The following is a 57,671-nucleotide window of genomic DNA, read 5'->3' as shown; positions in this document are numbered from 1 at the left end:
CGTTATGAACGCATTCAGAGCTGTAGTTAATGACTACGACAACGCTCGTGATACACTGTTCTGGTACAATAAGGATATCAACGACGAGATCACTCGTAAGCTTGAAGATCTTGGTCTGTACGACAATTAATGAAAGGGGAGTAACTAATGGCCAAAACCAATCCTGAAGCGCCTATGATAAAACAGGGCAAGTGGAAGTACACATGGCACATGATGAAAACCAACAAGGCTTGCTATGCAATGCTCCTGCCTTTCATGTCTTTGTTCATTATCTTCACGGTAGTGCCTGTCGTAATGTCGCTGCCAATGGGCTTTACAAATTTTAACATGATCGAAACTCCTAAGTTCGTAGGACTTTCAAATTTCTATACGCTGTTCCTTAACGACGACGTATTCCTTATCGCAGTAAGAAACACTCTTATCTTTGCGATATTCACAGGACCGTTCTCTTATATCCTCAGCTTTATCATCGCTTGGCTGATAAACGAGATGAACGCATTCCTCAAAACCTTCTTCACATTCGTGTTCTATGCACCTTCTATGACAACTTCCGTATATGTTACCTGGCAGCTTATCCTGTCAGGTGACTCCTACGGTTACCTGAACGCTGTGCTTATCGATCTGGGTATCCTGAACGAACCTGCACAGTGGCTCACAGATACAAACTATATCCTTACAGTTGTTATCATCGTTCAGCTTTGGATGTCAATGGGTGCAGGCTTCCTTGCTATCCGTGCAGGCTTCCAGAACATTGATAAGTCAATGTACGAAGCAGGTGCTATCGAGGGTATCAAGAACAGATGGCAGGAGCTTTTCTACATCACTATCCCTTCAATGGGACCACAGCTTCTGTTCGCTGCCGTTATCCAGATCTCAGCATCATTCACAGTCGGCGTTGTTGGTCAGAACCTCGTAGGTCTGCCTTCAACAGACTATGCAGCTCACACGATCATGAACCACGCAACAGACTATGGTAACATTCGTTACGAAATGGGTTATGCGTCAGCAATATGTTTCGTATTGTTCGCTGCAATGCTCCTTGCCAATAAGGGTATCAACTGGCTCTTAGGCAAGTATCTTGACTAAAGGAGGGGAGTATATAAAATGGCTAGAAAAAGAAAAAAGCAGCAGTCTATTGAAAAGCTGAAGGTCAAAGAGAAAAAGGCGAGAGTCAATGGTTCTCTTGGCGGAGATATAGTTATTTTCGTATTCCTCTGTCTCCTTGGTGCATTCATGGTGTTCCCGCTGTATTACTCAGTTATCCAGTCTATGAAGCCAGTTGAGGAGCTGTTCGTGTTCCCTCCAAAGCTTTATGTACTGAATCCGACTACCAACAACTTCTCAGATATGTTCAAGGTAGCCGCAAGCTCATGGCAGGTACCGCTGTCAAGATATATCTTCAACAGCTTCTTTATTACAATAGTAATTTGTATCTGCAACCTTTTCGTTTGCTGCTGCGCAGCATTCGTTCTTGCAAAGTGTAAATTCCCAGGAAACAAGGTCATTAACCAGATCATCGTTATTGCCCTCCTGTTCTCCTCAAATGCAACATGGATCATGCAGTTCCTCGTAATGGCTAAGCTCCATATGATCGATACATACTGGGCATTGATCCTCCCAAGCATTTCAACATCAATGGGTCTTTACCTCATGCGTCAGAGCATGACAACCATCCACGACTCCATGGTGGAAGCGGCTAAGGTGGACGGCGCAGGTCTGTTCAGGATCTGTTGGCAGATCGTCGTTCCAAACTCAAAGCCAGCTTTGATGACACTTATCATCTTCGCTTTCCAGGGAGCATGGAACATTCAGGGCGGAGCACTTATCTACTCCGAGCAGCTCAAAACACTACCTACAGTTGTACAGCAGATCACAGCAGCAGGTCTTGCTCGTCAGGGCGTTACATTTGCCGCAGCAGTTGTACTTCTGATACCACCACTGATCGTATTCCTTGTAGCTCAGGGCAACGTCATGGAAACAATGGCTAACTCAGGTATGAAGGATTAATTTGAACTTAGATTATAGAAAAGGAAAAAAGGTGATAAGTAGTGTCGAGAAATAAAATCTCTCTAAAACGAATGATCTCTGCGGCACTTGCAGCAGGTCTGGCGCTGACCATGACTGTGACTGCTTTCGCAGATGAGCCTTATACAGCCTATAACTACGACTATTGGGACGATGCGATCCCATCGCAGAGTGCCTACCGTGTAGAAAAGACTGTAACAGGTGCAGATATGGGTCTTGACAGGCTTTCAGATCCGAGCGACCCGCTTTATATAAGCGATGACGCTCCTGCAAAGCTCTCAGATGCAAAAGACCTCTTTTACGATCAGGACAACGATACGTTCTGGATGTGCGATTCAGGCAACAACAGAATACTCCGTCTTGATACTGATCTTAAGGTAACAGGCTGTTATACCGGATTCACAGGTTCTACAGAAATATCTGTAGGCGAGGACGGAAGATCGACCTTCCTTAATCCTAACGGCATTTATGTCAAAAAGAGCATCTTTGATGATAAGCTTTATGTTTACATTGCAGATACAGACAATTCAAGGGCTGTTAAGTGTACTGTTGAGTCAGGCACAGATATGACTCTGGTGCAGGAATACACAAAGCCTGACACAAAGCTTTATGATTCCGAAACATTCAACCCTTCAAAGATACTTGCAGATAAGGCAGAGAACATCTACGTTGTTTGTAAGTCAGTAAACACAGGTTCTGTTCAGTTCAATAAGGACGGCGAATTTCAGGGCTTCTACGGTGCTAACCGTGTTGAGGTAACCGCCGCTGTCATTGCTCAGAAGCTGTGGAGAAAGATCGCTTCAAACGAGCAGATCTCAGCAATGACAAGAAACGTTCCGGTCGAGTATGCAAACTTCGATATCGACGCAGACGGATTTATCTACACTGTAACTGAGGCTGCAAATACTACGACCGACGCCGTTAAGAAGCTTAACCCAGCAGGTTATAACATCTGGGATAACGCAGTCGGCGACAAGTATTCATTCGGTGATGTTTCTTCCGAGTATGATTCAACAACAAATAAAACTTATAAGTGCAGACTCACAGATATCTGTGTTTCTGACAACGGAACAATAAATGTTCTTGACTATGAGAACGGCAGAGTGTTCCAGTATGATAAGCTTTGCAACCTCCTTTGCATCTTTGGTACAAAGAACTCCACTTCTGATCAGGCAGGAAGCTTCCTTGGACCAAACGCTATCGAGGCAAGAGGCAACGAGGTCTATATCCTTGACGGAACAAAGAACGATATCACAGTTTATACTGAAACAACTTTCGGTAATGTCGTTCACAGAGCAGTTCTCCTCTATGACGAGGGTAGATACTCAGACGCAAGAGCTGACTGGGAAGAAGTTATAAAGAGAGACGGCGGCTATGCAATGGCTTATGTCGGACTTGGTAAGGCTTGCCTTAACGACGGCGAGTATACAAAGGCTCTGGATTACTTCAAGACAGCTTACGATCAGGACGATTACGATAAGGCATTCAAATATGCAAGAGAAGAATGGCTCAGAGATAACTTCACAGTGATAATGGTAGTTATTATCGTTTTGATCGCCCTGCTCATCGTAAAAGCAGTTCTCAAGAAAAAGGGCATAAAGCTCATCAAGCGCAAAAAGAAGGAGGGAAACTGATATGTATGAATTTACTCCGGTAGGTTGGCTCAAGCATTGCGTTTTCCACCCTGTTGAAGGTTTTGAGGACCTGAGATGGAAGAAACAAGGCTCAATGAAAATATCGATGCTCATAGTTCTCTTCCTCTTTATTGCAATGGTCGTTGACAGACAGCTCACAGGCTTCCAGTTCAATGACAGCTACGTTAAAGTATTCAACGTTGTTCCGCTTATCGTTCAGTCTGTAGTTTACTTCTTCACTTGGGTACTCGGCAACTGGGCAATATGCACACTTCTCGACGGTGAAGGTACACTTAAAAAGATCTGCATCTATTCTGCATATTCTCTTGTTCCTTACATCGTTTGCACATTTATCGCAGTGATCTTCTCAAACGTTCTGGTACAGGACGAGTCGATCTGGATCACAGCAATCCAGTATCTTGGCATCGGCTGGTCTGTTATCCTTATGGTGCAGGCAATGAGAGCCGTTCACCAGTATTCATTCGGAAAAACACTTGCTTCAATTATTGGTACGATCGTCGCAATGCTTCTTATATTGTTCCTTGCGATACTTCTCCTTTCATTGTTCCAGCAGGTATATGTATTCGGTTACTCAGTTTATACTGAGATCATGTACAGGATCAGAGGCTAAAACAGAAACGGTGGTGTAAATAATAAATGCATAACAAAAGTTACAAGAAAGCAGTTGTCTTTGCTATCTGCCTTACAATGCTGATGCCTCTGGGGTCAATGGTGGTTTCTTCCACTGACGAGAGTTCAAGCCAGGCTGATTCAAGCGCCGCAGTAAAGGATACTGACAGCAGTGTCGATTCAGCGGCTGATGATACAAGCTCAGCTGACGCTTCCGACGCAGCAGCTACTGCCGATGAAAGCAGCGATGAAGCTGCTGAAGACTCAGCAGCCGATGAGAAAACAACTACTACAGCAAGCAAGGACGACGAGGTTCAGCCTATAACTGACGAAGAAGCTCTTGCAATGTGCGAAAAGATAACAGAGAACGACAAGATAGCTCTTTATCTTGACGAAGAAAACGAAAGACTTTGTCTTTATGTAAAGGCTTCAGGTAAGTATTGGTGGACTTCGCCTATAAATGTTCAGGCTGACCAGACAATTATCGACACAGTTAAGGGCACAGCAATGAAAAATGCCCAGAGAAAGCAGATCGCTGCAAGTGCCGCTATCAGAGTCGGTGACCTTAGACAGGAAAAGAGAACAGAGTCCCCTGCTCCGGTTTACTCCAACAAGGCAAAAGTAAAATGGGAGAAAAATTCAGACGGCGTTGTTGCTACATATAACTACGTTTCTGATGGTGTGAAGCTCAAGATACACTATGTTCTTGAGGACGATAACCTCTATGTTTACTGCGATTCAGATGAGATCGAGGAGAAAAACACTTCTCAGGTAGACGGAAAGGTGCTTACAAAGATCGAGTTCTGCCCTAACTTCGGCGCTGCTGATTCAACTGCGACAGGCTATATGATAGTTCCTGACGGAAGCGGTGCTGTAATAAACTATAACAACGGCAAGACCGAGTACGCTGACTACAATCAGCAGGTATTCGGCAGAGATTATACAGCCGTTCCAATAACAGCTCCAAGAACCACTCAGCAGGCTTATATGCCGGTCCTTGCAACAGTAAGCGGTTCATCCGGACTTGTTTGCGTTGCTTCTGACGGTGAGTCAAACGTTTATGCTCACGCTCAGGTATGCGGACAGGAAAAGCAGGCTTACAACACTTGTTACTTCGAGTTTGAAACAAGAAGCTCAGACTCATTCTTCATGAGCGGTGATAACTCAAACAAGATCACAGTGTTCGAGAAGAACGGAATAAAGACCGAGAGATTTGGAGTTCGTTATTATCCTGTTGATTCAGATAACGGTGAGGATCTTAACTACGCTGACTGCGCTGAGGTCTACAGAAACTACCTTATCAATAATAGGGGTCTTACAGCTAAGGCTAAGGCAAATAAGAGCGATCTTTACGTTGACCTTTATGGCGGCGTTATGAAGGATACTTCTATTCTTGGTATCCCATTCAATCTTAAAACAGAGATCACTGGCTTCGATCAGGCTTCCGACATACTTGATATCCTCAAGGACGGCGGAGTTGACAACATAACTGTCAACTATAACGACTGGACAAATGACTCTATCAAGAACAAGATATCCACAGAGGTATCTCCGTCCGGCAAGCTTGGTGGTTCAAGCGCATTTGATAAGCTTATCTCAAAGGACGATAATATGAAGATCGTTCCTTCAATGAACAACTTCAAGATGGACAGTGGTTCATGGGGATATATGACTCTTACAAGCACAGCTATCAGAGTTTCAAATGCTTATTCAAGACAGTCATCATACAGCCCAGCCTTCGGTGTTGCAGAAAAGGGAGTTTCACCTGCTCTGCTCACACCAAACAAGTACTCGAATGTGTTCACAGAAATGCTCGAGAGCTATACTGATGAAAAGCTCACTTCTATCGGCTTCGGTGATTATTCAACAAAGCTTGTTTCTGACTATTCAAAGAAGGAGCCTTCAAGCAGAAGCAAGACCATGAATACTGTCGTTGACGGCTATAAGAGTGCGAGCGAGAAGATCAGTACAGTATTCGCAGACGGTGCGAACTCTTACGTTCTCCCATATGTAACAAACGTTTCAAACGTTCCTGTTTACTCCAGTGGATTCAACGTAACAGATTTCGATATCCCATTCTATCAGATGGTCATTCACGGATATGTTGACTACGCTTCAACACCTATCAATAAGAGCTCAAATTCAGATGAAACATTCCTGCTTTCACTGGCTTCAGGCTCACAGATACACTATGATATGACATACGCTGACGCTGATACGCTTCAGGATACAGAATATGACGACCTGTATTATTCAAACTATGCAGGCTGGACAGATCTTGCAGCTAATCAGTACAAAAAGGTAAGCAGCATACTTTCAGGCGTTTCAGATTATACGATCACAAAGTATGAGCTGAGCGATGACAAGAACGTTCTTACCACAACTTATTCAAAGGACGGAGCTTCAGACGTTGTTATCAGTGTTGATAAGAAGAACGCAACAGCTACCGTAGGCACAGAGGTCTATGACCTTGCAGATTGTATAGAAGGAGGTTTGACAGAATAATGAGCGAAGAGATCAAAAACACTCCTGAAGAGATCGAGGCTGTTAAGGCTGAGGATCTTGAAGATACAGTCGAAAAGGAAAATGACGCTGAGGCTGTTATAGAAGAAATTTCAACAGAGGAGATAATCGCAGAAGAGCCTGCCGCTGAGGCAGTCGCTCCTGCACCTGTGATGAAGGAAAAGAAGCACAGACTTTCTTATGAAAAAAGAAAAGGACTTTACGGCTACGGATTTATAGCGATCTGGGCGCTGGGTACTATCTACTTCTTTATCCTGCCTCTTATAGAATCTCTCATTTACTCATTCAACAAAACTGAGGTAACTCAGGGCGGAATGAAAATGTCCTTTATCGGTTGGAAAAACTATGTAAACGCTTTCCGTAAGGATCAGGATTATTCCAAGGCTCTGGTAGCAATGATCGAGAATACGGTTTTGAGAACTCCTCTTATCCTCATATTCTCTATCTTTATCGCAGTTATCCTTAATCAGAAATTCAAGGGAAGAACATTCGCAAGATCAGTATTCTTCCTCCCTGTTATCATCGCTACAGGTCCTGTTATCGACATCATCAACGGTAACATGAGCACAGGCGGATACGCAGGCGGATCTGAGCAGTTCAGCTCAATGTTCGAGGCTGACCTCGTTGACCAGCTGCTGAACTTCCTCGGCATCTACAACATCAGTGATAAGCTCACTATGATGATAAACTCGCTGACCACCGACATCCTGAACCTTGTATGGAACTCAGGTATCCAGATACTTCTGGTGCTTTCAGCACTTCAGGGTATCCCGCTCTCAGCTAAGGAAGCAGCCCAGATCGAGGGTGCAACTTCATGGGAGTTCTTCTGGAAAGTCACAATTCCTTATATCAGCCCAATGATACTTTCAAGCGTGGTTTATACAATCGTTGACTCATTCGTCGATCCACAGAACGAAGTTATGACGATCGTTCTTAACAAGGCAAGCAACTGGGAGCATGGCTACTCAGCGGCAATGGCTTGGGCATACTTCCTTATCGTAGCAGTATTCCTTGCACTTGTCGTAGCACTTGTTAATAAGTTCGTTTACTATGAAGTAGAATAAGGGGGGATTTAAGTGGCAACTAAAAAAGAAGAAAAAGAGTTCGAAAAAGAACGAAAGGCTGCTATTAAAGCCCGTTATAAGAAGATGAAAGATGAGGGTCTTGAGAAATATCTCACCCCTGAGCAGATCAGCTATAACAGAAGAAGAAGAGCTATCGGAATGGTTTGGCCGTTCTTCAGATTCCTTATCCTGTTTGGTCTGTGCTTCGTAATCCTCTATCCACTGATATTCATGCTTTCAACTGCGTTCAGACCAAATGAGCAGATGAACGACCCATCAGTAGTTTGGATCCCTAAGAGCTTCACACTTGATAACATCAAGGACGTTTGGGGAGTAATGAAGTTTGAAGATACTGTTGTAAACACAGTTATCCTTAACCTCGTGGCATCTGTCCTTCAGGTTATCACCTGCTCTATCACAGGCTACGGCTTCGCTAGATTTAAGTTCAAAGGTAAGGGAATCCTGTTCGGTATCGTTGTTCTTATGATCATCGTACCTCCACAGATCACAACTATCCCACTTTACCTCCAGTATGCTTACTTCAAGCCAGAGTGGCTCGCTAAGGTATTCACACTTGGCAAATCAACATCGCTTATCAACAGCGGTTGGACAATGTATCTTCCTGCATTGTTTGCAAACGGACTCCGTGCAGGTCTGTTTATCTTCATCTTCCGTCAGTTCTTCAGAGGACTTCCTAAGGAGCTTGAAGACGCTGCATACCTCGACGGCTGCAGCCCACTGAAAACATTCCTTGTTATCATGTGTCCTAACGCAAAGTCATCGTTCCTGACAGTATTCCTGTTCTCTATCGTTTGGTACTGGAACGACTACTATGTATCATCATCATTCTTCACACAGAACGACACTGTTGCTCTTATGCTGAAGAACCTGAATACAAACCTGACTCAGCAGCTCTTCGACGGTCAGGCGGTATCTGTAAGACAGATAATCGTATGGCTTGAAGCAGGTTGTCTGCTTTCTATCACACCTATCCTTATCATGTATGTATTCCTTCAGAGATACTTTATCGAGGGTGTTGAAAGATCAGGTCTTGCAAACTAATTTGCAAATATGCTTATCAAAAGTCCTGCACTTCGGTGCGGGACTTTTTTTGCGTGAAGCCTTTTTATGTTCATATATTTAAGACTTATTAAATTTGTACATATATAAAGCAACGCAATTGTGCATATTGCTTTGAAATGTCAGGTTAATTTAGTACAATCGTGTATAGAAAAAAAACTTTTTTTTGATATAATTACTTTGGGTATTATTGCCATGGTAAGTTGTTTATAAAAATATTCAGTTAGGAGTCTGAACATGAATATAAAAGTTGATTTAAAAAAGCTTTTTGCTGCCGCAGTATCAGCGATAATGTGCCTCTCCGCAGGGGGTTGCTATCTGCTTCCTGACGAGGAGGAAGTCCTCGATGCACCGACCGTGAAGGCAAGCGATGTTACATATTCCACAGTGACGGCAAAGAAAAAAGACCTTGAAAAGAAGATAGTCGCAACGGGCACTGTCACAGCGGAAAATCAGTATACTCTTTCTTATGAAAAGCAGAGCGGCACAGTGTCAAAATTTTATGTAAAAGCAGGCGATAAGGTCAAAAAGGGTGATGTTATCTGTGACCTTGATACATATGACCTTGACTATCAGATAGAAGAAAAACAGCTTTATCTCGAAAAAGCAAAGCTTAAAGTTGATATAATTTATGAAGGCGGCGGCTCTCAGGCAGAGATAGACTCTGCTTATGTTGACGTGCAGCTCCTTGAAAAAGAGCTTGAAAAATTGCAGGCTCAGAAGGAGGATTCAAGCCTGAAATCACCTATAGACGGCGTTGTTTCGTCACTCTCTGACGTAAGAGCAGGCGACAACGTAAATCCTGGTCAGACTATCGCAACTGTTATAGATACTTCGGCTCTTTATATCGCAATACAGCCTGACGACCTCACCCAGTATGATATCGACACAGAAGTGCAGATAAGGATAGGCGAGGATTATTATGACGGTGTTGTTTTTATGACTCCTAAAAAGCTTGCTGATTATCAGGCTGAGCAGAATGAGGATCACAATAATGTTGACGAAACAGGTATAGATTATCAGGCGGATACTATCTATGTTCGTTTCAAGGATACCGCCCCTGCGGAAGCAGTGGGTCAGCTTGCAGATACGATACTTGTCCTTGACAGCGTAAAGGATGCTATCGTTATCTCAAATAATCTGATAAAAAAGGTTGACGGCACAAAGGTAGTTTATGTGCTGAAAAACGGTGAAAAAACTGCCGTTGAAGTGGAAACAGGACTTTCTACAGGCTCTCAGACCGAGATAAGATCGGGTCTTAAAGAGGGCGACGAAATTGTTATCAGATAGGTTTGAAAGGATAAGCTTATGTTCACCTTATTGTTCCGTAAAATGCGAAACACCAAATGGATGGTGCTTTGCCTGCTGATAGGCTTTGTTATGGCGTCTGCCATGATGAGCACTATCCCTATTTATATGAACGCTTCTCTGCAAAGAATGCTTGTAAAGGATCTTGAGTCGTTCCAGACAGAATATGAGATCTATCCGGGTGCGTATAATACCAGCTATGGATTGAAAATGGATATCTCAGGCAGTGAGCAGCAGAAAGCTGTTGAGAATTATAATAACAAAGTGGAGGCTAAGTTCAAGGAGCTTGGTCTGCCTGAAAAGCTTGATAAGAAGTATATAAGTGACGAGTATCTTTATGTGCGTTCACTTGCCGTTTCAGATGGCAATTCGCAGGCAAGATTCACTCTCGGCGGTATGACGGATATTTCCGACCATATCAGCATAAAGCAGGGCAGAATGTTCACTGCAGGCAAGCGTTCAGACGGCGTTTACGAGTGCGTTGCCACAGAAAAAGCCTGAAAAGCACAGAGCTTGCTATAAACACAGTATATGAGATAGCCGACGTGTTTGATGATAACAAGTCAATAAAAATAGAGATCGTGGGCGTTTTTGACGTTAAGGACGAAAATGACGCATATTGGGCAGAGGGTCTTGATTCTCAGTATACAGCCGTTGTCTTTACAGATTATGACACAATGCTCGGGGATTGCGTTGATACTGGCGTTGTGAATATCACAAAGGCTGTCCATAACTATGCGGTGGATTATGCTTCCATGAATATGACTGACCTTGCAAGCACAAACGAGATGATAGCAAAGCAAAAGACCTATTTTGGTGAAAATTCCATAGGCTTTTCGATGCCTGCCTCAGATATCCTCAAGGACTATGAGAGCCGTTCATCACAGCTCCAGCTTGTTTTGTGGCTTTTGCAGATACCTGTCATACTTATGATAATATTCTATCTCTTTATGGTGTCGCAGCTCAACGTTGAGCAGGAGCGTAACGAGATAGCGGTGTTCAAAAGCCGTGGAGCAAGCCGCTTGCAGATAATGGGAATTTATGCTCTGGAATCTCTCGTACTGGGCGTTCTGACCGTTATAATAGGACCATTCGCAGGTCTTGGACTTTGCAAGGTACTTGGTGCGTCAAACGGATTCTTGGAGTTTGTCAACAGGCGTTCGCTCCCTGTTCATATGACAATAGAAGCTGTCGTCTATGCGGCAATAGCCGTGGCGGTGTTCTTTGTCACAACTATGATACCGATCTTTCCTGCCACAAAAACAACTATTGTTGAGCATAAGCAGTCAAAAGCCAAAAAGAAAAAGCACGCTCTGTGGGAAAAGGTCTGCCTTGATTTTATCCTTGTGGGCGGTTCAGTTGGCTGGCTTTATTATTACAACAAAACTCAGGAAAAGCTTGTTGCAGAGGGTGTAACAGACACCACCGCAACAGTAAACCCTATAATGTTCGTGGCTTCCACTGCCTTTATACTTGGTCTTGGTCTGTTTCTTATAAGGATATATCCTTATATAATAAGGCTTCTCGCAAGAATAGGCAGAAGAGTGTGGTCGCCTGCACAGTATGTTTCACTGACTAATATCGGTCGCTCCTCAACGGGTAGGGAAAGATTTTTGATGCTGTTCCTTGTTCTTACTGTATCATTGGGCGTGTTCTTTGCGAATACCGCAAGAGCCTTGAATAGAAATGCCGAGGAAAGCGTTGCCTATGGGGTTGGCTGCGACGCAGTTCTTACAGAGCAGTGGTATAGCAGTAAGATAGAATCTGCACAGCAGTCCACTCCTCAAAGCGCATCTCAGGCAGCTCAATCAGGCACAAAGCAGACTTCCGAGGAAAGCGACGAAGAAGATACAGAAACTACCATACAGTATGTAGAGCCTGTTTTTGAGCGATTTGAAAAGCTCGCAGGAGTGGAAGATGTCACAAAGGTTTTCAGAAAAGACGGCGTGACCATATCTTCAAACAAAATGAACGTTCCAAGACAGCAGACAAAGTCTGACGATGAGGAAAAGACCCGTGACGATTTCCTTGACCAAAGCGTTGACACAAGCTCAGGCAAAAGCTCAACAAGCAATGTCCAGCTTATGACCATAGTGCCAAGCGATTTCTCAAAGGTCTGCAAATTTGAGGACAGACTTCTGCCTGTTCAGTTAAATAACTACCTGAACGCCCTCGCAGAGTACACACCGGGAGTTATCCTCTCTTCAAGCTTCAAGAGCTATGGTCTGGAGCTTGGTGATACTGTAGAGTGTAAGTGGGGCGGAAACGAGCCCTTTGAAGTGACCGTCCTTGCCTTTGTTGACTACTGGCCGGGACTAAGCCCTTATAAAGAGGCGAAAAACGGCGGTTATATGGACTTTGCCGTTATGAATTACGACTATGTGAACGTTCAGACAAGCATGGAGCCTTATGAGGTATGGTTCAAGCTCAAAGACGGAGCTTCCGTTCAGGAGTTTTATGACTCAATAGACAAAGCAGGCATTAAACCCCTCACCCTTGAATCTGCAAGCCAGCAGACTATAGAAAAGAAAAACGACCCTATGCTCCAGGGCATGAACGGCGCTCTTACTCTTGGCTTTATCATCATCATGGTGATGTGCATAATAGGTTTCCTTATCTATTGGATACTCTCCATAAAGAGCAGGACTTTGCAGTTTGGTATCCTAAGAGCAATGGGAATGAAGTTCAGAGAGATAATAATGATGATAGTCTATGAACAGCTTTTGGTGTCAGGCGTTGCAATATTCGCCGCTATCTTTATCGGCGGCATAACCAGCGACCTTTTTGTACCGCTGTTCCAGAGCATCTTCGACGCAAGCCAGTCAGTGCCGCCGTTTGCAGTGATACCTGAACGCAGCGACTATCTGAAGCTTTATGCAGTTATAGGAGTAATGCTGCTCACAGCCTTTGTGGTGCTTGGCAGACTTATAAAGAAGATAAAGATAAGTCAGGCGTTGAAGCTTGGTGAGGATTGATAGGAGGAAATTTTATGACAGCTTATGAAAAGCTTACAAAATGTTACGAATGCGTAAAAAGCAAAATAGACTTTGAGCCAAAGGTAGCCCTTGTGCTTGGCTCAGGTCTTGGCGATTATGCAAATTCCATAGACGTGAAATACACCCTCAGCTATAAGGATATAGAGGGCTTCCCTACATCAACGGTAGAGGGACACAAGGGTCAGTTCGTTTTCGGATATGTTGGCGAAGTGCCTGTTGTTATAATGCAGGGCAGAGTGCATTATTATGAGGGATATGCAATGGAGGACGTTGTGCTTCCTGCAAGACTTATGAGAATGTTGGGCGCAAAGGTGCTTTTCCTTACAAACGCATCGGGCGGAGTGAACGCAGGCTTCAAGGCAGGCGACTTCATGCTTATAACAGACCATATCTCAAGCTTTGTTCCTAATCCTCTTATTGGCAAGAATATCGACGAGCTTGGAACAAGATTTCCTGATATGAGCGAGATATATAACAAAAAGCTCAGGGATATCATCTCAGGTGCAGCAGAAGATCTTGACATAACCCTCCGCCATGGCGTTTATCTCCAGCTCACCGGACCGTCTTTCGAGTCCCCTGCGGAAATAAGAATGGCAAGAACTATCGGTGCTGACGCAGTGGGAATGTCAACAGCCTGCGAGGCTATCGCCGCAAATCATGCAGGCATGAAAGTCTGCGGAATATCCTGCGTTGCAAACCTTGCAGCAGGCATGACGGATAATCCTCTCACTCATGCTGAAGTTCAGGAATGTGCAGACAAGGCTGCTCCCCTTTTCAAAAAGCTTATCACAGAAAGCATCATAAGAATAGGTAAACAGCTTTAAGGTTTTGTAACAGCTTTTTCAAAATAATATGTAACAAATGTGCGAAAAGGGCTGATGATGTGTACTTTTTTGCTAAACTTTGTGAAAAACTATTGACAAATCAAACGCTTTAGTTTAATATATTATTATGAAGTAAATGTCTTCAAAAAAATTTATAATGAATATGGAGAGAGAATTATATGGCAAAATTTTGTGGACAGTGCGGAGCTCAGCTTAACGACAATGCGACTTTCTGCACTCAGTGCGGTGCAACAATAGCACCTCAGCAGCCTGCACAGCAGACCGCTTCACCAATGGCAAATCTTCAGCAGGCAGCCAAGAATATTGACATGAACGCTATCAAGGACGCTGTTTCTGTTGAAAATATCAAAAATCTGAAAAACAAGCCTAATAAGCTCACTATCGCAGTTCTGGCAGTTTTGCTCGTGCTTGTTATTTTGGTAGTCGTTATCCTTTGTCTGATCTTCGGCGGTGGAAGCTGGAAAACTCCTATCAATAACGTTATGGACGTTCTCAATGACGGTGACGGTAAGGCTTATGAAGAGCTTATGCCTCCTTATTATAAAGATATGGCAGACGCTCTGGACGGTATCATTGAGATAAGCGACGAGGATTTTGATGAAGAGGCTGAAAAGCAGAGAGATAGACTTACAAAGAAATACGGCGATGACGCTGAGATAAGCTATGAGGTCGTTAAAAAGACTAAGGTAGACTCAGACGATATCGACAGCTACAACGATATGTCAGATCTTGCCTCTGTACTTAGTGTTAAAAAGGCTAAGAAGTATAAGCTCACAAAGGCTTACAAGGTAAAGATCAAGTATACTATCGAAGGCGAAGACGCTGACAAGACCGACAAGACAACTGTTATTGTTGGCAAGATGGACGGCACATGGGTACTTCTGGACGAGGGCGACCTTCCAATAAGCACAGGTTTCTAAGATATATAAACTATCAGTAACGGGCGGAGAATTTTCCGCCCGTTTTTGAAAAAATACGGTGTTTGCACAATGAAAAAAATATCAGTTCTGTGTATGCTTTTGTGTGTGGCAATGCTCTTTTGCTCCTGCGGAAAGGAAGAAAGAGCGGTCCTGGGATATGAACAGCCAGTAGCAACTTTAGTCACAGCGGCGCAGTATAGCGATACGCAGTCATATCTTTCCTGCTTTACCCCAGAAGCGGAGGCGGAGTATAAAAACAGCGACAGCTATAACGAAGCCCTTGCGGAAACGCTTCTCACAAGGGGCGAGGAAAAAACGGAGCTTTCTTATAAGCTCAGCGATAAAAAAAGCTTGACAGCGACGGCTTGAGAGACCTTGAAAAAAGCTATAAGGAAAGCTATCACAAAAATGTGACTATCAAAAAAGCTGTTACGATGACAGCGAAGCTCACCGAGATCACTGACAGTGGCGAGCTGTCTGCCAGCCGTGAGATAACAGTGGTCAAAATAGAAAACAACTGGTATATTTTCGGGAAAGTTATCGAAAAATTTGATCTCAGCCAAAAGGGCTGAGGGGATCAATAATAATATGAAAAGAGGGTATTAATATGGAAAATTGTCCAAAATGCGGTCTGCCTGTTGCCGACGGTGCAAAGTTCTGCGCTGCCTGCGGAACAAGAATGCCACAGAAGCTTATAAAGAGCAAGGTCTGCTCAGTGTGTGGAAATACACTTAATGCGGGGGCTAAGTTCTGCAACGTCTGCGGAACAGCCGTGCCGCAGGACGAAACGCCTGCCGACGAGCCTGTAGTGGACGAGAGAAATCCTGAAATGGAGTCTATCGAAGTGCCTGAGCTGCATTTTGACGATACTCCTGTGCAAAATCAGACTATTCCGCCAACGACTCCTGATATGCCGACTATGGACAGCGTTTATCTGCCAGGCAAGAGCCTGCAAAGCCTGTTCAGCCTGCACAGCCGACAGCCGAGGAAGTTGCAATGGCTTCAAGAACTGTGGAAATACCTCAGACGCCAACAGTTGCGGAAACTCCGAACGTTGCCCCACAGCCTCAGCAGCCTGAAAGAGTTCTTACACCTGAGGGCTATCAGCAGCCTGCTCAGCCTGTGAACAATGCAATGCCACAGATGAATCAGGGTGGACAGCCTATCCAGCCAAATCAGATGAATCAAATGAACGGCGTTACACCTGGAAAGGGTGCAGGCGCACTTGTGCCGATAATACTTATCATTCTTATACTTGCTGTTATCTGCGTTGACGTTTTCTGGCTTTTCAGAGATCAGATATTCGGCAAAAAGGACGAAAGCTCAAATGACTGTGCAGTGGTAACTCTCACGGACGAAACAGACTATCCTGCAAACGAAGCATTTTTCTTTGAAGAATAGAATATAATGTAAAAAGGGACGTTTCAAAGCGTCCCTTTTTTGTGTATCAACACAGTGTTTGCGTAAAAGATAAAGGCGACCCAAGGTCGCCCCTACATTTAATCTTTCATGCTCTCGATTATCTCGTTAGCTTTCTTGTAAATGACCGCAGGTTCTTCGCCTATCCTGAACTCGCCGTCCTCATAAAGCATTTTACCTGCACACATCGTAAGCTTTACGTTTTGCTTTGAACCGCTGTAAACAAGGTTTTTGCCTATGTTGTTAAGAGGCTGCATATTAGGCTGAAAAAGGTCGATAACGATAAGGTCAGCCTGCTTGCCCTCTGCGATAATGTCGCAGTCAGAAAGCTCCATTGCCTTTGCAGAACCTACAGTTGCCGCTTTCAGCACCGATTCAGCAGGGCAGGCAGAAGCATCATCGCAAGCTATCTTCTGCAAGCCTGTCATAAGGAACATTTCTCTGAACATATCAAGACAGTTGTTGCTTGCAGGGCCGTCAGTACCTATAGCGATGTTTATTCCCATATCTTGCATTTTTACGATAGGCGCAATGCCGCTTGCAAGCTTTACGTTAGAGCCTGCACAGTGAACAGCCCATACGCCCTTGTTTTTGAATATCTCAAGATCATTGTCGCTCATGTGAACGCAGTGGAAGCCTGCACCGCCAAAGTCGAAAATTCCGAAGCTGTCAAAAAGCTCAGTTGGCGTCATGCCGTATTTCTCTATGCATTCTCTTACTTCCTTTGCGGTTTCCGAGTTGTGCATTGCAACAGGCGCTTTGTATTTTGCCGCAAGTTTGCCAACGCCCTCCATAAGCTCCTTTTCGCAGGTGTATTCTGCATGGAAGCCAAGCATAAAGCTTATAAGAGGGTCAACATTGTTGTATTTCAGATAGTTGTTTTCAAGCCTTTCAAGATTAGACTTGTCACCGCTCACCGCACCGCAAAGCACAGAGCGGAAACCGCTTTCCGTGCAGGCTTTTACATAATCGTCAAGCTCAAAGTACATATCAAATGCCGCCGTACAGCCTGTTGTGAGATATTCAAGTATAGCAAGTTTCGTGAGCCAGTAAACTTTCTCTCCGTCAAGCTTTGCTTCCATTGGAAAGATCTGCTTAAAAAGCCAGTCCTGCAAAGGCATATCGTCAGCATATGATCGCAGAAAAGTCATTGCCGAGTGAGTGTGCGCATTTTTGAATGACGGCATAAGGAGATTTCCCTTGAGGTCATATTCACGTTCAAAAACCTTTCCGTCAAGCTCCTCAGCCTTAGGCTTGCCAACGAAAACTATCTTTGAGCCTTCCGTCCAGACCTCTATATCCTGCGTTTCTATGCCGTTGGCAAGGGTCATTACCCTGCCGCCGGAAAATCTTATCATGGCTCTTTATCCTCCCTTACTCTATTTCAAGAACAGCCGTCTGCTCTCCGTGGCGTGAGATAACTCTCGGCACTCTTGCAGATATTCCGCAAACTATCTCGTAGCCTATCGTCCCTGTCATTTTGCCGATATCGTCGGCGGTTATCTTTTCATTTCCCTGTGAGCCTATGAGAACAGCTTCGTCCCCTGCCTTTACGTCCTCTACCTCAGTTACATCACACATGAACTGATCCATACATATCCTGCCTGTGATAGGGCATTTCTTTCCGTTGATAAGCACATATCCCTTGTTTGAAAGCGCCCTTGGATATCCGTCTGCATAGCCTGCCGTAACAGTTGCAAGCTTTACTTTGCCGTTTGCAGTGTAAGTCCTGCCGTAGCTTACGTCAGTGCCATTGTCTATGTATTTTACCTGCGCAACAGCCGCCTTAAATTCCATAGCAGGCTTTGGCTCAAAAGGCAGAGCCTTTGCAGGGTCAGGATAAAGTCCGTAAAGTATTATTCCAAGCCTTGCAAGAGAGCTTCTCTCATTATAATAGTATACTCCGCCGGCTGAGTTGAGAAAATGCACTTTTTCAAGGTGAAGCCCCTCTGCTTCGCACTTGTCAGCAACGGCAAGTATCTTCTCCGTCTGTGCCTTTGTGTATTCCTCGTCCTGCTCTCTCAGGCTGTCAGCCACCGCATAGTGGGTGAAAATGCCCTCCAGCGCAATGTTTTCAAGCTTTGATATCTCTTTAAGCTCACCGTATATCTTGTCGGTTTCCCCGTGAAGACCTATCCTCGTCATGCCCGTGTCGATAGCGGCATGTATGCGTACCTTGCCGTCAGCGTTTTCTGAAAGTGCTTTAGCATATGAAAGCTCTGTGCAAGCCTGAATTATGTCAAGCCTTGTGAGCCACTTAGCATTCTCAGGAGGTGTGTAGCCCAAAATGAGTATCTCGCCCTTTATGCCCATATCCCTGAGCCTGTGGGCTTCGTGTATGTTGGATACCGCAAACCAGCGAATGTCCATCTCGTTTTCAAGAAACGGAACTACCCCGTTGTCAAAATGTCCGTAGCAGCTCGCCTTTACAACGCACATTATCTCTGTTTTTTCCCCTATGAGCCTGCGGTATTCTTTCAGATTGTATTCAATGCTGTCAAGATCTACCTCAGCCCATGCTCTCTTCAAAAAATCCATTTTATTTTTCTTCCCTTTCGGTTTTATAATTGTGCCTTTGCACAAAATATTTGTCATTTTCTATTGAAAAAGATAAATCAATGTGTTATAATGTTCTTATCATGGGCATTGTGTCGCCAAATCTTTCAGGAGGCTTTGATGTGAGTAATATCGTCCCCGCAGAAGAATTTTTCTGCAATCGAGATACCTCTTGCTGCTTTACAGGTCATAGGGACAGGGATCTGCCTTTCGGCGGCGATGTCCATAAGCAGGGTATGAAAAATCTCCTGAGTATGCTCGTCCTTATGATAAAGGAAGCATATAGCGAAGGCTGCCGTACTTTTATATCAGGTATGTCAAAAGGTATCGACCTGCGCTGTGCTGAGATAGTCCACAGCCTTTCGGCTCAGCCCGAATATAAGGATATGAAGCTCGTGTGCGTTCTGCCCTATGCAGGCCAGCGTACAGAGATGAAAACACCCTTGGACAGCTATACATATTCGCTTATTCTGAACTCTTGCAGTGCGGTCGTGATAACAAGCCCCAAGTATGAAAACGGCTGTTATAAAAAGCGAAACAGCTTTATGGTGGAACACTCCTCTCGTCTGATCGGGGTCATAAAAGAGAAAGCCAAAGGCTCAGGCACTTTGCAGACCATAAACATGGCAAAGCGTGCAGGCCTTACGCTGAACATCATATGCCTTGACGATAATCCTGTTTTTTATATCGACTCAGACTCAGACAGCCGTCCTATTTAGTTTACACCTAAATTGCAAATTGTTCAATAGTTTTCGAGAATTTTTCCGAAAAAGTTTATATATGAAAATATGGCGGACAGTATGCCTGCCTGTATATATTTGAAAGTAAGGAGATCAATAACATGGCTCAGACGAAAGCTCACAAGAAAAAAAGAAGATCTCAGGCTCCTATCGCTCTGGTCTACTTCATAACGATGATAATATTCCTCTTTGTTATCGGCATGCTTGCACTGTATGCCCTCAGAGAGTTTGGTGTTATCGGCAATGATGACAGCGACAGCGACGCAGGCATAAAAAGCCCGGTTTATAATACCCTTTTTGCAAGAGTGAACAGCAAGGGCGTTCTTGCAGACGCAACAGTCATAAGAGTTGCACCGGACGCAAAGAAGATAATCATAATGCCTGTTTCAGCGTTCACGGTGAGTGGAAGCCAGACAATGCGTGAGATACACGAAGAGGGCGGCATGGTGAAGCTTGAAGCAGCCGTTGCAGACACTTTCGGTATCACTATAGACAATTACGTTTCTCTCACAAATGACGCATTCGAGAATGCGGCGGATATTGTGGGCGGAATTACATATACTCCTGATGAGGAGCTTTACTATCTCTCTCAGGATAATGACGAGAACGATATCGCTATCCCAAGCGGCGATCTGACTAACCTCAGCGGTCATCAGATAAGACTTATCTGTCAGTATCCTGTTTTCAAAGAGGGCAGGAACGGTAATATGAAGTTTCTTGGAACTGCGGTGACAATGCTTATAAACAACGCTTTCCAGCAGACGAATATCACTAAGGATAATCTTGATAACTTCTATAATATATTCACCGCAAACAGTGATACCGATTGGACAAGTGCACAGTATAAGGAAGAAAAGTCGTATCTCAAGGATATGCTGGATCAGAACCTTACTCCTGCAGAAGCTCTTGTGCCGGAGGGCGAGTGGACGGACGATTCTCACTTTAAGGTGTCTGATAAGTTCAAGGAGAGCGTTCAGACAATGCTCAAAGATACTGCACCGTCAGCAGCGGAGAAGTAAAAACGTAAAGGCTGAAATTTTAACAGGGGGCGATATAACGTGAAACTTCTGGTCATAATCCTTAATAAAACAGACGTGCTTGACTATTTGCTGGAGGGACTTTCAGCAGCAGGCATAAAGGGTGCGACTATAATCGAGTCGTCAGGTATGGCAATGACCCTTTCAAGACTTGACAGCAGCTTTCTCAGCGCCTCTATCCGAGGACTTTTCAGCGGTGAAGAGGATAACAGAACTATCCTCTCAGTAATAAAAAATAATCAGCTGGATACCGCACGAAAGATAGTTTATAATACTGTGGGCGATCTATCTCAGCCCAATACGGGAATAATGTTCACCGTTCCGCTGGATTTCGTCGAGGGAACAGTGAAGAAATCCGTGGATAAAGAAAAAGCAAAACCTAAGGATATCCCTGAGGAGAATGAAAAGAACGTCAGTTGACGAAATGTTTACAGACTATTAATATAATATTTAATTCTTTTCATTAAAAACTTTTGAATGTCCTTGCAAAAAACTGTTTTGTGTGGTATAATAATCACAATAGGCTTTTAATGAAAGACTGGAACTTGACTTCCGGTCTTTTGGTTTTGTATGGGGCTTTTTTTCATGGCAAAGCCTAATGGCTTTGCTTTGGGAAGCATTAACGGAGGTGCTGTATGGAAGTAAAGAAAACTACGGTAGAAAAAGTAAGAGAGCTTGCACAGCCTATCGCAGACGAGCTTGGCTTTTTCCTTTGGGACGTAAGGTTTGAAAAGGAGGGAGCAACGTGGTACCTCAGGGTGCTTATCGACAAGGACGGCGGCATAGATATGGACGATTGCGAGGCTTTCACAAGACCGATGAACAAGGTGCTTGACGAGGCAGACCCTATAGCTCAGAGCTATGTGCTGGAGTGCGGAAGTCCCGGACTTGGCAGAGAGCTTAGAAGACCCGAGCATTTTGAGGTCTGCATAGGCGACGTTATAAGAGTAAGGCTCATAAGACCTGACGAAAACGGTGAAAAAGAATTCGTTGTGGGTCTTGTGGGATATGACAAGGATAAGATACTTTGTCAGAAGCTGGATGAGGATATGAACGGCGTGGAGAATGTAGAGTTCAAGCTTGCAGATTGTGCTTATGTAAAGCTCAATGATGACGCAGACCTGTTCTGAATGAAGAAATTTAATAAATATGGGCAAAGCCCGAATCAAGTGTGAAAGGATTGATCAGAAAATGAATAAGGAAATGACCAGCAAATTTTTTGAAGCTCTGACGGATTTGGAAAAGGAAAATAATATTGGCAGCGATATACTTATTGAGAAAATAAAATCAGGTATCGAAAAGGCTATCAAGAAGGATTATCCTTACTGCGAGAATATCAGAGTGGATATCGACCCTGTTACAGGAAAGCTCGATATAAGGATTCTCAAGGAAGTTATGGACGTTATGTATGTTGACGACCCTGACAACGAGATCTTCCTTGACGAAGCAAAGGTCTATGACCCTAACATCAAGGTGGGCGATATGGTGGAGATACCTCTCGACCCTGCAAAGTTCGGCAGAGTTGCCGCTCAGAATGCAAAGCAGTCTATCAAGCACGATATCAAGGATTTTGAAAGAGCAAGACTTATCGAGCAGTATCACGATAAGGAGCATGAGTGCGTTTCTGCCACAGTCCAGAAGGTCGAGCCTGCTACTCAGAACGCTATACTTACTATCGACAAGAACGAAGTTTATCTTGTAAGAAACGAGCAGATACCAGGCGAAACACTCAAGGCAGGAGATATCATCAAGGTATATGTTGTGGGTATCGCAAATCCTGACAGAAAGCCTTCTATCAAGATATCAAGAACTCACAGAGAGCTTGTTAAAAGACTTTTTGAGCTTGAAGTTCCTGAGATAGCAGACGGCACTGTTGAAGTAAAGGCTATTTCAAGAGTTGCAGGCGCAAGAAGCAAGATAGCGGTTTATTCAAAGGACCCTAATGTTGACGCCGTAGGCGCTTGTATCGGTCCTAGAAAGTCAAGAATAACTTCTGTTGTGAACGAGCTTAAGGGCGAGAAGATAGACGTTATCAATTGGTGCGAAGACCCTGCACAGTTTATCGCAAAGGCTCTTGCTCCGGCTGAGGTAATAAACGTTGTTCTCAGCGAAGAGGAGGGCGTAAGAGAGTGCCGTGTTACTGTTCCTGACAACCAGCTCTCACTTGCTATCGGTAATAAGGGTCAGAACGCAAAGCTTGCCGCAGGTCTGACAGGCTATAAAATAGATATCGTATCCGAAAGCTCTGCAAAGGCTGAGGCTGCCGATGATGAAAACTAAGAAGATACCAATGAGAATGTGTCTTGGGTGCGGCGAAATGAAACCCAAGAGAGAGCTTATCAGAGTGGTGAAGTCAAAAGAGGGGGATATCTCCCTTGACCTCACAGGCAAAAAATCAGGCAGAGGCGCTTATATATGCAAAAGCGTCGAATGCTTTGAAAAAGCAAGAAAAGCAAGAAAGTTTGAAAGAAGCTTTTCCTGCATGATAAGCGAGGATATATATAACAGCATGGAGGGCGAGCTTAGGGAAAATGAATAATAAAATAGGGCTTGTTACAATGTGCAGAAAAGCAGGAAAGCTTGTAATGGGTATGGATATGGTGAAGGACGCCTGCAATACAGGCAAAGCCTGCGCAGTGTTTGCGGCAATAGATTTTTCACCTAAATCTCTTAAAGAGATAAAGTTCAACTGCTACAAAAACGGGATAAAGCTTTACAGCCTTGGCATGACAATGGACGATATCCATTTTGGCCTTGGCAAAAGAACAGGCGTTATCGCTGTTTGCGAGGGAGGCTTCGCAAAGGCTTGCGCCAAAGGGCTTGAGGAGATCCCTATAGACGAAAATGAGTTTTATAGCATTTAGCATTTATTGAGGAGGTATTTTATAGCCTATGAGTATGAAAACAACTAAATATAAGCTTAGCGATATGGCTAAGGATCTGAAAGTTACAAATAACGACCTTATCGAGTGCTTGGCAAGCTCGGCGGAGAGCCAAAGAAAACACAGTCAGTGCTTACCCCTGAGGAGATCTCTTATGTTCTGGAGTATTATACACAGAACAATCAGGTGGACAGCTTTGATGCTTTCTATGCAAATAACGTAAAGCCTGCCAAGGAAGAAAAGAAGGCAGATAAGAAGCCTGTAAAGGCTGAGAAAAAGGAGAAAAAGGCTGAAAAGAAGCCTGAGCCTAAGCCGGCTCCAAAGGCGGAAGCAAAGCTTGAGCCTAAGCCTGAGCCTAAGGCAGAGCCAAAGGTGGAAAAGAAGCCGGAGGTCAAGGTCGAAACAAAACAGCCTGCACCTGAACAGAAGAAAAAGCAGCCAGCTCCACAGAAGCCTGCAAAGAAGAAAGAGCATGGCGTTCGTCAGCAGCTTGGCGGTTTTTCTGATAAGAAAGAAGCTTCAGGCGGATATACTATCTCTGAGGATAACGATTCGTTCGGCACACAGAGAACTATTGACACAAGAGGAAGCTATATAGAGCTTGATAAGTATAACGAGAAGTATGATAACCTTGCAAACTCAAAGCAGAACAAGAGCAAGGATAACTTCACAAAGAAGCAGAAGCTCACTCAGAAATCTCAGCAGAGAAAGAAACAGCAGTTCTCACATAAGAAGGAAACTGAGAGCGAAAAGCTTCGCAGACTGGAGCTTGAAAGAGCAAGAAAGCAGCAGCTCAAGGTCATGATACCTGACGAGATCGTTGTTTCAGAGCTTGCAAGCAGACTTAAAGTAACAGCTACCGAGGTCATCAAAAAGTTTATGGGTCTTGGAGTAATGGCTTCTATCAACGAGGTGGTCGACTTTGATACCGCCGCACTTGTTGCAGAAGAGCTTGGCGCAAAGGTTGAAAAGGAAGTACACGTTACAATAGAAGAAAGACTTATCGAAACTGACGAAGATCCGGAGGAGAGCCTGCAGGAAAGATGCCCTGTCGTTGTCGTTATGGGTCACGTTGACCATGGTAAGACATCTATCCTCGACAGAATAAGAAACGCTCACGTTACTGACACTGAGGCAGGCGGTATCACACAGCATATCGGTGCATATCAGGTAGAGTATGAGGGAAAGAAGATAACGTTCCTGGATACTCCGGGTCATGAAGCTTTCACAGCCATGAGAGCAAGAGGTGCGAACGTTACAGATATCGCTATCCTCGTTGTTGCCGCTGATGACGGTATCATGCCGCAGACTATCGAGTCTATCAACCACGCAAAGGCAGCGGGCGTTTCAATAATCGTTGCTATCAATAAAATGGATAAAGAGGGCGCAGACCCTGACAGAGTTAAGCAGCAGCTCACAGAGCAGTCCCTCGTTGTCGAGGAATGGGGCGGCGACGTTATCGCAGTTCCTGTTTCCGCTAAGACCGGTATGGGTATCGACGAGCTTCTTGAAAACATTCTCCTCGTTGCAGAGGTCAAGGAGCTTAAAGCTAACCCTGACAGACTTGCAAGAGGTACTGTTGTCGAGGCCAGACTTGATAAGGGCAAAGGCCCTGTTGCTACACTCCTCGTTCAGAACGGTACTTTGAAGTCAGGCGACGTTATAATCGCAGGCACTTCTGTCGGACGTATCAGAACGATGACAAACGATAAGGGCAGAAGCATTAAGGAAGCCGGCCCGTCAACACCTGTTGAGATAACAGGTCTGGGCGAAGTTCCAAGTGCAGGCGACGTTTTCAACGCAGTTGCAGACGAAAAGCTTGCAAGAGAGCTTGTTGAGCAGAGAAAGCATGAAGCTAAGGAAGAACTGTTCCAGCAGCATCAGAAGGTAACTCTCGACAACCTGTTCAGCCAGATAGCTGAGGGAGAAATGAAAGAGCTTCCTATCATCGTCAAGGCTGACGTTCAAGGCTCAGTTGAAGCCGTTAAGCAGTCACTTGAAAAGCTTTCAAATGACGAGGTCAGAGTTAAGGTTATCCACGGCGGCGTAGGCGCTGTATCTGAAAGCGACGTTATGCTCGCAAACGCTTCAAACGCTATCATCGTTGGATTTAACGTTCGTCCTGACCCTGTTGCAAAGCAGAATGCAGAGCAGAGTGGCGTTGATATCAGACTTTACAGAATAATCTATGATGCAATAGAAGAAATAACAGACGCTATGAAGGGTATGCTCGCTCCTAAGTACAGAGAGGTGGAAACAGCTCGTATCGAGGTAAGACAGGTATACAAGATATCCAATGTTGGTACTGTAGCAGGTTCTTACGTTCTTGATGGTAAGGTGGGCAGAAATAACGAGATAAGAGTCGTAAGAGACGGTATCGTTATCGCCGAGGATAAGATGTCAAGCCTTAAGAGATTTAAGGACGACGCCAAGGAAGTTGCCGCAGGCTTTGAGTGCGGCATCACTCTTGAAAAGTTCACCGATATCAAGGAGGGCGACATTTTCGAGGCGTTCTATATGGAAGAATACAGAGATTGATAATGATGCTTACGGGACGGACAGCCGCCCCGTAAGAGCATATTTAAGCAGGAGATAAAGATATTATGGCAGGTTACAGAGCAGGACGTATGTCCGAAGATATAAGAAGAATAATATCGGGCAAAATGAGAGACCTTAAAGACCCAAGGATACACGGAGGAGATATGCTCACTATCGTCCGCTGCGACGTGGCAGGCGACGGCTCATTCTGCAAAGTGTATGTTTCAAGCTTTGAGGGCTATGAAAAGGCAAAGGAAGCCGTTAAGGGCTTTGAGTCGGCAACAGGATTTCTCAAAAGAGAGATATCAAACGTGCTGAAGCTGAAAAAATGCCCTGAGCTTAAATTTATCGCAGATAATTCTATCGAGCATTCAGCAAAGATAAACAAGCTTCTTAAAGAAGTTCTGTCCGAAGAAGAAAAAGAAGAGAAAGACGGCGAAGAACAATAGAGGAGAAAGGATATTATGACATTTCAGGATATTCTTAAAATTTTTGAGGAAAATGACAATTTTCTTATTTTAACTCATAAAAGCCCCGACGGCGATACGCTTGGTTCAGGCTTTGCCCTGTGCGCTTTTCTGAGAGATATGGGGAAAAAGGCTAACGTTGTAAATTCCGACAGCTTTCCCGAAAGATATGATCTTATCTATGAGAGCTATTACCTTCAGGAATTTGATGTGAAGTACGTTATCGCAGTGGATATCGCAGACACAAATCTTCTTGGCAGCAACCTTTCAAAGTATGCCGAGGAGGGTGCGATCGACCTTTGCATCGACCACCACATCTCAAACAAGTATTTTGCAAAGCAGTCATATGTAGAAGCAGACGCTTCTGCCGCAGCACTTATAATGTATAAGATATTCAAAGCTTCAGGCAGAAAGATATCACGTCAGATAGCGAGATGCCTTTATACAGGCATTGCAACGGATACAGGCTGCTTTAAGTATGAAAACACAACTCCGCAGGCTCACATCGCCTGTGCAGAGCTTATGTCATATGGCATAGATTTTGCTTATATCAACAGAAAAATGTTTGATGTAAAAAGCAAGGGCAGACTTATGGTGGAGCAGTCCGTTACAGCGAATATGGAGTATTACTGCGGTGGCAAATGCTCTATGATAGTGCTTACAAAAGAGCTTATGGAGAAAAGCGGCGTTGACGCTGCCGAGTTCGAGGGACTTGCTTCTATACCATTGTCCGTTGAGGGCGTGAAAATAGGCATAACAGTTAAACAAAGACATGAGAACGTCTTTAAAATATCAGTAAGAAGCGACGATGAGATAGACGCTTCTGCATTCTGCCGTGAGTTTGGCGGCGGAGGACACATAAGAGCCGCAGGCTGTGAGATAACAGGAAGCCTTGAAGAAGTCAAGGCTAAGCTTCTCAAGCAAGCGGAAAAGGTCTTGGGCTGATGAGCTTGGATAACAGCAAGGATAATATCTGCGGCATTTTGCCTGTAAAAAAGCCTGAGGGCTGGACTTCTTTTGACGTTATCGCAAAGCTCAGAGGAGTTCTAAGGATAAAAAGATTGGGTCATTCAGGGACCCTTGACCCCATGGCAACAGGCGTCCTGCCTGTTTTCGTGGGCAGAGCCACGAAAGCCTGCGATATTATCCCCGACAGACGAAAGGTCTATACCGCAGGCTTTCAGCTTGGGGTAAGCACCGATACCTTAGACAGCACAGGAAAGACGTTAAAAACAAGCGACAAGGCAGTTACCAGAGCCGACCTTGAATGTGCAAAAAGCAGTTTTGTAGGCGATATCATGCAGGTGCCGCCTATGTATTCTGCAATAAAAGTGAACGGCAAAAAGCTCTATGAGCTTGCAAGAGCAGGCAAAGAAATAGAGCGTGAGCGAGAGCTGTCCATATCGACAGCATTGATATAATAGAATATGACGAAGCTTCACGCATGGGCGTAATGAAAGTTGATTGCGAAAAAGGTACTTATATACGCTCCGTTATCAGCGATATAGGTGAAAAGCTTGGCTGCGGCGGAATGATGACTTCTCTTGAGCGTTCCTATTCAGGGGGCGTCGATATAAAAGATTGCTATAACATAGAGGAGATAGCCGGAATTTGTGAGCAGGACAAGCTGTCACAAATGCTTATCCCCCTTGACAGAGCCTTTGAAAGCTACGAAAAAGCTACCCTTGGACAGTGGGAAACAAAGCTTTATAGAAACGGAGTAAAGCTCAGACCTGAGCAGACAGGGATAAAAGATCTGTCAGAGGACAAACTTTACCGTGTCTACGGCAGTGATAACAGCTTCCTCGGTATCGGCACTTTTCATGAGGGCAGTTTCAGAAGCTTCAAAAATTTCTGATAATTTGTTTTATTCGGAGGGATATTTTGACGGATATAACAAACAGCGGGTTTATCCCCGAAAAAAAGACAGTTTGCGCTCTTGGACTTTTTGACGGAGTCCACAGAGGACATCAGCTCATAATAACAACGGCTGTGAAAAAGGCTCAGAGCCTTGACGGACATTCGGCAGTTTTCTGTTTCAAGACCGACACAGTGACCTCAAAAGGTCATGACGGCAGGATAGAAATGCTTATGAGCGACGAGGAAAAGCATAAAAAAATGGCAGAGCTTGGGGTCGAAGTGCTTTTCTCACCTGATTTTGCAGAGTTCAAAGGAATGTCACCGGAGGATTTTGTGAAAAAGGTGCTGAAAGAAAGGCTCAATTGCAGCGGTGCAGTGTGCGGAAACGATTTTACATTCGGCAAAGGCGCACAGGGCAAGGCTGTTGACCTTAAAAGGCTCGGTGAAAAATATGATATAGATGTGGAAATAGTAAGTCCACTGCTCATGGGCGGTGAGGTCATAAGTTCCACTGAGATAAGACGATGCGTCCGTGAGGGCGAGATAGCCAAAGCAAACGAAATGCTGGGTTATCATTTTGGATTCTGCCTTGAAGTGGAACACGGCTTTCAGCGTGGCAGAACGTGGGATTTCCCCACGATAAATCAGCAGATACCAAAGGGCAGGGTAATGCCGAAGTTCGGCGTTTATTGCTCCGCTGTTGAAATAGACGGAAATAAGTATGCAGGCGTGACAAATATAGGCGTAAAGCCTACCGTCCATGTTGAAACAGCTCCCCTTGCAGAAACCTTCATCATGGATTATCATGGGGATCTTTACGGCAGAAAGCTAAAACTTGAACTGCATGAATTTCTCCGCCCCGAAAAAATGTTTGACAGCTTTGACAGCCTCCGTGAGGAGATAGCAAAAAACAAAGAGCAGGCGGTCAGATATTTTGAGGAAAACGGCATTTGATATTAATTTTGAAAGGAAGATATAAATGAACAAGGTAAGAACAAGATTTGCACCTTCACCAACAGGTTATATGCACATAGGTAACCTGAGAACAGCACTCTTTACCTATCTTATTGCAAAGCAGAACGGAGGAGACTTTATTCTCCGTATCGAGGATACAGACCAGGAGCGTTATGTTGACGGCGCAGTTGAGGTCATCTATAAGACACTTAAAGACGTTGGTCTTAATTGGGACGAGGCCCTGATATCGGCGGACCTGTAGGCCCGTATATCCAGTCGCAGAGAATGGGTATGTTCAAGAAATATGCAGAGGAACTCGTTGAAAAGGGCGAGGCTTATTATTGCTTCTGCGACAAGGAAAGACTTGAGGAAGTAAGAGCCATTCAGGAAGCAAGCGGTATCGCTCCAATGTATGACAGACATTGCCGCAACCTCTCACCTGAAGAGATAAAGGAAAAGCTTGACGCAGGTGTTCCTTATGTTATCAGACAGAAAATACCTACAGAGGGCGAAGTTACTTTCCATGACGAGCTTTACGGCGATATCACTGTTGACTGCTCTACCCTCGACGACCAGATACTTATAAAGACAGACGGTATGCCTACTTATAACTTTGCAAACGTCGTTGACGACCACCTTATGGGTATCACCCACGTTGTAAGAGGTAACGAGTACCTTGCTTCTGCACCTAAGTATAACCTGCTCTATAAGGCTTTCGGCTGGGAGATACCAACCTATATCCATGTTGAGCATATCATGAAAGATAAACAGCATAAGCTTTCAAAGAGAGACGGCGACGCTTCTTACGAGGATCTTATGAAAAAGGGCTATCTTAAAGAAGCCGTTATAAACTATATCGCCCTGCTGGGCTGGGCGCCAAAGGGCGAGAACGAGATATTCTCACTTGAAGAGCTTGTTAAGGAATTCGATATCCACGGACTTTCTAAGTCCCCTGCTATCTTTGACCCTGCTAAGCTTAAAGCTATCAACGGCAAGTATATAAAGGCTATGACCCCTGAGAAGTTTGCTGAGTATGCTATCCCTTATATCAAGCAGTCCGTTCATAGAGAGGACGTTGACCTTAACGAGATAGCAAAGCTCTTGCAGGCAAGAACAGAGCTTTTCACAGAGATACCTGAAATGGTAGACTTTATCGACGCTCTCCCTGAGTATGATATAGCTCTCTATACACATAAGAAGATGAAAACGAACCCTGAAAATTCTCTTGAATCTCTCAAAGAAGTTCTCCCTGTTCTCGAGGGCGTTGAGGACTGGACAGAGGAAAATATCCATGACGCACTCTTTGACCTTATCGGCAAGCTTGGCGTAAAGAACGGTATCGTTCTGTGGCCTCTTAGAGTTGCAGTTTCAGGTAAGGCATTCACTCCTGGCGGCGGTGTTGAGATATCATATCTCATCGGCAAGGAGGATACTCTTGCAAGAATAAGAAAGGGCATTGAGAAGCTGTCATAATAAAAACTACGAAAATGTTGAACAAGTGTAGGGGCGAAATAATTTCCAAACAAGTGGGATGTCGGATCTCTGCAACGCAGAAATTGCACCGCTCCCCTACAAATTACATAGATACATCGCTTTTAGACGGATAAATAATTCAACAACGGAGCATTTTGAGTATTTGCTACTTTAAATTTACTTAAAATGCTCTGTATTTCGTACAGCTATCACTCCCCTGTCACATAAGTATTATAAAATTGTAAAGACTTATGAATGCTTTTCCTAAGAGGAGGAAATAAAATGATAGAGGTTATAAACCTTACCAAGAGATACGGCGACAAAAAAGCTGTCGATAATATCTCTTTCAAAGCGGAGGACGGCGAAGTTCTCGGCTTCCTCGGCCTAACGGAGCGGGAAAATCCACCACCATGAATATCCTTACAGGCTACATATCCTGTACAGACGGCAAAGCCCTTATAGACGGCGTAGATATCCTTGAAGACCCTATCAAGGCTAAAAAGCAGATAGGCTATCTCCCTGAGCTTCCGCCGCTTTATATGGATATGACCGTAAAAGAATATCTCTATTTTGTCTATGACCTTAAAAAGTGTAAGCTTCCAAAGGTGTCACATCTTAAAGATATATGCGGACTTGTAAAGATAGACCATGTTTATAACAGAATAATCAAGAACCTGTCAAAAGGTTATAGACAGAGAGTAGGTCTTGCTCAGGCTCTTATCGGCAACCCAAAGGTTCTTATTTTGGACGAGCCTACAGTAGGTCTTGACCCTAAGCAGATAATCGAGATAAGAACTCTTATAAGAAAGCTCGGCAAAAATCATACGGTCATACTTTCTTCCCATATCCTTTCTGAAGTGCAGGCTGTCTGCGATAAGATAATAGTTATCAACGAGGGCAAGGTCGTCGCAAACGATACAGAGGAACACCTCTCCCAAAAGCTCTCAGGCGAGCATAAGCTCACTGCAAAGATACAGGGTGATAAGGATAAGATCGTCAGAGCAATGCAGGGCATAAAGGGCGTTGAGAAAGTTATCTGCGACGCAAGCCATAAAGACGGCGTGAACGATATAAGAATAGAGGCAAAAGAAGGCGTGGATATCAGACGTGACGTCTTTGAAACAGTTGTTAAAAACGGCTGGTATATGCTTGAACTTAAGACCTCTGAGCTTTCACTTGAAGATATATTCCTCAAGCTCACAATGGGCGAGGCTTTGCCTGCCCTTGAAAATACTTCCGATAAGGAGGGAAATGACTAATGGGCGCAATATTCAGACGAGAGGTAAGAAGCTATTTTACCTCACCTATCGGTTATATTTTCCTTGCGGCATTCTATGCTATTCAGGCGTAATGTTTGCAAACTACAGCTTGAAAGCGGCTATACAAGACTTGATTCCGTTTTCAGTGCGCTTCTTATAATCATAATAGTGCTTATACCTGTCCTCACCATGAGGACCATATCCGAGGAAAAGCGAACAAAAACAGACCAGTGTCTGCTCACCGCCCCTGTGGGTCTTGGCAGCATAGTTGTAGGTAAATTCCTTGCCGCTTTCCTTATCTATATCATAGCTATCGCTATCACAGGCGTTTTTGCAGTTATCGTATCCGCTTTCGGTACGCCTGACTGGAACGTCGTTGTGGGCAATATCGTCGCTCTGGCACTTGTTGGCGGCGCTTATATCGCTATCGGTATCTTCTGCTCATCTTTCACAGAAAACCAGATAGTTGCCGCAGTAATAAGCTTTATCGCACTTATCTTCGTGTCGTTCCTGTCAACTATAGGCAATCTTCTGCCTTTTGAATGGCTCACAACAGTGTGCGAAAAGGTGTCATTCGGCGAGAGATATTATTCATTCACCTATGGACTTTTTGATTTTTCTAACGTTGTGTTCTTTCTGAGTGCAATAGTGGCATTTCTTTTCCTCACGGTGAGAGTGCTTGAAAAACGCCGCTGGGGCTAAAGGAGGGCTGTTTAAATGGAAGAGAATAATAACGAAAAGATCTCTGTATCAGGAGCAGACCTGCTTAAAGACGTTGTAGCAGACGAAAAGGCAGCAAAGACCGCTCCAAAGGATACAGAAAAGGATAAAAAAGATAAAGACAAAAAGAAAGATAAAAAAGAGAAAAAGACAAAGGACGGCAAAAAGTTCAATGCCAAAAAGCTCAAGCATGGAACAATGGCAACAGTGTTCACCTGCGTTTTTGTCGCTCTGCTTGTCCTGGTGAATGTTGTCACAACAATGCTTTTTGACAGATATCCTATCACTATCGACCTGACAAGCAATAAGATATATTCAGTTTCAAACGATACAGAGGATTATGTAAAGAAAGTGAACGTTGACGTTCAGGTAACTATCTTCGCAGACGAGAATACTTATACAAATTACAGCTCTTATAATAAGCAGGCTGTTGAGCTTTTGAAAAACTATTGTAAGCTCAACCACCATATCACATATCGTTTCGTTGATATCGACTCACACCCTGAGATCGTTAAGGAGTATACCGATACTATCAGCCAGTTCGATATGATATTTGAAACAAAAACAAAGGTTGACGGCAAAGAGATAAGCCGAACAAGAAAGCTCGGTATGCTCGACCTTCTTACATTCACAGACGAGTTCGAGCAGAAGCTGTCACAATCAGGCTACAGCATAGATACCCTTGCCCAGCAGGCAGGCGGCGACCTTTCATTCCTGTCCTATTACGGCAGCTATGTTGAGTCCTCAAACGCAGAGCAGGCTTTCACTTCTGCACTTATGACCGTAACAGACCCTAACCCTGTCTATGTTACTATCCTCACGGGCAGAAGCGAGCTTACACAGCTCACATATTTCCAGACGCTTCTTACAGCTAACGGCTATAACGTGAACACAGTGGATATAACCTCCGAGGATATCCCTGCCGATACAGACGTTGTGGTTATCCCTGCTCCTAAGACTGACTATCTGGAGGAGGATATCAAAAAGGTCAGCGACTTCCTCAATAATGGCGGAAATCTAGGCAAACAGCTTCTCTATATCGCTTCTTATGGTCAGGAGGATACCCCTAATCTTGATGAGTTCCTGTCAGAGTATGGACTTTCTGTCGGCAAGGGCGTTATCTGCGAAAGCGACTCAGGCAAGTATTATAATTCGCCTTGCATAACAGTAGCTTCCACAGTTTCCGATAACTTCACTCAGGACGTTTCTACAGAGAAACCGGCTATCCTTTCAGCACTCTGCCGTCCTGTAAACACACTCTTTGACGAGCAGGATATGGTGTCTACAGACGCTTACCTCAAGTCCTCAGATTCTGCCTATACCGCAAATGTTGATATATCACAGACCACAGGTCAGGTGAATATAGGCGATGCTCTGGTAAAGGGTCAGCAGAATTATATGGCTGTCGGCTCAAAGGCAAAATTTACAGACGATAACAAAACTCTCTATAGCAATGTTATCGCAGTAGGTTCAGAGGGTATGCTGTCTGATACCTACTTGCAGTATTCACAGTATCAGAACAGCGAGTATTTCATAAGCGTTATAAACGGCCTTACCGGAAAGACCGCAGGTATCACTATCACACCAAAAACTATCACAGGCAATGTTTTCGACATCACTCAGCAGCAGAAAACAGTTCTTAAATGGACATTCTGCCTTGGCGTACCTGTTGTAGTTCTTATAGTGGGTATCGTTATCTGGGCAAGAAGAAAGAATAAGTAAAACACAGAGGTAATCACAAATGAATGGTAAATTGCAGGGTATCATTATCTGCGGAGTCACAGCCGCTTGTCTGGTGGGAGTAATGGCGTTTCTCAACTCCACCTCAGGCAAATCAGACGCAGACTCCAGCTCATCGTCAACAGCGGCAGTTTCAAGTCAGGACGAGAGCGTTGTTATCCTTACAAAGTCAAGCGACGATATAACAAGCGTAAAGGTTTCAAATGAACATGGCGAGTATTCCGTTAATAAGTCCGAGTCAGGTAAATCCACATGGAGCATACCTGAGCTTGGCACTCTCAATGCCAATACCACCGCAGAAGCTTCCATGATATCGAATCTTGACGGCTTCAAGGCGAAAAAGCTCGTTGAAGAAAACGTTGAGGATATGTCAAAATACGGTCTTGATAAGCCCACAGCAGATCTCACAGTTGAATACAGCGACGGCACTGCCACTACCCTTCATGTAGGCTCTGTTTCACCAAGCAACGAAAGATACAGATATGTGAGCCTTGACGATGAAAAGACCGTTTATATGGTAATGGGAACAAAGCTTTCATACTATACAGATCCGGTGACCGCATATGCGAACCTCACTTTGCTCACAAAGCCGTCTGACGACGATTGGCCTGACTATGGCAAGGAAACAGTTACAAGAAAAGATCTGGACTATGAAATGGCGTTTGAAAATAACCCGAACGAGATAGAGGGACTTTCAGGTCAGGTAATGACAGAGCCTATCTTCTCATACCTGAACATCACAAATTCTTCAGCAACTACCCATGGTATGTGGGGACTTACAGCACAGAGCTGTGAGGTCATCGCACCTGATAAAACTGCAATGAAGGAGCATGGACTTTCCGACCCGTTCGCAACAGTAAGACTCTCGGGAGACGGCTATGACTATACCCTTAAAATAGGCGACCCTGTCTATGCTACCGCAGGCGACAGCAGTGAAACAACAGATACAGTGTCTGCATATTATTGCTACTTTGAGGGCGTAAAGGGCGTTGACGCTATATACCTCGTTTCAGCCGATAACCTCCCATGGGCAACGATCAAAGCAGAGGACGTTATCACAAGCCTTATGACTTCAAATTACCTTGTTGACCTTAAAGACGTTGAAGTAGTCTATAATGGTAAAAAGACCGTTTATGAGGTAGAAAGCTCAGGCACAAGTGCTGATACTGATTCTGACGGCAAAACTACCGCACAGGTAACAAAGGTCACAACAGACGGCAAGGAGCTTGACGTTGACAACTTTAAGACCTTCTATCAGTATCTTATGGGTTGCCCGACAAATGAGATATACTTCACAGACCCTGAGGGCGAAAGCTATCTGACTATAACATTCGACCGCAAGGACGGCAAAAAGGACGTTATGGAGCTTTATAAGGATTCTTCAAGACGTTCTGTGGTCAAGCTAAACGGTGAAACCTCATTCAGAATACAGTCAACTTGGGTAGATACGTTCGTTGCAAATATGGACAGACTTCTTAAAGGCGAGGCTGTGGACGAAAACTACTAAAACGCATATCCCATGCTAAGCATATGACCTGACGGGCAAACGGAGTTCGCCCCTACGGTCATGTTTCGACAGCTTTCGCAAAGAATATGTGATACAATATGTATCCCACATAAAGCAAGGCTGAAAACCTGCGCAAAAAAAGTTGTCAAAAGCTCTTTTAATTATGTGAAAAGTATGGTATAATAAAATAGTAAACAAAAAGAGAAATATATTATGAGAAAGGCGGAGAGATAAATGGCAGAAGAAAAGAAAGCTTTTTTCACCTATAAGGGCGTTCCACTGGTGAGAAAAGGAAATAATATCTATTTTGGAAATATGTATGACGAGTTCGTAGTCATGATAGAAATACTTTCTACAGAAAAGGTCGGCGGTATCGACGTTGCAAATAAGGTAAGAATAAGAAAAGTTGCAACAGACAGCACACTGCCTCCGAATAAGCAGATAGTTAAGGTGGCAGAAAAATCAAGCCTCTATGAAGCTCTTGATTTTGCCTGCGCATGGCTCAAGGTATCATAATACATCAAAAAATAACCGGCGTGTATCACGAAGATACACGCGGTTTTGTATGTGTTATTCAACGTTCGGTCTTGTTATAAGGGGCATTATTTCATCTATCATTTCCTTTGGCAAATTGTAATCCTGAAATTCGCCTGTATCATCTTTTATGCTGAAATTGCATATTTTATTTTCAGAGTGCATACCGCCTGAGGTGTCCCACGAATACTGTGAAACATCGATAACACAAATGCTCTCATACGCATCACTTGATTCATCCTTTTCGAGAGAGATTCCATAAGCGTCTGCGCCACCGTATTCTAAGCCGTCAATGTAAGGATAATCCTTGCATACCGATTTAGCGTTCTCTATCCACGCAGTTATTTTGTCGATAGTGTCCTTGTCTGTTATCTCATATGGTTCTTCTCCATACCAGTGATGAATATAATATGCCGAAATTTCAGCATTTTCATCAACCTTTGATGATGAAGTTGTGGTAGTTGTCATTGTTGTAGAAGCTGTTGTCACAACTGTACTGCTGTCATTGACCTTGCTTTTGTTATCATTGTCTGTTGTCTGTGAGCATGAGCAAAGAAGCAGTGAGAGCGCTAAAACCAAATAAACTGTCTTTTTCATGTTTTGTCACCTACCCTTAAATGTAAACACAGTCGTCCTGATATGTGTAATGAATCCGTATATCATTTTTTCCATACCCATCGTTAACAATAAAATATTTATCAACTAATTTATTATTATTATCGAAGCATTGAACAATGCCATATGTTAGTACCCAATGATTTTTATCATTTTTTCCGCCATAATTCGGATGCTTTATAATAAGTAATATGGTTGGAGAATTTGACGTGAGTATCCTGTAAAAACAAAATCCCCATGAATCACCGCCATAGTAAGCATCAGGCGATGAAGTAAAACTACATATTTTATCCTTTTTTGCGTTACTAAGTCCATTTATTATTCCATTTCGGCTTGTTTCTCTCGGAATATAATTGTTAAGGGTGTTGAAAAGACTTCTGGGATTATTAGAATAAGAATCGCTCAAACAATTGTTGTCTTTGTAGTCATCAATATAGCATAAGTTGATAACAGCTGCTAACGCCCCACATTGATTAGATGTGTTGTAGTTCAGTTTTCTAGGTGTTCCAGATACTTTTGAAACCGTTGTGTGCAATCCTGAATTAGCCCTGGAAGCACTTGAACTTATAAAATTAGTTGATGAAAGTTTTATGCTCTCATTAGTAAAACTCTCAGTAACTTCGTTGAATTGCTCGTCTGTTAAAATCTCACCTGTTCGCAAATTTTTGTAATCAGTGCTTGTTTTAGTCAAGTATTCAAGTGGACCAGCATAATATAAATCGCCTTGTAAGTCGCTATATGGAGATGATGATGTAGGACTATACTCTATTGTATTTCCTGACAAATCATATATCACATATCCCGACTCCATTTCAGCGCAGAAAGCAATGGTTCCTTCATCTGCTCCATGTAAGTTGTGAATTTTAACCACTTGTCCCATGTTTTCAGCGCTGGTTAAATCTGAAACAGAAGTTGGTAATGTAAGAACCTCCTGGTTATCAAAAGCAAACGTTGCGATTGAACTTTGTGAGAAAATCACAACACAAGCAGAAACCATAGCTAAAACTCTTCCTTTAATGTTCATAATGGTAAACCTCCTATAATTTATTATATACACAATATACCATATTTGAGCACCGCTGTCAATATCCAATATATACAAATAAATATCAGTTATTAGTGCGTTTTGGACAACGACAAAAAGCATGACGATTTTCAATCGTTTAAGTTTCAAAAGTCAACAATCTCGAAAAAGTTTTTTGAAAATACGCCCATTTTTTTGGCTTTACCCCCTTGTAAAGCTATCGGAAGTATGCTAAAATAATATAAGCGTTATGAATAATGACGGGATCTATGAGGGAAACGTTTACGCCATTTTGGTGAAACGTTTACAACTTTAAAATATTGAAAAGGAGCGTATAAAAAATATGCAGTATGGTTATTTTGACCTTGAACACAAGGAATACGTCATCACAAGACCTGACACACCTGCACCTTGGGCTAACTATCTCGGCTCACCTGAGTACGGTGCTATCGTATCCAACAACGGCGGCGGATACAGCTTTGTAAAGAGCGGTGCTAACGGAAGAATAATCCGTTACCGTTTCAACTCAAATATCGGTCTTCCTGGCAGATATATCTACATCAGAGATAACGACGCCAAGGATTATTGGTCATGCACATGGCAGCCTGTAGGCAAGCCTCTCGATCAGTATAAGACAGAGTGCCACCATGGTACAGCTTATACAACTATCAAGTCTGACTATGCAGATATCCACTCCGAGCTTACATATTATGTTCCTCTGAACAAAACATATGAGGTATGGAGAACTAAGATCACAAATAACTCTGACAGATACAGAAACCTTTCAACATTCGGCTTTGTAGAGTTCACAAACGAGAACAACTATGAGCAGGATCAGGTAAATCTCCAGTATACACTGTTCATCACAAGAACAAGCTTTGAGGGCAATAAGATCGTTCAGCATATCAATGAGAACAGCGGTAAGGACGAGAACGGCTCTAACTGGAGAGAAAGATTCTTCGGCGTAGTTGGTGCTCCTGTTTCCGCTTATAACGGTAATCTGGACAGCTTTATCGGCTCTTACAGAACATACGGCAACCCTGTTGCAGTTGAAAGAGGCTTCTGCGATAACAAGCTCAACTATAACTCAAACGCTTGCGGCGCTCTTCAGTCTGACATTATCCTTGCTCCTGGCGAAACAAAGGAGATAATCTATGTTGTTGGTCAGAAGAATCCAAAGGTAGCAGACGAGATACTCGCTGCATATAACGAGCCTGGCAAGGTAGACGCTGAGGTAAAGGAGCTTATCGCTTATTGGCATGGTCAGCTCAATAACTTCCAGATCGAAACTCCTTCTGACGAGTTCAATAACATGGTAAACGTATGGAACGCTTATCAGTGCTTCATCACATTTATCTGGTCAAGAGCTGCGTCATTCATCTATTGCGGTCTGAGAAACGGCTATGGCTATAGAGATACAGTTCAGGATATCCAGGGTATTATCCATATCAATCCTGAGCTTGCTGCTGAAAAGATCAGATTTATGATCTCTGCACAGGTAGATAACGGCGGCGGACTTCCACTTGTTAAGTTCGACCACAAGGCAGGTCACGAAACTTGCCCGGACGAGAACGATGAGAACTCTATCTACGCTAAGGAAACAGGCCACCCATGCTATAGAGCAGACGACGCTCTCTGGCTTTTCCCAACAGTTAATAAGTATATCGGCGAGAGCGGAAACAAGGCGTTCCTCGATGAGGTTATCGTATATGCAAACGGCGGCGAGGATACAGTTTACGAGCATCTTAAGAGAGCTATCAACTTCTCAATGGAAAGACTTGGCGCTCATACAATGCCAGCAGGTCTTTATGCTGACTGGAATGACTGCCTCAGACTTGGCAAGAAGGGTGAGTCAACATTCGTTGCATTCCAGCTCTACTATGCAATGAGCATCATCAAGGGCTATGCTCTTGACAGAGGCGATAATGAGTACGCTGCTTATATCGACAAGGTACAGCCTGAACTCGGCAAGAGCCTTGAAGCTTGCTGGGACGAGGATAGATTCATCAGAGGCTACAGAGAGAACGGCGAGATCGTTGGCGCTAAGAAGGATCCAGAGGCTTCAATGTGGCTCAACCCACAGTCTTGGTCAGTTATCTCAGGCTTTGCTTCTGAGAAGCAGGCTGAAACTGCTATGGAAAAGGTACATGAGATACTCAATACTCCATTTGGCGTAAAGATCATGGAGCACCTTATGTAGATCATTACTTTGACGGTGCTCTCATGCACATCTTCAACCCTGATACAAAGGAGAACGGTGGTATCTTCTCACAGACACAGGGCTGGGCTATCCTTGCAGAGTCACTTCTCGGTCACGGTGACAGAGCATTCGAGTACTTCCTCGAGTCTTCACCTGCTAACATGAACGATAAGGCAGAAGTAAGAATACTTGAGCCATACGTTCACGGTCAGTTTACAGAGTCAACACGTTCACCATATGCAGGACGTTCACACGTTCATTGGCTGACAGGTACAGGCTCAACAGTAATGGTAGGCTGCGTAGAGGGTATCTGCGGTATGAGACCAAACGCAGAAGGACTTGTAATAAGCCCATCTATCCCACACACATGGGACGGCTTCAAGATCGAAAAGAACTTCCGCGGCAAGCACCTTTCTATCGACATTCAGAACCCAGACCACGTTCAGAGCGGCGTAAAGTCTATGACAGTCAACGGCGAAGCAGTTGAAGGCAACTTCGTGTGCGAGTGCAAGATGACAGAGCAGACAAACATCGTTGTTGTTCTTGGATAATTGCTTTAATGCTAAAACAATATAAAACCTTCGGCGGCAGACATTAAGTTGTCTGCTGCCGATTTTTTTGCGTAAAAAAACCACCCCGAACAAGAGATTGTTCGGGGTGATTACTTTACTTTTTCTTTTTTGTTTTAAGCATTGTGACAGTAGAAACAACGTTGCCGTATCTGGTCTGACGTGATATCTTTTTCTGGCTTTTTTCTATGCTCTTAAATGCTCTTTCATTTGCTTCTGTTTGACTTCTTATGAGATCATTTTGAGTTCTTTGACTGTTGAGAATATCCTGACTATATCTGATCTGCTCCCTCTGCAACTGAATGGCTTGATTTTGCAGTGCAATGCTCTGACGTCTGTGAATTTCTTCTTCATAAAGATTAAAAAGTTCTTTCTCTGTATCAGCACGTTTTGTCACAAGCAGATTTACAAAGAAGTTTATTGCGTCAACGCTTTGATACTTGTCAGGAACAACTATTTCCATAAGTTTTATTTCTTCGCTGTTCCAATATGTGTCAAGCAATTCCTGACAATCATATAACTCTTCTTGTGCAGGAATAACATTATCCAAATGATATTGGTCAGCCTGTTGATTCCATGCTTCGTTATTGTTGTTGTTATGTATAACCCACGCTATAACCCATGCAATAGCACCCGCAACGCCACCTATCAATGCTCCTAGTATTCCACCCAATGAAATTCCAACGATTATTGAGATAATAAGCAAGAAGTGGCAAAGGAAACCGCTATCACCTTCTCGTATTTCAGCCTCACGTTGTTCAAGTGCTTCATATTTATCTTGAAGTTTCTTTAATGCTGTTTGTTGATCTGCTATTGCACAAACAACCTTTTGAATCTTGGTGTATTCGTCTAACAACTCAGTGCTTTCAAGAGATGATCTTTTAGCTGCCATATCAATGTAATATTGCATTGTAGGGTCTGTGCTTGTTGCGTTAGAAGTACCGCCATTTCTTCGGATATAACGTTTCAGAGTTCTCACAAGCTGATCTATAAGCTTTTTCTTTGCTTCAATGTCCGATTGAGATAGCTCATTAGCTGAAATGTCAGCACTATTTGTTGCTTCTTCTGTATTTTTATTGTTCCCTGTTTGGGCTTCTGATGATTTAACATTAGATTTAGGAAGATTGACTTTTCCGTTGCCCACTACTATGCAGTTTGACTCCTGATCAATATATACATCTTTTAACAGTTTAAGGTCTATCATTTTCTGCATTTCAGGTTTTATCTCGTCAATAGGTCTAGCAATAGAACTTGCAATTTTTTCTATGCTGCCGCTACTGTCAGAAGAAAGCACTTTTGTAAACACATCATAGTCTGAAAGAAGACTCTTCCTCCTAACAGACCATACTATCATGAGTGCGCCGCAGATTGCAAAAAATGCAAATACCATTATTGATGAAGCAGCGTCACCCTCGGTAACTGTCATAAGGCAAAATAAGCTGAATATAACCGATAAAATTCCTAATATAAACGTAATCAAACGTTTTCTTTTTTGCTTTTTGTACTTCTTGTCATTTGTAATCATTATTTTTCAACTCCTAATTTAAAAGGCTCAGCCTTTTGTTTCTTTACAACAATTATATCACTTTATTTTCATGATTTGTTAAGCTGGCTGCTTAGGATAACGATTACATTTTGTAAATTAAGGGTGAATTTTAAGTTAAATTATTATTACAGGACATTTTGCGCAATAAATCATAGAAAAAAACTCCCGACAGTCGGAAAACCTGTCGGGAGAAGTCTTATTAAGGGGATCAATAAGTTATCGCTGTGTTTGTTTCTTTCAGCATATTTATTATATCATATCTATTTTCGTTTTTGTTAAGCTGGCTGCTTAGTTTTCGCTAAATATTTTGTATATTTATAAAATATTATAACATTTATATTGCATAAAAGACGCAGTATAAAATTGTGTATCTTGCCTGTCTTGAAAAATCTTTTGCCAAAAAGCTTGACAAATGCCGCTATTTGTTGTATAGTTAGTTACATGAGTAACTAACTAATAACTTGTGAGAATAAAAGAAAAAAGACAGCAAAAATCGAAACCGAAAGGGGGAAATGATATGGAACTCAGACTTGAAAGCGAAAAGCCTATATATGTCCAGCTGTGCGAGTGGCTGTCGGATATGATAATAAGCGGAACGATACCTGAGGGAGAGCAGATACCGTCCACAACAGAAATATCAGTGGAGTATAAAGTGAACCCCGCCACAGCACTGAAAGGCATAAATATGCTTGTTGATAAAGGGGTGATATTCAAAAAAAGAGGTCTGGGAATGTTTGTTAGCGTGGGAGCAGTGGAAAAACTCAAAGCAGAAAGACAGCAGGATTTTCAGCAGACCTACGTTGACAAAATGTGCGCAGAAGCCAAAAAGCTTGGCATATCAAAAAATGAGATAATCGCAATGATAGAAAGGGGATTTGAAAATGAGTAACAGCGTTATAAAGGCGGATAACATCATAAAAAAATACGGCAGGAACTATGCCCTTGTGGGTGTGTCTGTGGAGATAGAAAAGGGCAGGATATACGGACTTTTGGGCAGAAACGGCGCAGGTAAATCCACTCTTATGAATATCATAACGAACCGTGTTTTTGCCACCTCGGGCAGGTGTACTCTTGACGGCGAAGACCTTTTGGAAAATGATAAAGCACTGAATCGTATATACGCAATGAGCGAGAGCGTCACAATGCCGGCAGGTCTGACCTTTAAGCAGGCGGTGAATATCACGGCTGATTTTTACGGCGGATTTGATAAGGACTATGCCTATTCTCTTGCCGAAAAGTTCAAGCTTGACCCGAAAAAACGCCTTTCTGCACTGTCAACAGGCTATCTGACAGTTTCAAAGCTCATTCTCACCTTGGCGAGCGGTGCAGACTTTCTCTTCTTTGACGAGCCTGTTCTTGGGCTTGATGCAAACCACCGTGACCTTTTTTACCGCCTGCTGGTAGAACGCTTTGCCGAAACTCAGTGCGGCGTGGTAATATCCACCCACCTTATCGAAGAGTGCGAGAACCTTGTGGAGGATGTCATAATAATAGATAAGGGCAAGGTGCTTGCGGCAGGCAAAACGGAGGATATTTTGACGGATGGCTATTCCGTCACAGGTGCAAAGAGTTTAGTTTCTGCCTATTGTCAGAATAAAGAGGTGCTTTGCATGAAAAACATCGGAACAATAAGCTCGGCGTATCTAAAGGGCACGCCCGAAAATGTCCCCGAAGGTCTTGAGGTCTCAAGACCCGACCTACAGCAGGTGTTCATAAATCTGACAGGTGAGGAGGGGGAACAATGAATGAGCTGAAACTCTGTAAAACTACTGTTGTAAGAACTCTCCTTCCCCTTGCAGCCGTGCTTGTGTTTTTCCTTGTGCTGCTTGCGGCAAAGGCTTTGAGCGTGGAGGGTGTGTCGAAATATTATGAATTGCTTACGGGGGCGGCAGCATTTGCGACGGCGTTTTTTACGGTAAAAGAGATATTCTCACTTTCCGTCTGCTGTGGTGTGTCAAGAAAAACGTCCTTTGCTGCAATACTTATCTGTGCTTTTGTCACAGCATTTATAGTTGTTGCCGCACACAGCATAGAGAGCTTTATTTTTGCAGATAAGCTGAAAGGAACTGTTATACGCCTTGACGGCGTGGCAGTGGACTATACACACGCAGAGATACTGCAAAATTATTCTCTTTTATCGCTGTCATTCAGCGAAAGTGCAGCTTGTATCTATTTGATGCTGTTTGTGAGAACTTTTCTCATATTTTTCAGCGGCTCGGCATTTTTCATTATAATGAGCCGACTTGAACGCACAGGCAAACTCATCAACTGCGGCGTTATAGTTATCCTTGCGGCACTGAATATCGGCGGCGGTATCTTCACAAAGGCTTTGAGAAGTCCTTTGCTGAGCTATGAGTTCTTTGAAAATATCGTTCCCGATGTTGCACCGATAGCCTTTTCCGTTACCTATGCGGCACTTACGATCATCGCCGCATTGACAGCTTACCTTTTTTGGCACAGAAAGCCTATCAAAAGACAAAGGGGTGTGAAATAAAATGGGAAAGATCAAAACACTCACACTTTTCAAGACGATCCAGAGATATTACTGCCTTGTGATATATGCCTTTATGCTTTGCCTCTACGGCGTCATCACAGTATCTGCATTTTTATGCGGCAGCGGCGATATGGCAATAGCCTGCGATTTTGTGCTGCCCCTGCTGCTGATAGCCTCTTGTGTCGTCGCCGCAGTGTGTGCATATGTGGTCTGCACGAACACCATTCAGATAACCTGTGCACAGAATACCCCAAGAAAATGCGGCATAGCCTGTATGCTCCTTAGTATGATAACAATGTCGGTATTCGTTTCAGGCGGCTATCTCCTGTGGCTGCGTGTCATAGAGCTTATGTGCGGCAGCTCCGCAGGCTCTGTCGAATATGAACTTCTTGAACAAAGATCGCAGATATTCGATATATTTTTCAGCGGCTCACGGCTTGGCAGCTTTGTTTCGGCAATGATGTTTTTTGCCATAATATTTTTGTCCGCACTGCTTTTGAGCGTGGTGATAAAGCGTTTTAACAGGTCTGTCGCTATACTTACAGTGGCGGCGTACACCGCACTTTTCATAAAACTTTTTTCTGAGCTGGATGCAGGAAATTTTGCTGAAAGCATCGTATACCGCAGAACTCTGGGTCTGCTTGCCGTTGCAGAGCTGGCAGTATTTTTCGCAGTAGCTTGCAGGCGAATGGACGTTAAAAGATAATATGCCAACAAAAAGTGCCGATACGGACAAAACGTATCAGCACTTTTTTATGCCTTGCGGCTATTAGTTTCACATTTTATGAAATAAGCCAGTTAAGTATCTGGAAGTTAGGCTTTGCGTCATCAACGACAGTTACCTCAACAGTGTGAGTAGCCACCTCGTCAGATGAGTATATCTGCTGTGCCTTAGCATAGTTGCCCCAGCCGCTTGTGAAGTCAGCGTTGATAGTCGCAACGTCCTCTCCATCGACCTTTACAGCAGCCACGCCGGACTTGCCGTCAACTGTCATGTAGTATATCATACCAATGTTCTTTGCAGTTATCTCAAACTTGATAGTGCCGCCTGTTGTTGTTCCCCAACCGTCTGTGAACTTCTGGAATGTTGTAACATCTGTGAATGTTCCCTCGTCAGTTGTCTTTACAATGTCCTCTGTCTGACGGCTTCCGATAGTAGCGTCAGCGAATACATCGCCCGTCGGTGCAACAGTGCTTGTGTCAAATGCCTTTGCTTCCTTGTCAACGCTGTCAATATTGTCCTTTATGTTGCCAACGAATTTTGTGAGCAGTGAAGCCATTATAACGTGTCCGTCATCATTAGGGTGAACGTTGTCAGGTGAAATGTCAGCCCATGTGAAGTTGCCAGCCTCTATCTCAGGCATAACAGCGTCATGATAAGAAATCATAGGAATGTTGTAAGCCTGTGCTACCTTGAGATGTGCAGCCTGCGGAGATGTGCCCCCCTCAGTTGAAGGCTCAAGTATCATAACTGCAGGATTGTTGTCCTGCTCAAGACACATTCTTACAAGGCTGTCCATGCAGGACTCATAAAATTCATCATCAGCGTCATTGATAAACTCGATAACGATAATGTCAGGCTTAGCCTCCAAAGCGTCACGCTGTGCCCTGTGAACACCTATGTATGAGTCAGTTGCACCGATACCGGCATTAGTAACATCAACATAGAAGCTTATGTTTTCCTCCCACCAGCTCTTGAACTGGTTTACATACTGATTAGTTGAGGAGTTAGCACCCGAACCTGCCGTGATAGAGTCGCCGATGAAACAGATCTTTGTTGTCTCCTTAGGATTTTGCAGAGCGTAGTCGAGCTTAGCCGCAAGACGGGAAGTGTCGCCCTCGTTGATAACGCTTCTGGCGATCATGTTCTCAGTAGCACCATTTTTAACATCTATCTTTTCCGTAGATGCAGGGTATTCAGCAAGAAGCTTGTCTGAAACACTTTCGGTATCAGCCGCACTTGAATCGGAAGCCTGAGAGTTTGCCGCAGCGGAGTTTGAGTCAGCAGCAGAAGAGCTGTTTGAATCACCGCAGCTTGTGAGAGCAGCGCTTGTCATGCAAAGAGCAAGAGCCGCCGCAAGGAATTTCTTCATAATAATAAGGTCCTTTCATATCTTGATTTTGCCAAATGGCTGTATATATTAACAAATATATTATACAACAAAAAGCAAATTAATGCAATAGGCATAAAACGATTACATTTGAATAAATTAGGGGCGAAGTTAAGTGAGGAGTGTGAAATGAGGAATGAGGAATGAGCATAGCAGACCAAAGTAAATTGCAAGCATAAAGTAAAAATAAAGCACCGAGCGAAGCGATTTTGCGGCGGCAGGAACTTGCCCGAATGAGATGTAGGGGCGAACATTGTTCGCCTGTGCTTGGAGTTTGCTGTAAATTCAGGATTGTAGGGGACGATGCCCTCGGCGTCCCACTCGGAGGAATACTGCTGTATTTTTTGTATCTTTGATGTTGAATTATTTTCGGGGGTGACATTATTGTGAAATTCTCCAATAATTTAACGGACAAGAAATATCGGGACGTCGTATTTCTGCAAAGCAGAAATTGCGCCGCTCCCCCTACATGGTTTGTGCTAACACCCCCAGAAACCATTTGACAATCCCCTACCCCCATGCTATAATAAATTCAGGAGGTGACATAACATGGAAATGTTTGATCTGAGAGCCGACTATAAAACACTGCCTGACGAAACTCTTCGCAGGCATTTCCGCAGGCTTATAAAAAGGCAGCGGCGATTTGCAGCTTTTACCTTTGCGTTGCTTATTCCTGCGGTTATAATATACGGAATGATAGGATGGGCGAATTATTTTGCGGCGGAAAGTGCGGTGTTCGCATTTTTTGATGCAAGCTCAAATGCCTTTTTTAACTATGTGGCGTTTGCCGCCTGCGGTGCTTTGCTTATGGCGGATACAACTAAATTGATAGCCGCCTCCCCTGCCGTGATGATATTATATATGGGTCTGAAATTCGGACTTTTCGACAGCGTGTCAGGCGATACTTTCGTTATGCTCGCCTACCTTATAGCAGCCGCTGTCATCACCGCAAAAACCGTGTCTGACCTTAATTTCATGCGTAAACTCCCCAACTTTCCCTTCGACGGCAGAAAAGAGCGTATAGACTTCGAGGGGCTTACCCGTGATAAAATGACCGAAAACCTGCAAAAATTGCTGGATAACCAAAAGGACGATAAGGTCATAACAAATGATTATGAGGATATCTTTACAAGCGATAAACCGCAGGATATCGTGACCCCTCCTGAGAATACCGACGAGTATCTCCAACAGCATAAAATGTCTTATCAGCGTGTAAGGTCATGGAACGATGTGAGCAGGCTGGATTAACAAACTGCTCCTTTTCTTTAATTATTTAATCAAGTGTGCGAAACTATGTCTTAATTTCTTAAAAATTGTTCAATTTTCTCTTGATTTATTCATTAAATCATGTTATAATAACACTGTATTTGAATTTATAGGAAAGGAGCTGTGCTGTATGATCGGTAACATCAAAATAATTGCTGTCTGTATGTGTAAAGTCTATGATGAGCGTAATTATAGAATCATACGGGCTCTTAATAATTTTGCTGTTGAAAACGATTACAGGATGTTTGTATATCACACCTGCTCAGACCTTTATTGGAAGACTCTGTCTGAAAAAGGCGAGCAGTCTGTGTTTGACCTTATTGATTATAATATAACAGATGCCGTCGTGACCTTTGAAGAGGGTGTGTATGCTGAGAATATAATGACAAAAATCAGAATGGACGCCGCCGAATATGGTAAGCCTGTCATATCAGTCGGCGTAGAGCATGACGATTGCATAAGCATCAAATTCGACTATGCAAAAGGCTTTGAGCAAGTGGTTCGCCATGTGATAGAACAGCATGGTGTAAGAGATATAGGCTTTATCGCAGGCAGAAAAGACGAAGAAAATTCAGAAGAGCGTATAGCAGTTTTCAGAAAGCTACTCAAGGAGTATGATATTCCCTTCAGAAATGATGTCTTTTATTATGGTGACTATTGGTCAGCACCTACTTTGAAAGCAGTGGACGATATGATAGAGGGAAATAAAGTCCCAAGAGCGATCATCTGTGCAAACGATATGATGGCTATAGCCGCAGGGGCTGAGTTTCAAAGACGTGGCTATAAAATACCTGAGGATATTATCATAACAGGCTTTGACGGACTTGAAGAGGCTAGGTACTGTACACCTATGCTTACAACAAGCGGCTGTAGCTATGATGATACTGCTAAAACCATCATCAATACTATAAGTAAAGCTTTGGCTGGTGAAAAGACCGAAAAGGTATATACAGTTGACTATGATCTGTCCGTTGAAAATTCCTGCGGCTGTAAACCCTCAGTGGAGCAGATAAATACTGGTGAGCATATCAGAATGCTTCGAGACAGAATGAACTGTTATCAGGACGAGGAGCGTGTCCTCTATGAGCTTGCAGTGAATGTCATGAATTGCGAAACTCCTAAGACTCTTGCCGCCCTGCTGAAAGAGTATGCTTTTGGCGATATGGCTGTTGTGGTGAATGGTGATTTCTTTGACGAACGTAAAGACCCTCGTGTAAGCAATAGAGAACCGCTTTTTAGCGATAAAATGATACTTTTGCGGAGCCGTGCCGTGGAAGACAGAGATGTCCCACAGCCTTTTGACCGCACCAACATCATTCCCGATATAGAGAATATAATGGACTATAAAGTTCCCCTCATATTCTCCGCCCTTGCCTATATCGGCATACCACTTGGCTATGCCTGCTTCTATTTTCCTGTCAGGCTCAACGAGTATTTTAAAATACCACTCTATGTAAATTCCCTGAATACCGCCTTGGGCAGCTTCCGAAGCGTCACCTATCAGAAGTATATGACAAAGCATATCGAAGAAATGTACCGTCACGATATGCTAACAGGGCTTTATAACCGTACTGGCTTTTATAATGCACTTGAAACTCTCCCACGAAGAAACGATCAGCTTGCATTGGTGGTTTCAGTGGACGTTGACGGATTAAAGTATATAAACGATAATTTCGGACACGAAGCAGGCGACTATGCAATAAGAGCCGCCGCAAACGCTATCGACAGCGTGAGCATAGAAAATAAAGTCTGCGGCAGATTTGGCGGAGATGAGCTTGCCCTTTTCGCTATCGTTGATACAGACCTTTCCGAGCAGGTCAAGGAGGAGATAAAGGATAAAATGGCAGAGCTGAACAGACGAAGCGGCAGATCCTATGTCCTCTCAGTAAGCGTGGGTGCAGCAGTAGCCCCGGTGGAAAACTTCTGGTTTGACGATGTTATGCACATCGCAGATAAATATATGTATGAGGATAAAAGACTTAAACCTCATAACAGAATATGATCTGTAATGGTTCTGAAAAAACTTGTATGGGCGACCTTTGGTCGCCCTCTTTTTGTCATTGACCGATCGGCAAAAATTTTCATACACCCTCAGAGGACGGATAAAACTGTCCATTTTTTGTTTTTGCACAAGTTTACTTGACGAAATGAAGAAAAAGTTGTATAATATTAATTAATGCTTTATGAACTTTGTGTTTAAGCACCATGTACAAAAACAGCGTCATATATTTGTGCGAAAGATAGAACTTTGTAAAAAATAGCGACATTTTGCCTTTTTAAAACGTACTTATATATGGTAGGCTCACTTTTTTGCAGTGTTGCCCACAAGAAACTTTTCAGAACGGAACATAAAAAATGAAGATAAAACAGCTTTTTTCGGGTGATACCGATAATACATTCATACAGTTTTTCAGATACGTCTTTGTGGGTGGCTTTGCCTTTGTGGTGGATTACGGCATTATGACCGCACTTGTGGAGCTTTGCCGCTTCGACCCCGTCATTGCTGCGACTATCTCTTTCGTGGCAGGACTTTTGGTGAATTATTCCCTGAGTACGTTTTGGATATTCAAAAATTCAAAGATAAAAAACCGCCTTGCAGAGTTTGCGGCATTTGCTGCCGTTGGCGTTGTGGGACTTGGCATAAACGCCGCAATAATATGGTTTTTCAAGGATATCCTTGCTTCAAAGCTCATATTCGGCACGCTTCTTCCACAGGATAAATATTATCTTGTGGGCAAACTCGTTTCCACAGTGATAGTTTTCATATGGAACTTTGCAGGCAGAAAATTTATTATATTTGATAAAAATAAAGACTGAACAGGAGAGGATAACACATGGAAAAGGTAATTATTATAGGCGCAGGCCCAGCGGGTCTGACTGCGGCAATAGAGCTTCTTAAAAACGGCGGTGACTATGACGTGACCATACTTGAAGGCTCGCAGGCAATGGGCGGAATATCACAGACAGTGAGATATAACGGCAACCGCATGGATATAGGCGGACACAGATTTTTCTCCAAAAATCAGCAGGTCATGGATTGGTGGGCAGACCTTATGCCTTTGCAGGGCAAGCCTGCCTATGACGATAAAAAGCTAGGCCACAAAAAGCCACTTGCCGAAAACGGTCCCGACCCTGAAACCGAGGATAATGTAATGCTCGTCCGTGACAGAGTGTCAAGAATTTATTACAATAAGCACTTCTTCGACTACCCTATCTCAATGAAGCCCGAAACCATAAAGAACATGGGCTTTGTCACCACCATGAAAGCAGGTTTTAGCTACCTTTGGGCGTGCGTGTTCAAAAAGCCTGAAACAAACCTTGAGAATTTCTACATAAACCGCTTCGGAAAGGTCCTCTATTCCATGTTCTTTGAGGGTTATACCGAAAAGCTTTGGGGCAGACACCCAAGCGAGATATCCGCAGATTGGGGCTCACAGCGAGTAAAAGGCCTCTCTATCACAGCCCTTTTGAAAGATATGTTCAAAAAGGTGTTCGGCACAAAGAATAAGGGCGAGGTGGAAACCTCCCTTATCGAACAGTTCTGGTATCCAAAATACGGTCCGGGTCAGCTGTGGGAAACCGCCGCTGAGAAAGTGAAAGAGCTTGGGGGAAAAATACTCACAGGCTGTCAGGTAAAGAAAATAATGTGCGAGGGCAGAAAAGTCACCTCCGTTGTCTGCGATACCGATGAGGGCGAAAAGACCTTCACAGGGGATATCTTTATCTCCTCAATGCCTGTCAAAGACCTTATATTGGGCATGGACGGTACAAAGCCGTGCGATACCGTCATAAAGATAGCCAAGGGTCTGCCGTATCGTGACTTTGTTACCGTTGGTCTGCTGGTCAATAAGCTCAACCTTAAAAATGAAACAAATAAAACAACTCTCGGCAATATCGTCCCTGACTGCTGGATATATGTTCAGGATAAGGGCGTAAAGCTTGGCAGAATACAGATATTCAACAACTGGTCGCCTTATATGGTGGAAAAGCCTGAGGATACAGTTTGGATAGGCCTTGAGTATTTCTGCGCCGAGGGGGACGATTTCTGGAATATGTCCGAGGAGGACTGCGTAAAGTTCGCCACCGCAGAGCTTGTTAAAATGGGAGTTATCTCCGAAAGCGAAGTCCTTGACTCCCATAGAGAAAAGGTCAAGAAAGCATATCCTGCTTATTTTGATACCTATAAGCATTTCGATACCATGATAAAGTTCCTCGATACTTTCCCGAACCTCTATTGCGTGGGCAGAAACGGTCAGCATAGATATAATAATATGGACCATTCAATGCTCACCGCCATGGAAACAGCCGAGGCTATAAAGACCGGCAAAAAGAGCAGAAAAGATATTTGGAACGTGAACACAGAAAAAGAATATCACGAAGAAAAATCTGGAAACTAATATGGACAAAAAGAAAGGTGGACTTCTTCTGTCCCTGCGGAAAGACATGAACAGAAGAGCCATAAGCGACAGACGGCTTGAGGCGATCTTCCGCACCCTCAGCCGTCACCCTTATATAGTTTCAGCGTTCATATGCCTTGCACTCACGGGCTTTGGAAGCTATAGCTATAAGTTTTTAAACGGCGTCACAGTGTATGGCGTTTTCATGATAATAGAGTTTTTCTACCTCAGACGGTTTTTGAAACAGCTCGATGACAGCGGAAAGCATACCGCAGGCGCAGTTTTGACCTTTGCAGGCAAGACCCTTTTGACCCTTGCGGCAGTGAATTATTTCGTACATACCCAATATAAAGCGGCTTTTATCTGCTTTGCAGGACTTTGCGCCGTGCTTGTTATATATGTTGTCCTGCTCAATAACGATAAAAAGTTCCACGACCGTGTCACCTGCCTTGCCTTGGCAGGTGCAGGCTTTGTCCTGCGCTATTCTTATGTCTTTATGTCCGATATCTATACAAGACAGAATGATGTGTGGTATTTCGGCGGCGAGGGCGGTCACGCAGGCTATATAGAGTATATCTATAATAACCACGCCCTGCCAAATTTCGACCCTACCACCCTTTGGCAGTATTATCACCCACCTCTGCATCATATCATCTGTGCGGTGTGGCTGAAATTCTGCGCCTCTGTAGGCATAGAGTATTACATGGCGTGCGAGGCTATACAAGCCTTGACCCTCTTCTATGTCTGTGCCGTAACGATAACAGTCTATAAGATATTGAGGCTCTTTGATCTTAAAGGCAAAGCCCTGACTATCCCGTTCGGTATGTGCTGTATGTACCCATATCTCGTGCTGATGTCAGGGGGAATAAATAACGACCCTCTCATGCTGTGCTTTACAGTGGGAGCAATATATTGCGTGCTGAAATGGTATAGAGAGCAGACCGCGAAGAATATCGTCAAAGCCGCCCTCTGTATCGGTCTTGGCATGATGACAAAAATATCCGTAGGCTTATCGCCCCTGCCGTAGCCATACTTTTCTTTGTGGCGCTTGTGCAAAATCGTAAGCATATGGCAAACCGCCTGGGTCAAATGTGCCTTTTCGGTGTAGTATGCTGTCCTCTTGGTCTTTGGTGGAGCGTGAGAAACTACCTGTGCTTCGGCATAAAACCAAACTATGTCCCAAGCCTTTCAAATGCCGACGTCCAGTATATAGGCGACCTTACAGCCAAACACCGCCTTACAGACTTCAGCTTCTCACAGATCAAAATAGTCTTTGAGCAGTGGGGCGGCGAAAGCTATAAAGAGTATAACCCTACCATAGCAATGCTTAAAAACTCGCTTTTCGGCGAGGGCATAAACGAAACTTTCTTCCCCGAAAACGCAATGCTTGTGCCATATGCACTTTTCTGGATAGCCTTGGTTCTTGCGGTCATAGCGTTCATCGCAATGCTCATAGTGCTTTTTGTAAAGACCGACAACGCAAGATTTACCGAAAAACTCATGTTCACAGTGGTCTATGCCACTGTCTTAGGCAACTATTATAACTTCTGTATCAGATATCCTTTTATCTGCACAATGAATTTCAGATACATAATCCCATGTATGCTCATAGGACTTATAAATATCGGACTTTTCACAGACCTTTGCAGCCGCTCCGAAAAATCCCCCTGCAAAGCCATAGTCAGCACTCTGAGCTATCTTTCTTCTGCATTTATCGTCCTGTCCTACATAACATACTTCTTTGTGGCAAGCACCAACGGATAAAACCCCGACCCCATGCAGGGGCGAACAACGTTCACCCGCCTAGCTTCCCCACAAACTGAAAAATATCGCAAAAAAATACCGACCGCTCAACCCGAGCCGTCGGTATTTTCATTATGCCAATATAGCCTTATTTCTTTGTAGTGACAGTTTTTGTTGCCGACCAAGCACCGTAATACTTTGTGCCACCTACAGTTGTGTAAGATCTCACACGAACATAGTATTTCTTGTTGGCAGAAAGCCTTGAAACAGTGGTCTTGTCTGTCTTGTTGTTTGTTATGGTAACTTTCTTTGCACTTGTGAACTTTGAGTTTGTAGCGTACTGAATCTCATATCCCGTAGCAGAACCCTTCTGCGCCCAGTCGATAAAGAATGCCTTTGACTTAGCCGTAAGCTTCTGTATCTCCTGCTTTGCAGGATTTATCTTGAACGTCTTTGTGATAACTCCGCCATACTTGCCCTTGCCTGTTATCTTTACAGTAGCCTTGCCAACTTTTTTGTTGTTGGAGTATGAAACAGTGTAGTCAGTGCCGTTTTTAAGAACAGTGTTTCCGACCTTTACAGTTACGTTCTGTGTGATAGCCTTTCCTGTGAACGCCTTTGTGGAAATGCCCGAAACAGTAGCCTTTGTGATGTCGTTGTTAGCTGTCTTTATGCTCTTTACATCAGACCATGCGCCGTAGTATACCTTGCCGTTTCTGTTTGTGTAGGAACGAACACGAACATAATATGTCTTGTCCCCTGTCAGACCGCTTATTGTCAGCGTGTCAGGCTTGTTTGCTGTCAAATGCCTTGAAGCCGCACCATTCATGTTTGCGTTTACAGAATACTCGACGTCATATCCCGTTGCAGAGCCTTTCTGCGCCCAATCAATATAGAAGCCCTTGTATCTGGTTTCAAGCTTCTGTATCTGCTGTTTCGCAGGAAGAATGTCAAATTTAGCGCTCAGTGTGCCTGAATAGTTGCCCTTGCCGTATACATAAACGCTAGCCGTGCCGACGTTTTTGTTGTTTGAGTATGAAACTGTGTAGTCAGTGCCGTTTGTAAGCGTCCTGCCTGCTACCTTTACTGTAACTGACGGAGTAATATTGCTTCCCGTGAATGAAACGCTTGAAGCCACTGAAACTGTTCCGCCTGCCATTGCACGCTTTGTGATAGTGAAGTTCTTTGATGTGTAACCTGTGTAGTCGCCCATGCCTGTCGCAATAACAGTTGTAACGCCAACGTTCAGATTGTTTCTGTATGAGATAGTGTAATCCTTGCCTTCCTGAAGCACCTTGCCGCCAAACGTAACTGTAGCCGTAGGCTTTTTGTATGTGCCGTCATAAACATAGCTTGTTTCTGAAAGCGTAATAAGTCCGTTGTTAAGGCTCTTCTTTGAAACAACTATCTTAACGTCCTTTGAAACGCTGTCATAACCATTTGCAGAAGCCGTAACAGTAACATATCCTGTGCCTGTCTTGAGAGCGGTCACGTTTCCGTTCTTGTCAACAGTGCATATTGACGGAGTCGTGCTTTTGTATGTGAGAACAGCACCGCTTGTTGATGAGCTTGCGCCAATGTTCTTGCTCTGTCCCGCAACTATGGTAACGCTTGAAGAGCAGTTAAGATTTACTCTGTTGCCATAAGGCTTCATAAGAGCCTCGATAACGTCCTTTGCAGGGCTTGTAACAGTGTTGTTTTTTCTGTTTATGTAGCCGTGATATTCACTGTTGAGAACAATGCTGTTTCCGTTGTATACTGCAAAAGCATTGTTGTCCCACAGTACGCATGGAATGTTGTTCTTTTTTGCAAGCGCAGTGTAGTCCGTTGCCCACTTTACACGCTCAGCAGTGTTGTTCTTGTCCGTTGAGCCAAACTCGCCGATAACAACAGGTATACCCTTGTCACGGAAATTGCTTTTCAGCGTGCTGAAAAGGTTCTTAAGCTCTTCCTTTATAGAAGAAGAGTAAGTCGATGTTGCACCATTTGATGTATCTATATTCATTGCAAAGTTGTAAGGGCTGTAAGCGTGAACTGATACAGCGATGCGGTTTTTGTTGCCTGAGATATCTGTAGGAAGCTTGAAGCCTGAAACAGTTGCCCCGTCTATGGAAGCGTCATAACCAGGACACATGATAAGTCTGCCCCTGTTGTTTGAGCCTGTGTTTCTTATGGTGTCAACAGCCTTCTGATTGAGCTTGTTTATGCAGGCTATAGCGTCCTTTACCTCTGACGGAATGCTCCACTTGTTGAACCACCATTCATAGCTGGAGCCGATAAGACGAGGCTCATTCAATGTTTCAAATATAAGATGATAGTCATAATCCTTGAAGTATTCTGCCGCCTGTGACCATACGCTGGTAACAAATTTCTCAGAGCTTGAATATGCAGAAGACCTTGGGTAATATCCTGCTCCCGAAGCGCTTGCAGATGACTTTGTGTCATGATGAATGTTCAAAATAACATACATATCGTTTTTGTAGCAGTAGTCAACTACTTCCTTTACTCTTGCAAGCCATGCTGAGTCTATGGTGTAGTTGCTTCCCGATACGTGCTTGCCCCAAGAAACAGGCACTCTCACTGTGTTGAAGCCTAAAGACTTTACCTTGTCTATAAGAGCCTGAGTTGTTTTAGGATTGCTCCACGATGTTTCCGTGTCAAGACCTGAACCGCCTGTTGCGTCAAGAGAGTTGCCCAAATTCCAGCCCAGACCCATATCTTCAAGTATGGCTTCCGTGTCAGCGTTTTTGAGAGTATCTCCCGACAATGCCTGCGCATTTATATCCCCAAGGTCAAGACCAATAAATATGGTCATTGCCATTAAAAGAGATAAAATAAAGCTCAGGTATCTTTTTGATACTGATTTCATTCTTTCCCGTCCTTTCATATATAAAATATTAACCTCATCAGTATCTTTTATTATACCACATCTCTGTTCAAATTAGAATACGCTTATTAAACAAATAACATACATTCTTTTTGTGTATAAATCTCA

Annotated in this window: 51 protein-coding genes and 3 pseudogenes (1 of these 54 running past the window's edge); 47 read left to right on the top strand and 7 right to left on the bottom strand. The window is 43.6% G+C overall.

Going from position 1 to position 57,671, the window contains the following annotated elements; translation table 11 throughout:
* From DW793_RS01600 to DW793_RS14525, 17 genes are all read left to right on the top strand, one after another.
* Positions 1-130, top strand: partial view of an extracellular solute-binding protein gene (locus DW793_RS01600; protein ID WP_252969608.1) — the final stretch only. The gene continues 2,837 nt to the left of window position 1, outside the view; 130 of the gene's 2,967 nt are visible here — the last part of the coding sequence; its start codon lies off the left edge, out of view; its stop codon occupies positions 128-130.
* Between the two features lie 17 nt (positions 131-147).
* Positions 148-1,086, top strand: coding sequence for a carbohydrate ABC transporter permease (locus DW793_RS01595; RefSeq protein ID WP_022287235.1), 939 nt, complete (start codon positions 148-150; stop codon positions 1,084-1,086).
* A gap of 18 nt (positions 1,087-1,104) precedes the next feature.
* Positions 1,105-2,007, top strand: a complete 903-nt coding sequence (locus tag DW793_RS01590) for a carbohydrate ABC transporter permease (protein ID WP_022287236.1) — start codon at positions 1,105-1,107, stop codon at positions 2,005-2,007.
* A gap of 41 nt (positions 2,008-2,048) precedes the next feature.
* On the top strand, positions 2,049-3,659 hold the full coding sequence (locus DW793_RS01585) for a tetratricopeptide repeat protein (protein ID WP_147342144.1): 1,611 nt from the start codon (positions 2,049-2,051) through the stop codon (positions 3,657-3,659).
* A 1-nt stretch (position 3,660) separates the two neighbouring features.
* A complete protein-coding gene (locus tag DW793_RS01580; RefSeq protein ID WP_117938293.1) occupies positions 3,661-4,290 on the top strand; it encodes a Yip1 family protein in 630 nt (209 codons plus the stop codon).
* Positions 4,291-4,316: 26 nt separating this feature from the next.
* Positions 4,317-6,794 (top strand): DUF5696 domain-containing protein, encoded by a 2,478-nt coding sequence (locus tag DW793_RS01575; RefSeq protein ID WP_118156878.1) that lies wholly within the window; start codon positions 4,317-4,319, stop codon positions 6,792-6,794.
* Positions 6,794-7,876 (top strand): carbohydrate ABC transporter permease, encoded by a 1,083-nt coding sequence (locus DW793_RS01570; RefSeq protein WP_242988937.1) that lies wholly within the window; start codon positions 6,794-6,796, stop codon positions 7,874-7,876. The genes DW793_RS01575 and DW793_RS01570 overlap by 1 nt, the downstream gene beginning before the upstream one ends.
* A 12-nt stretch (positions 7,877-7,888) precedes the next feature.
* Positions 7,889-8,938 (top strand): carbohydrate ABC transporter permease, encoded by a 1,050-nt coding sequence (locus DW793_RS01565; protein ID WP_118156877.1) that lies wholly within the window; start codon positions 7,889-7,891, stop codon positions 8,936-8,938.
* A gap of 255 nt (positions 8,939-9,193) precedes the next feature.
* Complete coding sequence (locus tag DW793_RS01560; RefSeq protein ID WP_118156876.1) at positions 9,194-10,246, top strand: efflux RND transporter periplasmic adaptor subunit; 1,053 nt, start codon at positions 9,194-9,196, stop codon at positions 10,244-10,246.
* An 18-nt stretch (positions 10,247-10,264) separates the two neighbouring features.
* On the top strand, positions 10,265-10,765 hold the full coding sequence (locus DW793_RS01555; RefSeq protein ID WP_147342143.1) for a hypothetical protein: 501 nt from the start codon (positions 10,265-10,267) through the stop codon (positions 10,763-10,765).
* Positions 10,741-13,239, top strand: coding sequence for an ABC transporter permease (locus tag DW793_RS01550; protein WP_118156874.1), 2,499 nt, complete (start codon positions 10,741-10,743; stop codon positions 13,237-13,239). Before DW793_RS01555 ends, DW793_RS01550 begins: the two co-directional genes overlap by 25 nt.
* A 14-nt stretch (positions 13,240-13,253) precedes the next feature.
* Positions 13,254-14,084: a purine-nucleoside phosphorylase gene (locus DW793_RS01545; RefSeq protein WP_117856903.1), complete on the top strand. Its 831-nt coding sequence runs from the start codon at positions 13,254-13,256 to the stop codon at positions 14,082-14,084.
* Between the two features lie 179 nt (positions 14,085-14,263).
* Positions 14,264-15,025 (top strand): zinc ribbon domain-containing protein, encoded by a 762-nt coding sequence (locus DW793_RS01540; protein ID WP_118156873.1) that lies wholly within the window; start codon positions 14,264-14,266, stop codon positions 15,023-15,025.
* Between the two features lie 69 nt (positions 15,026-15,094).
* On the top strand, positions 15,095-15,394 hold the full coding sequence (locus DW793_RS01535; RefSeq protein ID WP_147342142.1) for a hypothetical protein: 300 nt from the start codon (positions 15,095-15,097) through the stop codon (positions 15,392-15,394).
* Entirely contained in the window at positions 15,391-15,597 is a 207-nt protein-coding gene (locus DW793_RS01530) for a hypothetical protein (RefSeq protein ID WP_118156871.1), read from the top strand. Before DW793_RS01535 ends, DW793_RS01530 begins: the two co-directional genes overlap by 4 nt.
* Before the next feature lie 35 nt (positions 15,598-15,632).
* Positions 15,633-16,151 (top strand): zinc ribbon domain-containing protein, encoded by a 519-nt coding sequence (locus DW793_RS01525; protein WP_118156870.1) that lies wholly within the window; start codon positions 15,633-15,635, stop codon positions 16,149-16,151.
* An 8-nt stretch (positions 16,152-16,159) separates the two neighbouring features.
* Positions 16,160-16,426, top strand: a complete 267-nt coding sequence (locus tag DW793_RS14525; RefSeq protein ID WP_181988260.1) for a hypothetical protein — start codon at positions 16,160-16,162, stop codon at positions 16,424-16,426.
* Between the two features lie 98 nt (positions 16,427-16,524).
* On the opposite strand, the gene DW793_RS01515 is transcribed toward DW793_RS14525, so the two are convergent.
* Both DW793_RS01515 and alr read right to left on the bottom strand, forming a co-directional pair.
* A complete protein-coding gene (locus DW793_RS01515; protein WP_118156868.1) occupies positions 16,525-17,802 on the bottom strand; it encodes an amidohydrolase in 1,278 nt (425 codons plus the stop codon).
* 16 nt (positions 17,803-17,818) lie between these two features.
* Positions 17,819-18,982 carry an alanine racemase gene (gene alr, locus DW793_RS01510; RefSeq protein WP_118156867.1) on the bottom strand — a complete coding sequence of 388 codons (1,164 nt, stop codon included), beginning with the start codon at positions 18,980-18,982 and terminating at the stop codon, positions 17,819-17,821.
* An 80-nt stretch (positions 18,983-19,062) separates the two neighbouring features.
* Between alr and DW793_RS01505 the strand changes: the two genes are divergently transcribed.
* The 19 genes and pseudogenes from DW793_RS01505 to DW793_RS01420 all read left to right on the top strand — a co-directional run bounded on the left by DW793_RS01505 (position 19,063) and on the right by DW793_RS01420 (position 36,693).
* Positions 19,063-19,719: an SLOG family protein gene (locus DW793_RS01505; RefSeq protein ID WP_242998237.1), complete on the top strand. Its 657-nt coding sequence runs from the start codon at positions 19,063-19,065 to the stop codon at positions 19,717-19,719.
* A gap of 122 nt (positions 19,720-19,841) precedes the next feature.
* Entirely contained in the window at positions 19,842-20,759 is a 918-nt protein-coding gene (locus DW793_RS01500; protein WP_022287251.1) for an LCP family glycopolymer transferase, read from the top strand.
* A 39-nt stretch (positions 20,760-20,798) separates the two neighbouring features.
* Complete coding sequence (locus DW793_RS01495; RefSeq protein WP_118156866.1) at positions 20,799-21,197, top strand: hypothetical protein; 399 nt, start codon at positions 20,799-20,801, stop codon at positions 21,195-21,197.
* A gap of 215 nt (positions 21,198-21,412) precedes the next feature.
* The gene (gene rimP / locus DW793_RS01490; protein WP_022287253.1) at positions 21,413-21,907 is read left to right on the top strand and encodes a ribosome maturation factor RimP; all 495 of its coding nucleotides are present in this window, start codon (positions 21,413-21,415) and stop codon (positions 21,905-21,907) included.
* A gap of 61 nt (positions 21,908-21,968) precedes the next feature.
* Positions 21,969-23,057, top strand: a complete 1,089-nt coding sequence (gene nusA / locus DW793_RS01485) for a transcription termination factor NusA (RefSeq protein WP_022287254.1) — start codon at positions 21,969-21,971, stop codon at positions 23,055-23,057.
* Complete coding sequence (locus DW793_RS01480) at positions 23,047-23,316, top strand: RNase P modulator RnpM (protein ID WP_038672821.1); 270 nt, start codon at positions 23,047-23,049, stop codon at positions 23,314-23,316. Before nusA ends, DW793_RS01480 begins: the two co-directional genes overlap by 11 nt.
* A complete protein-coding gene (locus DW793_RS01475; protein ID WP_117927925.1) occupies positions 23,309-23,641 on the top strand; it encodes a L7Ae/L30e/S12e/Gadd45 family ribosomal protein in 333 nt (110 codons plus the stop codon). Before DW793_RS01480 ends, DW793_RS01475 begins: the two co-directional genes overlap by 8 nt.
* Positions 23,642-23,746: 105 nt before the next feature.
* On the top strand, positions 23,747-26,197 hold the full coding sequence (gene infB, locus DW793_RS01470) for a translation initiation factor IF-2 (RefSeq protein ID WP_252969607.1): 2,451 nt from the start codon (positions 23,747-23,749) through the stop codon (positions 26,195-26,197).
* A 65-nt stretch (positions 26,198-26,262) separates the two neighbouring features.
* Entirely contained in the window at positions 26,263-26,646 is a 384-nt protein-coding gene (gene rbfA / locus DW793_RS01465) for a 30S ribosome-binding factor RbfA (RefSeq protein ID WP_118156865.1), read from the top strand.
* Between the two features lie 15 nt (positions 26,647-26,661).
* Entirely contained in the window at positions 26,662-27,609 is a 948-nt protein-coding gene (locus tag DW793_RS01460) for a DHH family phosphoesterase (RefSeq protein ID WP_118156864.1), read from the top strand.
* Entirely contained in the window at positions 27,609-28,085 is a 477-nt protein-coding gene (gene truB / locus DW793_RS14990) for a tRNA pseudouridine(55) synthase TruB (protein WP_252969606.1), read from the top strand. Before DW793_RS01460 ends, truB begins: the two co-directional genes overlap by 1 nt.
* Positions 28,086-28,108: 23 nt before the next feature.
* Entirely contained in the window at positions 28,109-28,522 is a 414-nt protein-coding gene (locus DW793_RS14985) for a hypothetical protein (RefSeq protein ID WP_252969605.1), read from the top strand.
* A gap of 26 nt (positions 28,523-28,548) precedes the next feature.
* On the top strand, positions 28,549-29,478 hold the full coding sequence (gene ribF, locus DW793_RS01450; RefSeq protein WP_118156863.1) for a riboflavin biosynthesis protein RibF: 930 nt from the start codon (positions 28,549-28,551) through the stop codon (positions 29,476-29,478).
* A 19-nt stretch (positions 29,479-29,497) separates the two neighbouring features.
* Positions 29,498-30,951, top strand: a pseudogene (gene gltX, locus DW793_RS01445) (glutamate--tRNA ligase); the annotation flags it as partial.
* Positions 30,952-31,233: 282 nt separating this feature from the next.
* A pseudogene (locus DW793_RS01440) lies at positions 31,234-32,210 on the top strand (ATP-binding cassette domain-containing protein).
* Positions 32,211-32,285: 75 nt separating this feature from the next.
* The gene (locus DW793_RS01435; protein WP_252969604.1) at positions 32,286-32,912 is read left to right on the top strand and encodes an ABC transporter permease; all 627 of its coding nucleotides are present in this window, start codon (positions 32,286-32,288) and stop codon (positions 32,910-32,912) included.
* Between the two features lie 15 nt (positions 32,913-32,927).
* The gene (locus tag DW793_RS01430) at positions 32,928-34,652 is read left to right on the top strand and encodes a GldG family protein (RefSeq protein WP_118156862.1); all 1,725 of its coding nucleotides are present in this window, start codon (positions 32,928-32,930) and stop codon (positions 34,650-34,652) included.
* A gap of 19 nt (positions 34,653-34,671) precedes the next feature.
* A complete protein-coding gene (locus DW793_RS01425; RefSeq protein WP_118156861.1) occupies positions 34,672-36,177 on the top strand; it encodes a DUF4340 domain-containing protein in 1,506 nt (501 codons plus the stop codon).
* A 234-nt stretch (positions 36,178-36,411) separates the two neighbouring features.
* Complete coding sequence (locus DW793_RS01420) at positions 36,412-36,693, top strand: hypothetical protein (protein ID WP_038670225.1); 282 nt, start codon at positions 36,412-36,414, stop codon at positions 36,691-36,693.
* Positions 36,694-36,747: 54 nt separating this feature from the next.
* Here the strand turns inward: DW793_RS01420 and DW793_RS01415 are convergent, their stop codons facing one another.
* On the bottom strand, positions 36,748-37,308 hold the full coding sequence (locus DW793_RS01415) for a hypothetical protein (RefSeq protein ID WP_117896601.1): 561 nt from the start codon (positions 37,306-37,308) through the stop codon (positions 36,748-36,750).
* Positions 37,309-37,324: 16 nt separating this feature from the next.
* Positions 37,325-38,350 (bottom strand): hypothetical protein, encoded by a 1,026-nt coding sequence (locus DW793_RS01410; RefSeq protein WP_118156860.1) that lies wholly within the window; start codon positions 38,348-38,350, stop codon positions 37,325-37,327.
* Between the two features lie 343 nt (positions 38,351-38,693).
* Between DW793_RS01410 and DW793_RS01405 the strand changes: the two are divergent.
* Positions 38,694-41,101: pseudogene (locus DW793_RS01405) on the top strand (glycosyl hydrolase family 65 protein).
* A 115-nt stretch (positions 41,102-41,216) separates the two neighbouring features.
* Here DW793_RS01405 and DW793_RS01400 read toward each other — a convergent pair.
* Positions 41,217-42,644, bottom strand: a complete 1,428-nt coding sequence (locus tag DW793_RS01400; protein ID WP_117938308.1) for a hypothetical protein — start codon at positions 42,642-42,644, stop codon at positions 41,217-41,219.
* Positions 42,645-43,182: 538 nt separating this feature from the next.
* Here DW793_RS01400 and DW793_RS01395 point away from each other — a divergent pair.
* The 4 genes from DW793_RS01395 to DW793_RS01380 are packed head-to-tail and all read left to right on the top strand — an operon-like array spanning position 43,183 to position 45,865.
* Positions 43,183-43,554, top strand: coding sequence for a GntR family transcriptional regulator (locus tag DW793_RS01395; RefSeq protein WP_118156859.1), 372 nt, complete (start codon positions 43,183-43,185; stop codon positions 43,552-43,554).
* Complete coding sequence (locus tag DW793_RS01390; protein ID WP_117938310.1) at positions 43,547-44,410, top strand: ATP-binding cassette domain-containing protein; 864 nt, start codon at positions 43,547-43,549, stop codon at positions 44,408-44,410. Before DW793_RS01395 ends, DW793_RS01390 begins: the two co-directional genes overlap by 8 nt.
* Complete coding sequence (locus DW793_RS01385) at positions 44,407-45,159, top strand: hypothetical protein (protein ID WP_118156858.1); 753 nt, start codon at positions 44,407-44,409, stop codon at positions 45,157-45,159. Before DW793_RS01390 ends, DW793_RS01385 begins: the two co-directional genes overlap by 4 nt.
* 1 nt (position 45,160) lies before the next feature.
* Positions 45,161-45,865: a hypothetical protein gene (locus DW793_RS01380; protein ID WP_118156857.1), complete on the top strand. Its 705-nt coding sequence runs from the start codon at positions 45,161-45,163 to the stop codon at positions 45,863-45,865.
* A gap of 76 nt (positions 45,866-45,941) precedes the next feature.
* On the opposite strand, the gene DW793_RS01375 is transcribed toward DW793_RS01380, so the two are convergent.
* Entirely contained in the window at positions 45,942-47,252 is a 1,311-nt protein-coding gene (locus DW793_RS01375) for an SGNH/GDSL hydrolase family protein (protein ID WP_022287203.1), read from the bottom strand.
* A 567-nt stretch (positions 47,253-47,819) separates the two neighbouring features.
* Here DW793_RS01375 and DW793_RS01370 point away from each other — a divergent pair.
* From DW793_RS01370 to DW793_RS01345, 6 genes are all read left to right on the top strand, one after another.
* Positions 47,820-48,518 (top strand): hypothetical protein, encoded by a 699-nt coding sequence (locus DW793_RS01370; protein WP_118156856.1) that lies wholly within the window; start codon positions 47,820-47,822, stop codon positions 48,516-48,518.
* A gap of 148 nt (positions 48,519-48,666) precedes the next feature.
* Positions 48,667-50,538 carry a diguanylate cyclase domain-containing protein gene (locus tag DW793_RS01365; protein WP_118156855.1) on the top strand — a complete coding sequence of 624 codons (1,872 nt, stop codon included), beginning with the start codon at positions 48,667-48,669 and terminating at the stop codon, positions 50,536-50,538.
* Between the two features lie 353 nt (positions 50,539-50,891).
* Positions 50,892-51,353, top strand: a complete 462-nt coding sequence (locus tag DW793_RS01360; RefSeq protein WP_117927943.1) for a GtrA family protein — start codon at positions 50,892-50,894, stop codon at positions 51,351-51,353.
* A gap of 17 nt (positions 51,354-51,370) precedes the next feature.
* Positions 51,371-52,933 (top strand): NAD(P)/FAD-dependent oxidoreductase, encoded by a 1,563-nt coding sequence (locus DW793_RS01355; RefSeq protein WP_118156854.1) that lies wholly within the window; start codon positions 51,371-51,373, stop codon positions 52,931-52,933.
* A gap of 1 nt (position 52,934) precedes the next feature.
* Positions 52,935-53,960 (top strand): hypothetical protein, encoded by a 1,026-nt coding sequence (locus tag DW793_RS01350; protein ID WP_118156853.1) that lies wholly within the window; start codon positions 52,935-52,937, stop codon positions 53,958-53,960.
* A 41-nt stretch (positions 53,961-54,001) separates the two neighbouring features.
* Positions 54,002-54,697: a hypothetical protein gene (locus tag DW793_RS01345; protein WP_118156852.1), complete on the top strand. Its 696-nt coding sequence runs from the start codon at positions 54,002-54,004 to the stop codon at positions 54,695-54,697.
* Between the two features lie 127 nt (positions 54,698-54,824).
* Here the strand turns inward: DW793_RS01345 and DW793_RS01340 are convergent, their stop codons facing one another.
* Entirely contained in the window at positions 54,825-57,545 is a 2,721-nt protein-coding gene (locus tag DW793_RS01340; RefSeq protein ID WP_181988259.1) for a cellulase family glycosylhydrolase, read from the bottom strand.
* Positions 57,546-57,671: the final 126 nt, after the last annotated feature.

It is taken from the genome of Ruminococcus sp. AM31-15AC, from assembly GCF_003462045.1.
Taxonomy (GTDB): Bacteria; Bacillota; Clostridia; order Oscillospirales; family Ruminococcaceae; genus Hominimerdicola; species Hominimerdicola aceti.
The sequence above is the reverse complement of the archived record's forward strand: the minus strand, read 5'-3'. Positions and strand labels throughout refer to the sequence as shown.

What these genes read in the sequence shown, in the direction of transcription:
- DW793_RS01435 (WP_252969604.1), top strand. Translation starts at nt 32,286, where the DNA reads ATGCTATTCAGGCGTAATGTTTGCAAACTACAGCTTGAAAGCGGCTAT.
- DW793_RS01410 (WP_118156860.1), bottom strand. Translation starts at nt 38,350, where the DNA reads ATGAACATTAAAGGAAGAGTTTTAGCTATGGTTTCTGCTTGTGTTGTG.
- DW793_RS14985 (WP_252969605.1), top strand. Translation starts at nt 28,109, where the DNA reads ATGGGCGTAATGAAAGTTGATTGCGAAAAAGGTACTTATATACGCTCC.
- DW793_RS01505 (WP_242998237.1), top strand. Translation starts at nt 19,063, where the DNA reads ATGTGTTATAATGTTCTTATCATGGGCATTGTGTCGCCAAATCTTTCA.
- DW793_RS14525 (WP_181988260.1), top strand. Translation starts at nt 16,160, where the DNA reads ATGCCACAGATGAATCAGGGTGGACAGCCTATCCAGCCAAATCAGATG.
- DW793_RS01535 (WP_147342142.1), top strand. Translation starts at nt 15,095, where the DNA reads ATGAAAAAAATATCAGTTCTGTGTATGCTTTTGTGTGTGGCAATGCTC.
- DW793_RS01420 (WP_038670225.1), top strand. Translation starts at nt 36,412, where the DNA reads ATGGCAGAAGAAAAGAAAGCTTTTTTCACCTATAAGGGCGTTCCACTG.
- DW793_RS01515 (WP_118156868.1), bottom strand. Translation starts at nt 17,802, where the DNA reads ATGATAAGATTTTCCGGCGGCAGGGTAATGACCCTTGCCAACGGCATA.
- DW793_RS01555 (WP_147342143.1), top strand. Translation starts at nt 10,265, where the DNA reads ATGTTCACCTTATTGTTCCGTAAAATGCGAAACACCAAATGGATGGTG.
- rimP (WP_022287253.1), top strand. Translation starts at nt 21,413, where the DNA reads ATGGAAGTAAAGAAAACTACGGTAGAAAAAGTAAGAGAGCTTGCACAG.
- DW793_RS01540 (WP_118156873.1), top strand. Translation starts at nt 14,264, where the DNA reads ATGGCAAAATTTTGTGGACAGTGCGGAGCTCAGCTTAACGACAATGCG.
- DW793_RS01475 (WP_117927925.1), top strand. Translation starts at nt 23,309, where the DNA reads ATGAATAATAAAATAGGGCTTGTTACAATGTGCAGAAAAGCAGGAAAG.
- alr (WP_118156867.1), bottom strand. Translation starts at nt 18,982, where the DNA reads ATGGATTTTTTGAAGAGAGCATGGGCTGAGGTAGATCTTGACAGCATT.
- DW793_RS01430 (WP_118156862.1), top strand. Translation starts at nt 32,928, where the DNA reads ATGGAAGAGAATAATAACGAAAAGATCTCTGTATCAGGAGCAGACCTG.
- DW793_RS01480 (WP_038672821.1), top strand. Translation starts at nt 23,047, where the DNA reads ATGAAAACTAAGAAGATACCAATGAGAATGTGTCTTGGGTGCGGCGAA.
- DW793_RS01595 (WP_022287235.1), top strand. Translation starts at nt 148, where the DNA reads ATGGCCAAAACCAATCCTGAAGCGCCTATGATAAAACAGGGCAAGTGG.
- DW793_RS01500 (WP_022287251.1), top strand. Translation starts at nt 19,842, where the DNA reads ATGGCTCAGACGAAAGCTCACAAGAAAAAAAGAAGATCTCAGGCTCCT.
- DW793_RS01345 (WP_118156852.1), top strand. Translation starts at nt 54,002, where the DNA reads ATGGCAAACCGCCTGGGTCAAATGTGCCTTTTCGGTGTAGTATGCTGT.
- DW793_RS01415 (WP_117896601.1), bottom strand. Translation starts at nt 37,308, where the DNA reads ATGAAAAAGACAGTTTATTTGGTTTTAGCGCTCTCACTGCTTCTTTGC.
- DW793_RS01525 (WP_118156870.1), top strand. Translation starts at nt 15,633, where the DNA reads ATGGAAAATTGTCCAAAATGCGGTCTGCCTGTTGCCGACGGTGCAAAG.
- DW793_RS01395 (WP_118156859.1), top strand. Translation starts at nt 43,183, where the DNA reads ATGGAACTCAGACTTGAAAGCGAAAAGCCTATATATGTCCAGCTGTGC.
- DW793_RS01350 (WP_118156853.1), top strand. Translation starts at nt 52,935, where the DNA reads ATGGACAAAAAGAAAGGTGGACTTCTTCTGTCCCTGCGGAAAGACATG.
- DW793_RS01560 (WP_118156876.1), top strand. Translation starts at nt 9,194, where the DNA reads ATGAATATAAAAGTTGATTTAAAAAAGCTTTTTGCTGCCGCAGTATCA.
- DW793_RS01390 (WP_117938310.1), top strand. Translation starts at nt 43,547, where the DNA reads ATGAGTAACAGCGTTATAAAGGCGGATAACATCATAAAAAAATACGGC.
- DW793_RS01425 (WP_118156861.1), top strand. Translation starts at nt 34,672, where the DNA reads ATGAATGGTAAATTGCAGGGTATCATTATCTGCGGAGTCACAGCCGCT.
- DW793_RS01375 (WP_022287203.1), bottom strand. Translation starts at nt 47,252, where the DNA reads ATGAAGAAATTCCTTGCGGCGGCTCTTGCTCTTTGCATGACAAGCGCT.
- DW793_RS01570 (WP_242988937.1), top strand. Translation starts at nt 6,794, where the DNA reads ATGAGCGAAGAGATCAAAAACACTCCTGAAGAGATCGAGGCTGTTAAG.
- DW793_RS01365 (WP_118156855.1), top strand. Translation starts at nt 48,667, where the DNA reads ATGATCGGTAACATCAAAATAATTGCTGTCTGTATGTGTAAAGTCTAT.
- DW793_RS01355 (WP_118156854.1), top strand. Translation starts at nt 51,371, where the DNA reads ATGGAAAAGGTAATTATTATAGGCGCAGGCCCAGCGGGTCTGACTGCG.
- DW793_RS01590 (WP_022287236.1), top strand. Translation starts at nt 1,105, where the DNA reads ATGGCTAGAAAAAGAAAAAAGCAGCAGTCTATTGAAAAGCTGAAGGTC.
- truB (WP_252969606.1), top strand. Translation starts at nt 27,609, where the DNA reads ATGAGCTTGGATAACAGCAAGGATAATATCTGCGGCATTTTGCCTGTA.
- DW793_RS01380 (WP_118156857.1), top strand. Translation starts at nt 45,161, where the DNA reads ATGGGAAAGATCAAAACACTCACACTTTTCAAGACGATCCAGAGATAT.
- DW793_RS01580 (WP_117938293.1), top strand. Translation starts at nt 3,661, where the DNA reads ATGTATGAATTTACTCCGGTAGGTTGGCTCAAGCATTGCGTTTTCCAC.
- DW793_RS01340 (WP_181988259.1), bottom strand. Translation starts at nt 57,545, where the DNA reads ATGAAATCAGTATCAAAAAGATACCTGAGCTTTATTTTATCTCTTTTA.
- DW793_RS01575 (WP_118156878.1), top strand. Translation starts at nt 4,317, where the DNA reads ATGCATAACAAAAGTTACAAGAAAGCAGTTGTCTTTGCTATCTGCCTT.
- DW793_RS01545 (WP_117856903.1), top strand. Translation starts at nt 13,254, where the DNA reads ATGACAGCTTATGAAAAGCTTACAAAATGTTACGAATGCGTAAAAAGC.
- rbfA (WP_118156865.1), top strand. Translation starts at nt 26,263, where the DNA reads ATGGCAGGTTACAGAGCAGGACGTATGTCCGAAGATATAAGAAGAATA.
- nusA (WP_022287254.1), top strand. Translation starts at nt 21,969, where the DNA reads ATGAATAAGGAAATGACCAGCAAATTTTTTGAAGCTCTGACGGATTTG.
- DW793_RS01400 (WP_117938308.1), bottom strand. Translation starts at nt 42,644, where the DNA reads ATGATTACAAATGACAAGAAGTACAAAAAGCAAAAAAGAAAACGTTTG.
- DW793_RS01360 (WP_117927943.1), top strand. Translation starts at nt 50,892, where the DNA reads ATGAAGATAAAACAGCTTTTTTCGGGTGATACCGATAATACATTCATA.
- DW793_RS01385 (WP_118156858.1), top strand. Translation starts at nt 44,407, where the DNA reads ATGAATGAGCTGAAACTCTGTAAAACTACTGTTGTAAGAACTCTCCTT.
- DW793_RS01370 (WP_118156856.1), top strand. Translation starts at nt 47,820, where the DNA reads ATGGAAATGTTTGATCTGAGAGCCGACTATAAAACACTGCCTGACGAA.
- DW793_RS01460 (WP_118156864.1), top strand. Translation starts at nt 26,662, where the DNA reads ATGACATTTCAGGATATTCTTAAAATTTTTGAGGAAAATGACAATTTT.